General features: G+C 72.5%; 48 protein-coding genes. 38 read left to right on the top strand and 10 right to left on the bottom strand.

What is annotated here, in order from left to right:
- Positions 1 to 20: 20 nt before the first annotated feature.
- Positions 21 to 1,337 (bottom strand): phytoene desaturase family protein, encoded by a 1,317-nt coding sequence (locus FHP29_RS04735; RefSeq protein ID WP_139621699.1) that lies wholly within the window; start codon positions 1,335 to 1,337, stop codon positions 21 to 23.
- A 6-nt stretch (positions 1,338 to 1,343) separates the two neighbouring features.
- Positions 1,344 to 1,823 carry a YbaK/EbsC family protein gene (locus FHP29_RS04740; protein WP_139621700.1) on the bottom strand — a complete coding sequence of 160 codons (480 nt, stop codon included), beginning with the start codon at positions 1,821 to 1,823 and terminating at the stop codon, positions 1,344 to 1,346.
- Between the two features lie 46 nt (positions 1,824 to 1,869).
- Here FHP29_RS04740 and FHP29_RS04745 point away from each other — a divergent pair, with 46 nt between their 5' ends.
- The 5 genes from FHP29_RS04745 (at position 1,870) to FHP29_RS04765 (ending at position 5,466) form a co-directional block, all read left to right on the top strand.
- Positions 1,870 to 2,364 carry a hypothetical protein gene (locus FHP29_RS04745; protein WP_139621701.1) on the top strand — a complete coding sequence of 165 codons (495 nt, stop codon included), beginning with the start codon at positions 1,870 to 1,872 and terminating at the stop codon, positions 2,362 to 2,364.
- A gap of 101 nt (positions 2,365 to 2,465) precedes the next feature.
- On the top strand, positions 2,466 to 2,924 hold the full coding sequence (locus FHP29_RS04750; RefSeq protein ID WP_139621702.1) for an SAV_6107 family HEPN domain-containing protein: 459 nt from the start codon (positions 2,466 to 2,468) through the stop codon (positions 2,922 to 2,924).
- Between the two features lie 47 nt (positions 2,925 to 2,971).
- Positions 2,972 to 3,688, top strand: coding sequence for a methyltransferase domain-containing protein (locus tag FHP29_RS04755; protein ID WP_139621703.1), 717 nt, complete (start codon positions 2,972 to 2,974; stop codon positions 3,686 to 3,688).
- A 30-nt stretch (positions 3,689 to 3,718) separates the two neighbouring features.
- Positions 3,719 to 4,924 carry a DNA polymerase IV gene (dinB, locus tag FHP29_RS04760; protein ID WP_240044313.1) on the top strand — a complete coding sequence of 402 codons (1,206 nt, stop codon included), beginning with the start codon at positions 3,719 to 3,721 and terminating at the stop codon, positions 4,922 to 4,924.
- A 131-nt stretch (positions 4,925 to 5,055) separates the two neighbouring features.
- A complete protein-coding gene (locus FHP29_RS04765; protein WP_139621704.1) occupies positions 5,056 to 5,466 on the top strand; it encodes a DUF3040 domain-containing protein in 411 nt (136 codons plus the stop codon).
- A 588-nt stretch (positions 5,467 to 6,054) separates the two neighbouring features.
- On the opposite strand, the gene FHP29_RS04770 is transcribed toward FHP29_RS04765, so the two are convergent.
- Genes FHP29_RS04770 through FHP29_RS04780 form a run of 3 tightly spaced genes read right to left on the bottom strand, consistent with a single transcriptional unit; the run spans position 6,055 to position 10,638 of the window.
- Positions 6,055 to 8,403 (bottom strand): transglutaminase TgpA family protein, encoded by a 2,349-nt coding sequence (locus FHP29_RS04770; RefSeq protein WP_139621705.1) that lies wholly within the window; start codon positions 8,401 to 8,403, stop codon positions 6,055 to 6,057.
- Complete coding sequence (locus tag FHP29_RS04775; RefSeq protein ID WP_139621706.1) at positions 8,400 to 9,647, bottom strand: DUF58 domain-containing protein; 1,248 nt, start codon at positions 9,645 to 9,647, stop codon at positions 8,400 to 8,402. Before FHP29_RS04775 ends, FHP29_RS04770 begins: the two co-directional genes overlap by 4 nt.
- Before the next feature lie 13 nt (positions 9,648 to 9,660).
- On the bottom strand, positions 9,661 to 10,638 hold the full coding sequence (locus FHP29_RS04780) for an AAA family ATPase (RefSeq protein ID WP_139621707.1): 978 nt from the start codon (positions 10,636 to 10,638) through the stop codon (positions 9,661 to 9,663).
- A 252-nt stretch (positions 10,639 to 10,890) separates the two neighbouring features.
- Between FHP29_RS04780 and mraZ the strand changes: the two genes are divergently transcribed.
- The 25 genes from mraZ (at position 10,891) to FHP29_RS04900 (ending at position 37,280) form a co-directional block, all read left to right on the top strand.
- Complete coding sequence (gene mraZ / locus FHP29_RS04785; protein WP_139621708.1) at positions 10,891 to 11,313, top strand: division/cell wall cluster transcriptional repressor MraZ; 423 nt, start codon at positions 10,891 to 10,893, stop codon at positions 11,311 to 11,313.
- A gap of 258 nt (positions 11,314 to 11,571) precedes the next feature.
- Positions 11,572 to 11,742, top strand: coding sequence for a hypothetical protein (locus tag FHP29_RS21530; RefSeq protein WP_158296465.1), 171 nt, complete (start codon positions 11,572 to 11,574; stop codon positions 11,740 to 11,742).
- Positions 11,743 to 11,746: 4 nt separating this feature from the next.
- On the top strand, positions 11,747 to 12,733 hold the full coding sequence (gene rsmH, locus FHP29_RS04790; RefSeq protein ID WP_139621709.1) for a 16S rRNA (cytosine(1402)-N(4))-methyltransferase RsmH: 987 nt from the start codon (positions 11,747 to 11,749) through the stop codon (positions 12,731 to 12,733).
- Positions 12,733 to 13,266: a cell division protein FtsL gene (gene ftsL, locus FHP29_RS04795; RefSeq protein ID WP_139621710.1), complete on the top strand. Its 534-nt coding sequence runs from the start codon at positions 12,733 to 12,735 to the stop codon at positions 13,264 to 13,266. Before rsmH ends, ftsL begins: the two co-directional genes overlap by 1 nt.
- A gap of 24 nt (positions 13,267 to 13,290) precedes the next feature.
- Positions 13,291 to 15,111 (top strand): peptidoglycan D,D-transpeptidase FtsI family protein, encoded by a 1,821-nt coding sequence (locus FHP29_RS04800; RefSeq protein WP_240044314.1) that lies wholly within the window; start codon positions 13,291 to 13,293, stop codon positions 15,109 to 15,111.
- A complete protein-coding gene (locus FHP29_RS04805; protein ID WP_139621711.1) occupies positions 15,108 to 16,625 on the top strand; it encodes a UDP-N-acetylmuramoyl-L-alanyl-D-glutamate--2,6-diaminopimelate ligase in 1,518 nt (505 codons plus the stop codon). Before FHP29_RS04800 ends, FHP29_RS04805 begins: the two co-directional genes overlap by 4 nt.
- Positions 16,622 to 18,004 (top strand): UDP-N-acetylmuramoyl-tripeptide--D-alanyl-D-alanine ligase, encoded by a 1,383-nt coding sequence (locus FHP29_RS04810; RefSeq protein ID WP_139621712.1) that lies wholly within the window; start codon positions 16,622 to 16,624, stop codon positions 18,002 to 18,004. The genes FHP29_RS04805 and FHP29_RS04810 overlap by 4 nt, the downstream gene beginning before the upstream one ends.
- Entirely contained in the window at positions 18,001 to 19,071 is a 1,071-nt protein-coding gene (mraY, locus tag FHP29_RS04815) for a phospho-N-acetylmuramoyl-pentapeptide-transferase (protein WP_139621713.1), read from the top strand. Before FHP29_RS04810 ends, mraY begins: the two co-directional genes overlap by 4 nt.
- Entirely contained in the window at positions 19,053 to 20,540 is a 1,488-nt protein-coding gene (gene murD / locus FHP29_RS04820) for a UDP-N-acetylmuramoyl-L-alanine--D-glutamate ligase (protein ID WP_139621714.1), read from the top strand. Before mraY ends, murD begins: the two co-directional genes overlap by 19 nt.
- Before the next feature lie 69 nt (positions 20,541 to 20,609).
- Positions 20,610 to 21,833, top strand: a complete 1,224-nt coding sequence (gene ftsW, locus FHP29_RS04825) for a putative lipid II flippase FtsW (protein WP_139621715.1) — start codon at positions 20,610 to 20,612, stop codon at positions 21,831 to 21,833.
- Positions 21,834 to 21,843: 10 nt separating this feature from the next.
- Positions 21,844 to 22,938, top strand: coding sequence for an undecaprenyldiphospho-muramoylpentapeptide beta-N-acetylglucosaminyltransferase (gene murG, locus FHP29_RS04830; RefSeq protein ID WP_139621716.1), 1,095 nt, complete (start codon positions 21,844 to 21,846; stop codon positions 22,936 to 22,938).
- On the top strand, positions 22,935 to 24,326 hold the full coding sequence (gene murC, locus FHP29_RS04835; protein WP_139621717.1) for a UDP-N-acetylmuramate--L-alanine ligase: 1,392 nt from the start codon (positions 22,935 to 22,937) through the stop codon (positions 24,324 to 24,326). Before murG ends, murC begins: the two co-directional genes overlap by 4 nt.
- Positions 24,327 to 24,366: 40 nt before the next feature.
- Positions 24,367 to 25,068, top strand: coding sequence for a cell division protein FtsQ/DivIB (locus FHP29_RS04840; RefSeq protein WP_240044315.1), 702 nt, complete (start codon positions 24,367 to 24,369; stop codon positions 25,066 to 25,068).
- Between the two features lie 235 nt (positions 25,069 to 25,303).
- Positions 25,304 to 26,500 (top strand): cell division protein FtsZ, encoded by a 1,197-nt coding sequence (ftsZ, locus tag FHP29_RS04845; protein WP_139621719.1) that lies wholly within the window; start codon positions 25,304 to 25,306, stop codon positions 26,498 to 26,500.
- A 14-nt stretch (positions 26,501 to 26,514) separates the two neighbouring features.
- Positions 26,515 to 27,201 (top strand): purine nucleoside phosphorylase YfiH/LACC1 family protein, encoded by a 687-nt coding sequence (locus tag FHP29_RS04850; RefSeq protein ID WP_139621720.1) that lies wholly within the window; start codon positions 26,515 to 26,517, stop codon positions 27,199 to 27,201.
- Positions 27,198 to 27,911, top strand: a complete 714-nt coding sequence (locus FHP29_RS04855) for a YggS family pyridoxal phosphate-dependent enzyme (RefSeq protein WP_139621721.1) — start codon at positions 27,198 to 27,200, stop codon at positions 27,909 to 27,911. Before FHP29_RS04850 ends, FHP29_RS04855 begins: the two co-directional genes overlap by 4 nt.
- 61 nt (positions 27,912 to 27,972) lie before the next feature.
- Positions 27,973 to 28,506, top strand: a complete 534-nt coding sequence (locus FHP29_RS04860; protein WP_139621722.1) for a cell division protein SepF — start codon at positions 27,973 to 27,975, stop codon at positions 28,504 to 28,506.
- Between the two features lie 331 nt (positions 28,507 to 28,837).
- On the top strand, positions 28,838 to 29,131 hold the full coding sequence (locus FHP29_RS04865) for a YggT family protein (RefSeq protein ID WP_139621723.1): 294 nt from the start codon (positions 28,838 to 28,840) through the stop codon (positions 29,129 to 29,131).
- A 144-nt stretch (positions 29,132 to 29,275) separates the two neighbouring features.
- Complete coding sequence (locus FHP29_RS04870; protein ID WP_139621724.1) at positions 29,276 to 30,067, top strand: DivIVA domain-containing protein; 792 nt, start codon at positions 29,276 to 29,278, stop codon at positions 30,065 to 30,067.
- Positions 30,068 to 30,263: 196 nt separating this feature from the next.
- Positions 30,264 to 31,121 (top strand): TraR/DksA family transcriptional regulator, encoded by an 858-nt coding sequence (locus tag FHP29_RS04875; protein WP_192903966.1) that lies wholly within the window; start codon positions 30,264 to 30,266, stop codon positions 31,119 to 31,121.
- On the top strand, positions 31,094 to 31,666 hold the full coding sequence (gene lspA / locus FHP29_RS04880) for a signal peptidase II (protein ID WP_139621725.1): 573 nt from the start codon (positions 31,094 to 31,096) through the stop codon (positions 31,664 to 31,666). The genes FHP29_RS04875 and lspA overlap by 28 nt, the downstream gene beginning before the upstream one ends.
- Entirely contained in the window at positions 31,663 to 32,601 is a 939-nt protein-coding gene (locus FHP29_RS04885) for an RluA family pseudouridine synthase (protein WP_139621726.1), read from the top strand. The genes lspA and FHP29_RS04885 overlap by 4 nt, the downstream gene beginning before the upstream one ends.
- Complete coding sequence (locus tag FHP29_RS04890; protein WP_139621727.1) at positions 32,588 to 33,058, top strand: GNAT family N-acetyltransferase; 471 nt, start codon at positions 32,588 to 32,590, stop codon at positions 33,056 to 33,058. The genes FHP29_RS04885 and FHP29_RS04890 overlap by 14 nt, the downstream gene beginning before the upstream one ends.
- An 80-nt stretch (positions 33,059 to 33,138) precedes the next feature.
- The gene (dnaE, locus tag FHP29_RS04895) at positions 33,139 to 36,714 is read left to right on the top strand and encodes a DNA polymerase III subunit alpha (RefSeq protein WP_139621728.1); all 3,576 of its coding nucleotides are present in this window, start codon (positions 33,139 to 33,141) and stop codon (positions 36,712 to 36,714) included.
- On the top strand, positions 36,711 to 37,280 hold the full coding sequence (locus FHP29_RS04900) for a hypothetical protein (RefSeq protein ID WP_139621729.1): 570 nt from the start codon (positions 36,711 to 36,713) through the stop codon (positions 37,278 to 37,280). The genes dnaE and FHP29_RS04900 overlap by 4 nt, the downstream gene beginning before the upstream one ends.
- Here the strand turns inward: FHP29_RS04900 and ybaK are convergent.
- Complete coding sequence (gene ybaK / locus FHP29_RS04905; RefSeq protein WP_139621775.1) at positions 37,213 to 37,707, bottom strand: Cys-tRNA(Pro) deacylase; 495 nt, start codon at positions 37,705 to 37,707, stop codon at positions 37,213 to 37,215. The two genes, FHP29_RS04900 and ybaK, sit on opposite strands and share 68 nt — an antisense overlap.
- Positions 37,707 to 38,372 (bottom strand): LON peptidase substrate-binding domain-containing protein, encoded by a 666-nt coding sequence (locus FHP29_RS04910; protein ID WP_139621730.1) that lies wholly within the window; start codon positions 38,370 to 38,372, stop codon positions 37,707 to 37,709. The genes ybaK and FHP29_RS04910 overlap by 1 nt, the downstream gene beginning before the upstream one ends.
- Positions 38,373 to 38,436: 64 nt before the next feature.
- Here FHP29_RS04910 and hisD point away from each other — a divergent pair, with 64 nt between their 5' ends.
- From hisD to FHP29_RS04945, 7 genes are read left to right on the top strand one after another with little or no spacing between them, the layout of a single operon-like run.
- Positions 38,437 to 39,735 carry a histidinol dehydrogenase gene (hisD, locus tag FHP29_RS04915; RefSeq protein WP_139621776.1) on the top strand — a complete coding sequence of 433 codons (1,299 nt, stop codon included), beginning with the start codon at positions 38,437 to 38,439 and terminating at the stop codon, positions 39,733 to 39,735.
- A complete protein-coding gene (locus FHP29_RS04920; RefSeq protein ID WP_139621731.1) occupies positions 39,732 to 40,844 on the top strand; it encodes a histidinol-phosphate transaminase in 1,113 nt (370 codons plus the stop codon). Before hisD ends, FHP29_RS04920 begins: the two co-directional genes overlap by 4 nt.
- On the top strand, positions 40,841 to 41,461 hold the full coding sequence (hisB, locus tag FHP29_RS04925; RefSeq protein WP_139621732.1) for an imidazoleglycerol-phosphate dehydratase HisB: 621 nt from the start codon (positions 40,841 to 40,843) through the stop codon (positions 41,459 to 41,461). Before FHP29_RS04920 ends, hisB begins: the two co-directional genes overlap by 4 nt.
- Positions 41,458 to 42,117: an imidazole glycerol phosphate synthase subunit HisH gene (hisH, locus tag FHP29_RS04930; protein WP_139621733.1), complete on the top strand. Its 660-nt coding sequence runs from the start codon at positions 41,458 to 41,460 to the stop codon at positions 42,115 to 42,117. The genes hisB and hisH overlap by 4 nt, the downstream gene beginning before the upstream one ends.
- Positions 42,110 to 42,847 (top strand): bifunctional 1-(5-phosphoribosyl)-5-((5-phosphoribosylamino)methylideneamino)imidazole-4-carboxamide isomerase/phosphoribosylanthranilate isomerase PriA, encoded by a 738-nt coding sequence (gene priA / locus FHP29_RS04935; RefSeq protein WP_139621734.1) that lies wholly within the window; start codon positions 42,110 to 42,112, stop codon positions 42,845 to 42,847. Before hisH ends, priA begins: the two co-directional genes overlap by 8 nt.
- Positions 42,844 to 43,620 (top strand): imidazole glycerol phosphate synthase subunit HisF, encoded by a 777-nt coding sequence (gene hisF, locus FHP29_RS04940; protein WP_139621735.1) that lies wholly within the window; start codon positions 42,844 to 42,846, stop codon positions 43,618 to 43,620. The genes priA and hisF overlap by 4 nt, the downstream gene beginning before the upstream one ends.
- A gap of 17 nt (positions 43,621 to 43,637) precedes the next feature.
- Positions 43,638 to 43,964, top strand: a complete 327-nt coding sequence (locus tag FHP29_RS04945) for a hypothetical protein (RefSeq protein WP_139621736.1) — start codon at positions 43,638 to 43,640, stop codon at positions 43,962 to 43,964.
- Here FHP29_RS04945 and FHP29_RS04950 read toward each other — a convergent pair.
- The 3 genes from FHP29_RS04950 to FHP29_RS04960 all read right to left on the bottom strand — a co-directional run bounded on the left by FHP29_RS04950 (position 43,958) and on the right by FHP29_RS04960 (position 45,524).
- On the bottom strand, positions 43,958 to 44,383 hold the full coding sequence (locus FHP29_RS04950) for a PKD domain-containing protein (protein ID WP_139621737.1): 426 nt from the start codon (positions 44,381 to 44,383) through the stop codon (positions 43,958 to 43,960). The two genes, FHP29_RS04945 and FHP29_RS04950, sit on opposite strands and share 7 nt — an antisense overlap.
- 362 nt (positions 44,384 to 44,745) lie before the next feature.
- Complete coding sequence (locus FHP29_RS04955) at positions 44,746 to 45,282, bottom strand: DUF6318 family protein (protein WP_139621738.1); 537 nt, start codon at positions 45,280 to 45,282, stop codon at positions 44,746 to 44,748.
- A gap of 62 nt (positions 45,283 to 45,344) precedes the next feature.
- Positions 45,345 to 45,524 (bottom strand): hypothetical protein, encoded by a 180-nt coding sequence (locus tag FHP29_RS04960; RefSeq protein WP_139621739.1) that lies wholly within the window; start codon positions 45,522 to 45,524, stop codon positions 45,345 to 45,347.
- Between the two features lie 112 nt (positions 45,525 to 45,636).
- Here FHP29_RS04960 and FHP29_RS21535 point away from each other — a divergent pair.
- Positions 45,637 to 46,257, top strand: a 621-nt coding sequence (locus FHP29_RS21535) for a DUF222 domain-containing protein (RefSeq protein ID WP_158296466.1), incomplete at its 3' end; no start/stop codon positions are given.

The following is a 46,257-nucleotide window of genomic DNA, read 5'->3' on the forward strand; positions in this document are numbered from 1 at the left end:
GGCGCGAGCCGCGCAAGGGGTCAGGCGGGGCCGATGAGCTGGGCCACGAGCGCGGCCGACTGGGTCACGAACGGCACGCCCGCGCCGGGAGCGGCGTGCGCGCCGGCGGCGTACACGCCGGGAATCGGGGTCGACGGGCCGAGCCGGTGTCGCACGGTGCCGCGGCCCTGCCACAGCACGCCCATGGGTGAGCCGCGCCACTGCTCGACCTGGACGCGGGGCGAGAGGTCGACCCTCGTCACGACGTTGTCCCGGATGTCGAGCCGATGCCGGGCCAGGGCGTCGAGCAGGTCCTCGGCGATCTTGCCGCGGCCGTGGATGGTCCACGCCGCCCCGCCGTCGGGGGCGATGCCGCCGGGGCGGACGGTGAGCAGCGGCTCCTCGTGGATGACCAGCTCGTGGCGAAGGTCCGGGACGTCGCCGGCCAGGCCCACGTGGGTGACGACGGGCGGGATGGCCGGCATGGTCCGCTCGACGTGCGGCGCCAGCACGGGCAGCCGGCGGGGATCGATCGCCACGACGACGGCGTCGGCGTCCGCCTCGCCCTCGGAGGTGCGCACGGCGGCGAGGCGGCCCTCGCGCACCACGAGGTCCGCCACCTCGACCCCGGTGCGGACCTCGACGCCCCGCGTCGCGAGACGGGCGGTGAGCAGCTCGGCGATGCGGCCCATGCCGCCGGGGACCCGCCACCCGCCGAAGCACTGCTCGAGATAGGCGGTGACCCCCACCCACGACGGCACGTTGCGCAGGTCGTGGCCCTCGGCGACGGCCGGGAAGCCCGCGACCAGGGCGAGCCGCTCGTCGCGGAAGACGTGGCGCAGCCGCTTGTGCAGGGTCTCGCGGATGTCGAACATCGCATCGAGCTCCTTCGGGACCGCACCCTTGGTGCGCGGGTCCCACGGAACCTCCACGTAGTGGCGACGGAGCACGTCCCAGACCGGTCCGTACACGTCGACATGGCTCGTCCACTTCTCGCCCAGTCCGGGGCCGAGCTCGTCGAACGCCGCCCTCTGGTCGGCTCGCGAGCCTCCCGTCAGCCGCACCGAGGTGCGGTCGGCGAACCGATGCTCGCGCAGGACCGGCAGCGGCTCCAGGTCGCCGCCGAGCTCCTTCTCCAGGGGGCGTCCCGACTTGCGGAACAGGTCGCGCAGGGCGGCCGGCAGCAGCGTGCTCCCCGGCCCGGCGTCCCACCGGTAGCCGTCCTGCTCGACCGGCGCGATCGCCCCGCCCAGCCGGCCCGACGCCTCCAGCAGCGCGACCTCGTGACCGAGCTTGGCCAGGCGGGCGGCCGCGGCCATGCCGCCCAGGCCGCCGCCGACGACGATGATGCGTGCCATCGCGCCTCAGTCCTTCGCGACGTCGAGGGGAGTGCCGCCGGTGAGGTCGAGCAGCTCGTCGTACGTCGTGGAGAAGACCGCAGCCGGATGGCCGGCGGCCGCCCACACGGTGTCGTGGCGCTGCAGCCAGGGATCCAGGTAGGTGGGGATCGGCGCCGGATGCCCGATGGGGGAGACCCCGCCGATGACCTGACCGGCGTGCTCGCGCACGAACTCCGGCTTCGCTCGACGCAGCCGCCGGCCTCCGAGGCTCGCGCCGACCAGCTCGGTGTCGACCCGGTGCGCACCCGAGGTGAGGATGAGCACCGGGGATCCGTCGGCGTCGAAGAGCAGACTGTTGGCGATCGCCCCCACCTCGCAGCCGAGTGCCTCGGCAGCCAGTGCGGCGGTGTGGACCGAGTCGGGCAGAATGACGATCTCGCCGGTTCCGCCGCGGCGCTCGTGCTCGTCGCGGAACCGGGAGATCGAGGGATGCTCGGTCGACATGGGGCGACCCTACCGAGCACGACCCCCACCACGGACTGGAGGAAGCATGCCCGAGACCGAGGCCGCCCCGTCGGCGAGCCAGGCCCCGACCTCGCAGGCCCGACCGCCCGCCGTGATGATCGCGTGCTGGCTGCTGTGGTTCCAGATCGCGGCCGGTCTCCTGGTGTGCACCCTGGTGGTCACCCAGCGCGACGACCTCGGCAGCGTCTGGTCGCCCATGCAGGTCGGCGACAGCACGGTGCAGCCGGTGGAGTTCGTCCCCGTGATCCTCGTCCTGTACGGCGTCACGGCCGTGTTGTCCGCCACGCTGATCGCGCTCTTCATGGCTGCGCACAACTGGGCCCGCCATTCGCTGGCATCGATCGTGGCCGGCGTGATCGTGGTCGCCGTCGCGACCGTGCGCACCGACCCGCCCATCATGGTCGACGGGATCGCCATCGCCGCCGCGGTCATCAGCGCGGTGACCCTGGTCTTCCTCTGGCACCCCCAGAGCCGGCAGTTCGTCCGCGACGCCGACCGGGAGTCCGCCGCCGACTCCTGAGGGAGACTCCGGCCCCCGCGCCTCTTGAGTCGTGTCGGAGGAGGGGTGTACCTTCGGATTATTCGAACAGTTGTTCGAACATCATCGGAGGAGAAGACGCCGTGGCCCAGCAGTTCGCCCCCTTCACGGTCAGCCCGCACGCCCTGCCGGCGACCACCCACAACTACCTCACCCGCTCGGCGGAGTCGCTGAGCGAGGCGGTCGCCGCCCGGGACGTCGCCACGCGCTACGCCTGCGCCCACGTCGCCGCGCTCCGCGCGGCCGCCGCACTCCTCGCCGCACGGGCCCGGCCCGAGTCCGGGCGCCGGCGGGCCCAGCGCAACGCCTGGGTGCTGCTGAGCGAGGTGGCGCCCGAGCTCGCCGAGTGGGCGGCCTTCTTCGCCGCCGGTGCGGCCAAGCGCGCGGCCGCCGAGGCAGGTTCCGCGCGGGCCGCGACCGAGCGGGAGGCCGACGACCTGGTCCGTGACGCCGACCGCTTCCTCGCCCTCGTCGAGCAGGCCCTCGGCCTGACGCCGCACGTGCCGCTCGGCGAGCAGCTCGCCGGCCTGGCCGTCGGCTGACGGAGCGCCTACCTGCCGCCCCGGTGGAGATCAGTAGTGTTCGGCGCATGGCCTCTCGCGAGCAGCGTGGATCGGTCCGCACCGCGGTCGTGTGGGACGCCCTCGAGTCCGCGCTCGCGGGTGGACCCCGCGACGTGGTCGACCTCGGCGGCGGCACCGGCGGCTTCGCCGTCCGCCTGGCGGAGTCCGGCCACCGGGTCCGCGTGGTCGACCCCAGCCCGGACGCCCTGGCGGCGCTGGCCCGCCGGGCCCGGGAGGTCGAGCTCGAGGTGTCCGGGCTGCAGGGCGACGTCGCCGACCTCGTCGACGTCGTCGGGGCCGACAGCGCCGACGTGGTGCTGTGCCACGGTGTCCTCGAGGTCGTCGACCCGGCGCTGGCGCTCGAGCGGATCGGCGAGGTGCTGCGTCCGGGCGGCCTGCTCAGCCTCGTCGTGGGCCAGCGCCACGCCGCCGTCATCACCCGCGCCATGGCCGGTCACTTCCACCAGGCACGCGCCCTGCTCGACGACACGGCGCCGGTCGACCCGCACACCGGCCGGCGGTTCACCGTCGAGGAGATCCGCGACCTCCTCGACACGCACGGCTTCGGCGCGGTCTCCGTCCACGCCGTGCGGGTGTTCGCCGACCTGGTGCCCGCGGCCCTCGTCGACCAGGAGCCCGGCGCAGCCTCCGCCCTCGTCGATCTCGAGCGTGCGGTCGCCCGGCGGCCCGAATACCTCCCGCTGGCCACCCAGCTGCACGTCCTGGCCCACGCCGCGTCCTGACCCGGGCTCCCCTCGGTCCGGAGACGGGCCGTGAGCGTCGCGTGCCACCTGCTGCACGTCGACATGGACGCCTTCTACGCGTCCGTGATGATCCGCGACCGGCCCGAGCTCCACGACGTGCCCGTCGTGGTCGGTGGCGGCCATCGCGGCGTCGTCCTGTCCGCCAACTACCCGGCCCGCCGCCACGGCATCCGCTCCGGGATGCCCGGTGCGGAGGCGGCCCGCCTGTGCCCGGACGCCGTCACCATGGCGCCCGACTTCGGCCTCCTGACGCCGGTGTCGCGGGCGATCATGGAGACCTTCCGCACCGTCACGCCGCTCGTCGAGGTCACCTCCCTCGACGAGGCCTTCCTCGACGTGCGCGGAGCACTGCGCCTCTTCGGCTCACCCGAGGCGATCGCCGAGCGCCTCCGCTCCCGCATCCGCGCCGAGCACGGCATCACCTGCTCGGTCGGCATCGCCGCGACGATCTCGGTCGCCAAGCTCGCCAGCCGCCAGGCCAAGCCCGACGGCGTCCGGGTGATCGCGCCCGATCGCTTCGTCGAGGAGGTCCACCCGCTCGATGTCGGCGTGCTCTACGGCGTCGGCGAGGCCACCCGCCAGCGCCTGCACCGGCTCGGCCTCGTCAGTGTCGGCGACGTCGCCGCGATCCCGCCCGACCTGCTGCGCCGCATGCTCGGCCGCCACCTCGGCACGCACCTCCACGCCCTGGTGTGGGGCGCCGACCGCTCCGAGCTCGTGCCGGGCGGCGCCGGCGTCTTCGGCTTCGGGGAGGGCGAGCCCGAGGGCAGTATGGGCGCGCAGCACACCCTCGCGGTCGACGTACGCGACCGGGACGCGCTGCGCCGCGAGCTGCTCCGACTGACCGCCCGCGTCGCCGCCCGGGTCCGTGCCGCGGGGCGCACCGGGCGCACCGTGACCGTCACCGTCCGCTACTCCGACTTCACCACCGTCCAGCGCTCCCGCACCCTGCCCGAGCCCACCGACGTGACGCAGGACGTGTACGCCGCCGCGCTCACCCTCCTCGACGGACTCCTCGACGCGCGCGGACCCCGCCCCCTCGCGGTCCGCCTCGTCGGCGTGCGGGTCGAGGGCCTGCGCCGGCTCCGCCCCGGTGACGGCCGCCAGCTGGTGCTCGGTGAGCGCGACCCCGGCTGGCCCGACGCCGACCGTGCCGTCGACCGTGCCGTCGACCGGTTCGGGCAGGCCGCCGTGCGCCGCGCCAGCCTCCTGTGACCACCCGTCCGGACCCTCCCGCCCGCCGAGCGGACAATTTCGGGGGACGACCTACCACCGCTGGAGATGCCTGCCTACACTTGAAGCAAGTCATCGGCGGAGACCCGCCTCACACGTCGTCGGAGGATTCGGTGCCACTCTCGGAAGAGGAGCTGCGACTGCTGGAGCAGATGGAGCGCGCCCTCAGCGAGGAGGACCCGAAGTTCGCGTCCACCCTGCGGGGCACGACCCTCCGCCAGGCAGCTCGCCGCCGCGCTATCCTCGCCGGCGTCGTCTTCGCCTGCGGTGTCGCGGTGATGATGGGCGGTGCCGTCAGCAGCTACTGGCCCGTCGGGGTCGTCGGCTTCGTCATCATGCTCGTCTCCGCGACCGTCCTGCTCGGTTCCGTCCGCGGCCAGCGCGGCGGTGCGGCCCCCACCGTCAGCTCCCACCCCTCCGGGTTCGGTGTCATCGACGGCGGCCGTCGCGGCGGCCACGGCCACAACCGATCGTCGAGCTTCATGGACACCCTCCAGGCCCGCTGGCGCCGCCGCCGCCGCTGAGTTGCATGGCGCGAGCGCGTCGCTCGTTCCTCGCGCCGCGCTGCCGCCGCTGAGTTGGATGGCGCGAGCGCGTCGCTCGTTCCTCGCGCCGCGCGGCCGCGCACGCGGTTGGCTTCCGTAGGCCCCACCTCCGCTCGGCGGCCACCCTGTCGGCTCGCGGAAAGACTCGGCTCCTCCACTCCGGTCGCTCGTCCCTCGCTCCCTACGCTCCGTCACCGTCGCCTCCCGCGAAGACCGACGGGGTGGGATAGCGCCGCTCCGCGACAACGTCATACGAACTGTGGGCTCTAGGCCTCAGGGCGTATGACGTCCCCGCCCCGCCGCGGATCTTGATCGACAACGTCATGCGAACTGTGGGTTCTAGGCCTCAGGGCGTATGACGTCCCCGCCTCGCCGTCGAGCCCGACCGACAGCGTCATGCGAACTGTGGGTTCTGGGCCTCAGGGCGTATGACGTCTCGGTCCGCCCCGGATCTTGATCGACAACGTCATGCGAACCGTGGGTTCTAGGCCTCAGAACGTATGACGTCCCGCCCGGCAGCCCGCCCGGCCCCAGCCCGCCCCGCCGGCGGCCCAGCCGCTCGCCGGATCAGCGGCGCCAGACGGACCGGGGGATCCAGCGCGCTCGGCGCCGGGCGCGGGGGCTCACGCCGGCCTCGAGGGCGGCGATGACCAGCGCTCCGTCCTCGGCAACCGAGGTGCGCTCGAGGGTGGCGACCGCGCCGGGGCGCGCATAGCGGGCGCGCTCGACGGCGAGGACCAGACGCTCGAGCGCCGCGGCGGCCTCGGGGGCCGCGTCGGGGCCGGTGCGGGGGCGCTCGGCGGGATCGCCCGGGGCGGCGAGGTGACCGAGGACGAAGGCTCCGGCCTCGCGCGGTGAGCGCCCGGCGGGCCAGGGCAGGCCGAGGTCGACGGCGGTCGCCCGGATCTCCCGCCACACCGCGTCGGGCGGGCCTGCGAGGCCGGAGTGTCGGGCGCGCACGCGCGACGTCCGTGGTCCGGCCAGGGCCGCGCCGGCGGCGAGGAGCAGGACGAGGAGGACCGAGCCGCCGACGAGCACCGGCAGGGGGAGCCCGCCGTCGTCCCCGGCGTCGATCGTGCCGCCGTCGCGCTCGATCTCGGGACGCCGGTTCGCTCCTCCGCTGGGTGCGGCGGACGCCGTGGACCCGGGCGCGGCGGACGACGCGCCCGTCGGTCCGCCGCGGGGGTCGCCGCTGCCGCCGTCGACGGGGAGCCGGGTGTAGGCGGGCACATCCTCGACCCGTCCGGAGGGGGTGGGCTCGAAGCGCACCCAGCCGGAGCCCGCGAAGTAGAGCTCGGGCCAGGCGTGGAGATCGTGGCTGCTGTACTCCCACCGTCCGTCGCCGAGCGGGTCCGCCTCGAGGAAGCCGACCGCCACCCGGGAGGGGATGCCGAGAACACGGGCCATCACCGCCATGGCCGAGGCGAACTGCTCGCAGTAGCCCACCCGTCCGTTGCGCGCGAGGAAGCCCTCCAAGGTCTGGTTGCCGGTGCCCTTCGGCGCCCTGCGGAGGTCGTAGGTGAAGCCACCGTCCTCGCGGAACCAGCGCTGCAGCAGCAACGCCCGCTCGTAGTCGGAGGTCGCGCCGGAGGTGACATCGCGCGCCAGGCTGCGCACGAGGGGCGGAACGCTGCCGGGCAGGTGGAGGACCTCCTCGGACACGTCGGAGACCCGCGAGTTGCGGAAGAAGGCGCGGTTCGTCCCGAAGTCGAGGTCGACGGCCCGCATCGCATAGCGGATGCCGCGCGTGTCGAGGTCGTCGTCGGCCGCCAGGAAGTCCATGGTCGACGGATCGAAGCGCCAGTCGCCGGGCGCCTGCACCTGCGAGACCGGATACTGCGTGGGAAGCCAGGTCGACTCGAGCTCGTCGGTGACCGACACGTCGTACGCATAGGTCGTGCGCGGCACGTCCGGGGAGATCCCGCCGGGCAGGGGCACGGGCCCGTCGGCGCGGTCGTCGCGGGCGACGTCGCGGTCGCCGCTGCTCCACTCGTCGCCGGTGTAGCGGTTGAGCACCGAGATCCGCAGGTACGACGGGCGCGGGTCGTCGGTGCGGACCTCGACGAGCGGCACGTCCCGGCCGCGCTCGAGGTCGCGGCGCATGTCGGCGACGGGCTTGCGGATCCGGATGTCCCCGTCGCCCCTCCCGGTGCCGAGGTCGAACAGCGTGACGCCGGCGGTGGGCACGAAGGCGGGGACGACGAGGGCGAGGGCGGTGGCCGCGACGCCGATCCGTCCGGCGCCGGCGCGCATCGCCTCGCGCAGCGGGTTGCTGCGCCAGAGCGTGTCCTGGTCGGGGCCGATCGTGCGACCCCAGCGCAGGAGGTGGTCGCGGGACTCGAGGTGGAGCAGGACCAGGAAGCCCGCCGCGGCGGCGAGGAAGCTGGTCGCGTCGGGGCCGTCGGCGAGCACGCCACTGGGCAGGGCGTAGACCGCCAGCAGCCCGAGCCCGGCCGCCGGGACCCGGCGCAGCGTGCACGCGAGCGTGTCGACGAGCACGAGGATGCCCGCGCCGGCGACCACCAGGAGCGGCCAGACCGGAGCCACCTGGTCGCCGATGGGCGCGGCGTACTGGCGAGACGTCCGCACGGACGTCTCCAGTGCCTGCCAGATCTCGGCGGCGTTCCCGCCGAGGGGGAGCAGGGAGCCGGAGAGCTCGCGGGAGACGAAGGCGGTGCTCACGACGATCTGGAGCAGTGTGGTCAGCCATCGGGGGCTTCCGGCCCAGCGCAGCGCCGAGCCGGTGAGGGCGAGCAGCCCGGCCAGCGTGGCGAGAGGGCGCAGGTAGGTGCCGGGATCCTCGACGAACCCGCGCCACGCGGTGAGCGCGGCCCAGGTGGTGAGCACGGCGACCACTCCGAGGAGGAGGACGGGGCCGAAGGATCCGCGGCGGTCGGTGACGGTCGCCTGGCTCATGAGCGGGCCCCTCCCCGGACGGGGGCCCGGCCGAGCTCGCGCCAGGCTCGGTCGAGGTGGTCGCGCGGGCCCAGCCCGGTGGCTCGCCAGGCGAGGGCGGTCACCGGCGCCGCGGCGTTCCCGCCGAGTCCCTCCCGGCTCGGCGACCACTGGTCCACGTCGAGGACGAGCGCGAGGGCGGTCCCGGCGTCGTGCCGGATCCGCCGCAGCGCGGAGTTGTCGTCGGCGAGAAAGCCGCCGAGTACGGCGACCACGACGCCGCCGCGGGCCTGCTCGCCCGACCAGGTGACGTCGAGGGTGCTGCGGTGCGACATGTCGAGGACGGCGAGGCACTCGAGGGCGCGTTCGGAGCCGAGGGCGCCCCGGCCGATCCCGTCGACCCCGGCGATCCCGTCTGCGGTGCACAGCTGCACGGCGTAGCCGTGCTGCTCGAGGTGGATGGTGACGGAGGCGGCGGCGACGACGGCGGCCTCCAGGCTCGAGGCGGGGCCGTGTCCTCGGTGGGCGAGGCGTCGGTTGTCGAGCAGGACGGTCGCGTGCGCCTCCCACGGCTGCTCCTCGCGGCGCACCATCAGCTCGCCGACCCGCGCGGAGCTGCGCCAGTGCACCCGGCGCAGGTCGTCGCCGCGGCGGTACTCCCGCACGCTGACGTCCTCGGCGGATCCGGACGCGAACGCCTGAGGGCGGTGCTCGCCGGCCCCCTGCCAGCCACCGGCCAGCGGGATCGAGGGGAGGGGGACCACCCGCGGTGTCACCGTGAGCTGGGCGGTCCCGCCGATGGAGCGACGGCGCTCGACCAGCCCGAACGGGTCGGCGAGGCGTGCGACGACCGGCCCGACGACGTACCGGCCGCGGATGTCGGAGCGGACGGGATAGGAGACCGTCCGCTCCCAGGCCCCGCCCAGGCCCTGGAGCACGAACCGGGCTCGGCCGCCCAGTGCGTAGGGGAGGGTGTCCTCCACCAGCAACGCGCCGTCGGAGCGCTTGCGGTCGCTGGCGATGGTCAGGTCGATCCGCGCCGTCTCGCCCGCGCGCAGCAGGCGCGGCCACACCGTGCGGCTGACCGTCGGGTCGTGCTTGCGCCGGCTCACGACGAGCGACGCCAGCAGCGGCAGGGCCAGCACCAGCACCCCCACCCGGATCAGTGCCGGCTGGCCGAAGCCCAGGGCGCACACGACCGCGGTCAGGCCCGCCGCGAGGAACGCGCGTCCGCGCAGGGTCAGGGAGGACAGGAGCCGGCGCATGTGCTGACCGCGCTCAGGACGACGAGTCGGGCACCGGGACCTGCGCCGCGATGCCCTCCAGGATGGTCGCGAGACTCCGGCCACCGATCGCCGCCTCGGCGCTGGGCAGCAGGCGGTGGGCCAGCACGGGCTGGACGAGGGCGCGCAGGTCGTCGGGCAGGACGTAGTCGCGGCGGTGCAAGGCGGCGCGGGCCTTGGCCGCGCGCACCAGGTGGAGGGTCGCGCGCGGCGACGCGCCGAGGACGAGCTCGGGGCTGTGCCGGGTGGCGGCGGTGAGCGCCACGGCGTAGCGCTGCACGGCCTCCGAGACGTGCACCTGGCTGACGATGGCGCACATCTTGCGGATCTCGGCGCTGTCGGTGACCGGCTCGAGGTCGTCGAGCGGGTTGACCGCGCCGTGGCTGGCGAGCATGGCGATCTCCGCGGCCGGGACCGGGTAGCCGATGGAGACGCGGGCGAGGAAGCGGTCGCGCTGCGCCTCGGGGAGGGGATAGGTGCCCTCCATCTCGACCGGGTTCTGGGTCGCGATCACCATGAACGGCGAATCGAGGTGGTAGGTGACGTTGTCGACGGTCACCTGGCGCTCGGCCATGCACTCCAACAGAGCGGACTGGGTCTTGGGGGAGGCCCGGTTGATCTCGTCGCCGATGACCACGTTGGCGAAGACGCCGCCCGGGCGGAACTCGAACTCGCGCGTGGACTGGTTGTAGACCGACACGCCCGTGATGTCGGACGGCAGCAGGTCCGGCGTGAACTGGATCCGGCGGACCGTCGAGTCGATGCTGCGCGCGAGGGCCTTGCTCAGCATGGTCTTGCCGACCCCGGGGACGTCCTCGAGCAGCAGGTGGCCCTCGGCGAGCAGCACGACGATGGAGGCGGCGACGACCTCGCCCTTGCCCTCGATCACCTTCTCCACGTTGGCCTGGATCCGGCCGGCGACGCGCGCCACGGTGTCGACATCGGCATCGACCTGGGTGCTCGGCGACTCCACGGGCTCTTCTCCCTCTCTTCAGCAGCCACCTCGCTGCGGTGGAGCAACCCTACGGCGCGCCGCGAAGACGCGGGGTCACTCCACTTCACTCCACCCGCGCTTCCCGCGCCCTGACCTGCGGCTTCGGCGTCGGCCGTGGCGCGCACGGGGGCCGGAAGTGGGGGGAATGTGGTTGACGGTGGGGGAAAGTGGAGTAGTGTGGGGGAAAGTGGAGGAACGGCGGAGTCCGGTGGGACGGCTGGGGGTGGCCCGATGCTCTTCATGGGCACCTACACCCCGAAGCTCGACGACAAGGGCCGTCTCTTCCTCCCGGCGAAGTTCAGGGATCGGCTGGCGGAGGGCCTCGTGGTCACACAGGGACAGGACAAGTGCCTGGTCGTCTGGCCGACCGATGTCTTCGCCGAGGAGGCCGAGCGGGCAGCCGCCCGGCCGATGACCAACCGCGCCGCCCGGCGCTACGCCCGGGTGCTCTTCGCCGGCGGCGACGAGAGCACCCCCGACAAGCAGGGCCGGATCGGCATCCCGGCCCACCTGCGCGAGTACGCCGGACTCGAGCGCGACGTCGTCGTGATCGGAGTCCGGGACCGCCTGGAGATCTGGAACCCCGCCGCCTGGCGCGAGTTCCAGCTCGAGGCCCTGGAGGAGTTCGCCGACCTCGACGAGGACGACGACTAGCGCTCGTCCTCCCGCAGCAGCACCGACAACACAACAGCGGATCCGCAGGACGAGGTCTCAGCCCGTTCCCGCTCCCCGAGTCCTGTCTCCTGTAGCACCTTCCCCGGCCACAGGCGACAGGCGAACACCGCCTTCTGGGGCACCTTCCCCGGCACCAGACGGCACCCCGAACACCGGGTCGGGAGCGGGCCGGGACCTGGCTCTGCGGATCCGCCTTCCACCGCATTTCCGAGTTCCCAGGGTCGAGGGGTCGAGAGCATGAGCGTCGTTCGCACGCAGCCACCGGAGGTCTCCGGTGAGCACGTGCCTGCTCGTGTCCGCGAGCAGGCGGCCGAGGCCCTCAAGGTGATGGCCTTCTCGGTGACGCTCTCCTTGAGCTGCGTCTTCCTCCTCGTGATGGCCCACCTGGCCGACGTCGCGGGGCGCTGAGGAGATGAGCCGCGCCCACCACGTCCCCGTCCTGCTGGACCGGGTCGTCTCCCTCCTCGCGCCCGCGCTCGACCACGACGGCGCCGTGCTCGTCGACTGCACCCTCGGCCTCGGCGGTCACAGTGAGGCGGTCCTCGAGCGCTGCTCACAGGCGCGCGTGATCGGCATCGACCGCGACCCGCAGGCTCTCGCGCGCAGCCGGGAGCGGCTGGCGCCGTACGGCGACCGGTTCGTCGGCGTCCAGGCCGTCTACGACGAGATCGCGGACGTGGTGGCCGACCAGGGCCTGCCGCGCGTGGCCGGCGTGGCCGGCGTGCTGTTCGACCTCGGCGTCTCCTCGATGCAGCTCGACCTGCCCGAGCGCGGCTTCGCCTACGCCGTCGACGCGCCGCTCGACATGCGCATGGGCGACGCCGGGCCGACGGCCGCCGACGTCCTCAACACCTACAGCGCGGCCGAGCTGGCCCGCGTCCTCAAGGAGTACGGCGAGGAGCGGATGGCCCGCCGGATCGCCGACGCCGTGGTCCGCGAGCGCGAGCGGGAGCCGTTCACCAGCTCGGCACGTCTCGTCGAGCTGCTCTACGACGTCATCCCGGCGCCGGCGCGGCGCACCGGAGGTCACCCGGCCAAGCGGACCTTCCAGGCACTGCGCATGGAGGTCAACGACGAGCTGCGGGTGCTGCAGCGCGCGATCCCGGCCGCGATCGACGCGATCGAGGTCGGCGGTCGCGTGGTCGTCGAGTCCTACCACTCCCTGGAGGACCGCCTGGTCAAGCGGGCCTTCGCCGCCGCCACCCGGCTCGACGTCCCCGACGACCTTCCGTTCGTGCCCGAGGGCGCCGAGCCGTCGTACCGGCTCGTCACCCGCGGCGCCGAGCAGGCGACCCCGGAGGAGATCGAGGAGAACCCTCGCGCCGCCTCCGTGAGACTCCGCGCCCTCGAGCGCACCAGCCACCGTCCCAGCACATCCACTGGCAAGGGAGCCGTCTGATGTCCTCCACCTCACCTCTCCGCAACCGGCTCCCGTACGTCGCCCCGCGCATCGCCCAGGCGGCCCTGCAGCGGGCCCGGCTGACGGTCGTCCCGCGGCGGCGCACCCGCGCACCGCGGGTCCCGTTCGTGACCTTCGTCAGCGTGATCCTGCTCGGGGGAGTGGTCGGCCTGCTGATGTTCAACACCTCCATGCAGCAGGCGTCGTTCCGCGAGACCGCGCTGCAGAAGCAGGCCACCGACCTCGGCGCACAGCAGGAGGCACTGGAGATGGACCTGCAGGCCCTCAACGACCCCGCGCACGTGGCGGCGGCGGCCGAGCGGCTCGGCATGGTGATGCCGACCACGGGCGCCGGCGTCCTGCACCTCGGCTCGGGGGAGATCAGCGGCGACCCGCAGCCGGCGTCCGGCGAGGACCGGCTGCCGATCGAGCAGCCGGGCCCGCGCAAGCCCGCCGAGCTCGACCCGGCGCCGATCAAGGTGAAGGTGGACCCGTTGGTCGGTGCCGACGGCGTGCCCGCCAGGGTTCAGTGACCGTTCCGTCGTAGTTTGGTGCGCGTGAGCCGATCCGTCCCCCGTCCGCGGCGCCGTCCCGGCGAGGTCCGGCGGGGCTCACCCCACCGTCGCATGCAGGTCGGGTTCGTCTTCATCGCCATGGTGCTGTCGGTGTTCGCCGCGCGTCTGGTGCAGCTGCAGGGGGTCGACCCGCGCTCCTACGCCAAGATGGCGGCTGCCGAGGGACAGCGCGTGGTCGCGCTGCCCGCGACCCGTGGCGAGATCCTCGACCGCAACGGCGAGCCGATGGCCGAGACGGTCGACGGCCGGATGGTCGTGGCCGACCCGAAGGTGACGGCGCCGGTCGCCCCGCAGCTCGCCACGATCCTCTCCGCGCGGCTCGGCGTCGACTACTTCGAGACCCTGCGCCGGCTGCGCGTCGAGGGCAGCCGGTTCCAGTACATCGCCCGCCAGGTCCCCGCGAGCAAGGCGGAGAAGGTCGTCGCCGAGATCCAGGAGCAGTTCGAGGACGACAAGGGACGTCCGTTCGCCGGGCTGATGACCGAGCGCGACCCGCTGCGGATCTACCCCAACCACACCGTGGCGGCCAATCTCGTCGGCTTCCTCGCCGAGAACGGCAAGAAGGGCGAGGACGCGGCGATCATCGGCCTCGCCGGGCTCGAGGACTCCTTCGACACCTACCTCTCCGGCAAGGACGGCGAGGCCCGCTACGAGGTCGGCGCCGGCAACCAGATCCCGCTCGGCGACAACACCGTCACCCCGGCCGTCGACGGCAAGAACGTCACCCTGACCATCGACCGCGACCTGCAGTACTACGCGCAGCGGGTCCTGCAGCAGACGGTGCAGAAGTCCGGCGGCAAGTCCGGCATGGCGCTGATCATGGACAGCCGGGCCGGGGATCTCCTGGCCCTGGCCGACTATCCGACGTACGACGCCGCCGACCCGAGCAGCTACCCGAAGGAGCTCTACAAGTCCTCGGCCCTCACCGACGTCTACGAGCCGGGCTCGGTCGAGAAGGTCCTGACGATCAGCTCGCTGGTCGACGCCGGGCTGGCCTACAAGGAGCAGCACTTCAAGGTGCCCGGGCAGTTGCACCGCCAGGACCGCCCGATCGGCGACTACTGGGACCACGGCACCCTCAAGCTCACCCTCGCAGGCATCCTCGCCAAGTCGTCCAACGTCGGCACCGTGCTCGCCGCCGACCAGTTCCGGCCCGGCCAGCTGCGCAACTACCTGACCCGGTTCGGCCTGGGCGCCCGCACCGGCGTCGGCCTCGGCGGCGAGACCCGCGGCATCCTTCCCCAGGGCGCCGCCTGGACCTCGCAGGTCGGCGACCGCATCGCCTTCGGCCAGTCCCTCTCGGTCAACGCCGTCCAGATGATCGCCGCCGTCAACACCATCGCCAACGGCGGCGTGCGAGTCGACCCGAGTCTCGTCAAGGGGCGCGCCCGCGCCGATGACGGCACGGAGGTCGGCACCGATGTCGCGACCAGCCGCCGGGTGATCAGCAAGGACGCCGCCCACGAGACGATGCTGATGATGGAGCGGGTGGTCGACCCGGAGGCGGGCGTGGCCCCGCGGGCCGCGGTCCCCGGCTACCGCGTCGCCGGCAAGACCGGCACCGCCCAGCGGGTCGGCGAGAACGGCGGCTACGACGGCAGCCTCACCGTGTCCTTCGCCGGCTTCGCCCCCGCTGACGAGCCGCGGTTCACCATCTACGTCGTCGTGCACAGCCCGCGGGAGGGCAGCGGCGGTGGCAGCGTCGCGGGTCCGGCGTTCGCCAAGCTGATGAGCCACACCCTGCGCCGCTACGGCGTCGCGCCCACCGGCGCACAGCCCAACCAGACGCCGGTCGAGTGGTGAGCGGCCCCGCCACCCGACCCGCCCACCCGCCCCTGACGCCTCTCGACGACGTCGCCCGGGCGCTGGGTCTGGGCGACGTCGACCCGGAGGTCCGTCTGCGCGGTGTCACGCTCGACTCGCGGCGCGTGCAGTCCGGAGACCTGTACGCCGCCCTGCCGGGCTCCCGCGCGCACGGCTCCGCGTTCACCGAGCAGGCAGCCGCGGCCGGTGCGGCAGCCGTCCTCACCGACCCGGCCGGTGCCGCCGAGGCCTCCCGATCGGGCCTGCCGGTGCTCGTGGTGGACGACCCGCGCCAGGTCCTCGGTGCCGTCGCCGCCCTCGTCTACGGCCATCCGGCCGCCGCCCTGCGCACCGTCGGCGTGACCGGGACCCAGGGCAAGACCACCGTGACCCGCCTGCTCGACAGTGGCCTGCTGGCGGCGGGCGTGCGCAGCGCCGTCGTCGGCACCGTCGGCACCCGGATCGCCGGTGAGGAGGTCAGGACGGCGCTGACGACGCCGGAGGCGCCCGACCTGCACGGCCTCTTCGCGCGGATGCGCGAGCTCGACGTCACCGCCTGCGCGATGGAGGTCTCCAGCCACGCCCTGGTGATGGGCCGCGTCGACGGCGTGGTCTTCGACGTCGCCGTCTTCACCAACCTCGGCCGCGACCATCTCGACTTCCACGCCGACGTCGAGGACTACTTCGCGGCCAAGGCGACGCTGTTCACCCCCGAGCACGCGAGGCTCGGACTCGTCTGCGTCGACGACGAGCACGGTCGCCGCCTCGTGGACCTGGCGCCGATCCCGGTGCGCACCTACGCGGTGGGGCTCGACGCCGACTGGACCGTGTCCTCGGTCGACCAGCGCCCCGACGGCTCGCGCTTCACCGTCCACGGCCCCGGGGGCCTGACGGTGAGCGCCGCCGTCCCGCTCGCGGGCGGGTTCAACGTCGCCAACGCGTTGGCCGCCGTCGCCGCGGCCGCCGAGGCCGGCTTCGACCCGCAGCAGGTGGCCGACGGGATCGCCCGCTCGGGCGGCGTACCGGGCCGACTCGAGCGGATCGAGACCGACCGCGACCTGACCGTCGTGGTCGACTACGCCCACAAGCCCGACGCGGTCGACGCCGTGCTGCGAACCCTGCGCCCGGTCACCCGTGGCAGGCTGATCGTCGTGATCGGCGCTGGGGGTGACCGCGATCGTGGCAAGCGACCCGTGATGGGCGCGATCGCCGCCGAGCTGGCCGATCTGGTCGTCGTCACCGACGACAACCCGCGCTCCGAGGACCCGGCCGCCATCCGCGCCGCCGTGCTGGAGGGCGCGCGCACCGCCGGAGCCGGCGCCGAGGTCGTCGAGATCGGCGATCGCCGGGAGGCGATCGCCGCCGCCCTGCGCTCGGCCGGCCCCGGCGACGTCGTCCTCGTCGCCGGGAAGGGCCACGAGTCCGGCCAGGAGATCGCCGGCGTGGTGCACCCGTTCGACGACCGCGAGGTCGTCCGCGAACTGCTCGCCGCGGCGCCGGACGGCGAGCGGTGATCCCGCTCCAGCTCTCGGCCATCGCCGAGATCGTCGGCGGCGCCCTCCACGGCGAGGACGTCACCGTCTCGGCCCCCGCGTACGTCGACAGCCGGACCCCGCTCGCCGACGGGCTCTTCGTCGCGGTCGTGGGGGAGCGGGTCGACGGACACGACTACGCCGACGGCGCCCACGCCGTGCTCGGCAGCCGCCCGACGACCGCCCCGACGGTCGTGGTCGCCGACCCGGTCGCCGCGCTGGGCCGACTGGCCCGCCACGTGCTCGACCGGCTCGACACGACCGTGCTGGCGGTCACCGGCTCGCAGGGCAAGACCGGCACCAAGGACTACCTCGCCGCCGTCCTGCGCACCCTCGCCGGCGAGTCCGCGGTCGTGGCGACCGCCGCCAACAACAACAACGAGCTCGGCGTGCCGCTCACGGTGCTGAGGGCCGACACCGGCACCCGCTTCCTGGTGGTCGAGATGGGCGCCCGGGGGATCGGGCACATCTCCTACCTGTGCGAGATCGCGCCGCCGTCGATCGCGGCGGTCCTCAACGTCGGCACCGCGCACGTCGGCGAGTTCGGCGGTCGCGAGCAGATCGCGCTGGCCAAGGGAGAGCTCGTCGAGGCGCTGCCCACCGACGGGACCGCGGTCCTCAACGCCGACGACCCGCTCGTGGCCGCCATGGCCCCGCGCACCCGCGCCCGGGTGGTGACCTTCGGCGAGTCCGGCACTCTCTCGTGGCGGGACGTGCGGCTCGACCCGCTCGGCCGGCCGCAGTTCGTCCTCGAGCAGGACGGCGACGCGCACGACGTCCGGCTGCTCCAGACCGGCCTCCACCAGGTCGCCAACGCCGCTGCCGCGGCGGCCATGGCGATCGCCGCCGGCTTCCGGCTCGCCGACGTGTCGCGCGCCCTGGGGGAGGCGGCCGCCGCGTCCCGGTGGCGGATGGAGGTCACCGAGCGCGCGGACGGACTGGTCGTCGTCAACGACGCCTACAACGCCAACCCCGACTCGGTGCGGGCGGCGCTCGAGGCGCTGGTCGCGATCGGGCGCGGCGACGGCACCCGCCGCCGCCGTACCGTCGCGGTCCTGGGGGAGATGAAGGAGCTCGGCGACGAGCACGACGCGGGCCACCGCGCGGTCGGCGTCGACGCGGCGCGGCTCGGCGTCGACGTGGTCGTCGTGGTCGGTCGGGCCGCCGCCGCCATCGCCGAGGGCGCTCGCGCCGGCGCCGGTGAGGTGATCGTCACGGCGGGGCGGGACGAAGCGACGGCCTGGGTGCGGCAGAATGCCGGGGGGGAGGACGTCGTCCTCGTCAAGGCGTCGCGCGGCGCCGCCTTGGAAGTGGTGGCAGAGGCGATCTTGATGGACAGCTCCGAGGAGACGACGGCGTGAGAGCGATCCTGCTCGGGGGTGGCATCGCCCTCCTCATCTCGCTGCTCGGCACCCGGGTGGTCATCAACCTGTTCACCCAGTGGGGCTACGGCCAGGAGATCCGCGACGACGGGCCGACCAGCCACCACACCAAGCGCGGCACGCCCACCATGGGCGGGGTCGTGATCATCCTGGCCGCTGTCATCGGCTACTTCGCGGCGAAGCTGATCACCCTGACCACGCCGAGCGCCTCGGCGCTCCTGCTGCTCTTCCTGTTCGTCGGCATGGGCCTGGTCGGCTTCCTCGACGACTTCATCAAGATCTCCAAGCAGCGCAGCCTCGGCCTGCGCAGCAAGGCCAAGATGGCCGGCCAGACCGTGATCGCGCTCGTCTTCGGGTGGCTCGCCCTGTCGTCGTGGCTCGAGGACGAGCACGGCCGCACGCCGGCCAGCGAGAAGGTCTCCTTCCTGCGCGAGCTCGACTGGTTCGTGCTGCCGACGATCCTGGCGATCCTGCTGATCTGGCTCTTCGTGGCCGGCTTCAGCAACGCCGTCAACCTCACCGACGGGCTCGACGGCCTCGCGGCCGGCGCCTCGGTGATGGTCTTCGGCGCCTACACCCTGGTCAACATCTGGCAGAACAACCAGTTCTGCCAGGAGGACCCCAGCGCCACCTGCTACAACGTGCGCGACCCGCTGGACCTGGCGATCATCGGCGCGGCCATCACCGGTGCCTGCTTCGGCTTCCTGTGGTGGAACGCCTCGCCGGCCAAGATCTTCATGGGCGACACCGGCTCGCTCGCGCTCGGCAGCGCCCTGGCCGGCTTCGCGATCCTCACCCGCACCGAGCTGCTGCTCGTCGTCCTGGGCGGTCTCTTCGTCCTCGAGACCGTCTCGGTGATGATGCAGGTCGGCTTCTTCAAGCTCACCAAGGGCCGCCGGATCTTCCGGATGGCTCCGATCCACCACCACTTCGAGATGCTCGGCTGGGAGCAGGTGACGGTCGTGATCCGGTTCTGGATCATCACCGGCCTCTTCGTCGCGACCGGTCTCGGCATCTTCTACGCCGAATGGGTCTCCCGCCTGTGACGACCGATGTCGACCAGTTGGGCCGCGCCGACTCCTGGGAGGGCGTGCGCGCCGTCGTCGCCGGGTTCGGCACCAGCGGCGCCGCGGCCGTCGACAACCTGCTCCACCTCGGCGCGTCCGTGCACGCGGTCGCCGAGTCGGTGAGCCCCCGGATCCTCGAGCGGGCCGAGCTGCTCGAGGTGCTCGGCGCCCGGATCGAGGTCCACGAGGGTGCGACCGCGACCCTGCCCGAGGAGGCCGACCTCCTCGTCGTGTCGCCCGGCTTCCGCCCCGACGCCCCGATCATCGCGGCCGCGCGCGAGCGCGGGATCCCCGTCTGGGGCGAGGTCGAGCTCGCCTGGCGGCTGCGCGACCCGCAGAGCCCGGCCCCCTGGCTGTGCGTCACCGGCACCAACGGCAAGACGACGACCGTGCAGATGCTCGACAGCATCCTGCGCGCCGCCGGCCTGCGCAGCGTCGCGGCCGGCAACGTCGGCCTGCCGCTGACCGAGGCCGTCATGGACCCCGAGCCGTACGACGTCATCGCCGTCGAGCTCTCCAGCTTCCAGCTCCGCTACACCGACACGATGGCCGCGGAGAGCGCCGCCGTGCTCAACGTCGCCGAGGACCACCTCGACTGGTACGACGGGCCCTCGGGCATGGACGACTACGCCCGTGACAAGGGCCGGATCTACCAGGGCGTCCAGCGGGCCTGCGTCTACAACGTCGCCGACCCGCGCACCGAGGAACTGGTCCGCGAGGCCGAGGTCGTCGAGGGCGCCCGTGCGATCGGCTTCACCCTCGGCACCCCCGCTGTGGGCATGCTCGGCGTGGTCGAGGACATCCTCCTCGACCGGGCCTTCATCGAGGAGCGCTCCACCAGCGCCGCCGAGCTGTGCACCCTCGACGACCTCGCCTCGAGGGCGCCGCACTTCGTGGCCAACGCGCTCGCGGCCGCGGCGCTCGCGCGGGCGCACGGCATCAGCCAGGCCGCCGTCCGCGACGGGCTGCGGGCCTTCCGCCCCGACGGTCACCGGATCGCCGTCGTCGCCGAGCACGACGAGATCACCTGGGTCGACGACTCCAAGGCCACCAACCCGCACGCCGCCGCCTCCTCGCTGGCCGCCTTCGAGCCGGTCGTGTGGGTCGCCGGCGGACTCGCGAAGGGCGCCGCCTTCGACGACCTGGTGCGCTCCGTCGGGACCCGCCTGCGCGCCGCCGTCCTCATCGGACGCGACCGCGGCGTCATCGCTGACGCGCTTTCGCGACACGCACCCGATGTGCCGGTGATCGAGGTGGAGACCACCGAGACTGGTGCAATCGGAGAGCTCGACCTGATGAGGCGCGTCGTCGCCGCAGCAGCCGAGGCCGCCCAGCCGGGCGACACCGTGCTGCTGGCGCCGGGATGTGCCTCGATGGACCAGTTCACCGACTACGCCGCGCGAGGCGACGCCTTCGCCGCGGCCGTCCAGGAACACGTCACGGGCTGAGCAGGAGCGAGGGGGGCCGACATCACCACCGCCAACCCCGAGAGGACCAGGCCCGAGTCGGTCGGCTCCATGCGACTGCGTCTCGGCGTCCTCCGCGCCCGGACCCGCCGCCCCGGCTGGCTCAGCGCCCTCAAGGAGGCCCTCGAGCGGCCCCTGACGACGTACTACCTGCTCCTCGGCGCGACGGCGCTGCTGCTGGTGATCGGCCTGATCATGGTGCTGAGCGCGTCCAGCGTGCGCGCCTACCGCGAGACCGGCGACTCCTACACGATCGTGCGCCGGCAGATGATGTGGGTGCTCATCGGCGTTCCCTGCGCGTTCATCGCCTCCCGCGTGTCGGTGCGGTGGGTGCGCGGGCTCGCCTACCCGGCGTTCTCGGTCTCCCTCGTCCTGCTCGTGGTGACCGCGTTCGCCGGCCGCGAGGTCAACGGCAACACCAACTGGCTGGTGCTCGGGCCGATCCAGATCCAGCCCTCCGAGATCGCGAAGCTGTCGCTGATCATCTGGGCCAGCCACATCTACGCCAACAAGGAGCGCCGCCTCGGCAACCTGCACCAGATGTTGGTGCCGGTGGTGCCGGGGATGGTGCTGGCGACCGGTCTCGTCGTGGTCGGGAGGGACCTCGGCACCGCCCTCGTCTTCTTCGCGCTGCTCGTCGCCATGCTGTGGGTCGTCGGCGCCCCGGGCCGGCTGTTCGGCATGGTCTTCGCCGTGGTGAGCGTCGCGGCGCTCGGCCTGGCCGCGACGTCGCCGACCCGCCTGGCGCGCATCGCGACCTTCGCCGATCCGTTCAAGGACTACCACGGCACCGGCTGGCAGCCGGCGCACGGTCTCTACGCCATGGCCAGCGGCGGCGTCCTCGGCGAGGGCATCGGCGCCAGCCAGCAGAAGTGGGGACAGCTGCCCGAGGCGCACACCGACTTCATCTTCGCCGTCCTCGGCGAGGAGCTCGGGCTCGTCGGGACGCTGCTGGTGATCGGGCTCTTCCTCGTCCTGGCCTACGCCGCCGTGCGCGTCGCCCGCGAGACCAAGCAGCCGTTCGTGCGCTACTGCACCTTCGGCATCGTCGTGTGGCTGCTGGGCCAGATGATCATCAACGTCGGCATGGTGCTCGCCCTGCTCCCGGTCATCGGCATCCCGCTGCCCCTCGTGTCCTACGGCGGCTCGAGCCTGCTGCCGACGCTGAGCGCGCTCGGGCTGGTCATCGGCTTCGCCCGTCGCGAGCCCGCGGCCGCCCGCGCGCTCGCCCAGCGCCGTCGGGCCCGTTCGGCCGGTCTCAGCGCCCGCGGGTAGGTTCTGCCGGGTGAGGATTCTTCTGGCCGGCGGGGGCACGGCGGGACACACCTCGCCCCTGCTCGCGACCGCGGACGCGCTGCGCCGTCTCGACCCGGACGCCGAGATCACCTGCCTCGGCACGCCCCGTGGCCTGGAGAGCAAGGTCGTCCCCGCCGCCGGCTACCCGCTGCGGCTGATCCCGCCCGTGCCGCTGCCGCGCAGGCCCGGCAAGGACCTGGCGCTGGTGCCCGTGCGGCTGCGCCGTGCGGTGCGGGCCGCGCTCGAGGTCGTCGACGAGGTCCGCCCCGACGTGATCGTCGGCTACGGCGGCTACGTCTCGATGCCGGCGTACGTCGCCGCCCGCCGCCGCCGGATCCCGCTCGTGGTGCACGAGCAGAACGCGCTGCCCGGCATCGCCAACAAGGTGGGCGCCCGGATCGCCGGGCGGGTCGCGGTCAGCTTCCCCGACACCCCGCTGCGCAGGGCGGAGTACGTCGGTCTCCCGATCCGTCGGATGATCTCGACCCTGGACCGCCCCGCCCTGCGCGCCGAGGCCCGGGCCTTCTTCGGGCTGGACCCCGACCTCCCGACCGTCGTCGTGACCGGCGGCTCCCAGGGTGCGCGGCGGCTCAACCAGGCCGTCAGCGGCGCCGCGCCGACCCTTGCCTCGGCAGGCGTGCAGGTGCTCCACGTCGTCGGGCCCAACGGCGCGAGCGACCCGAGCTGGACCGCCCCGGCGTCCGCGGGAGTCCCCTACGTCGTGCTGCCGTTCGTCGAGCGGATGGACCTGGCGCTGGCCGCGGCCGACCTGATGGTGTGCCGCTCCGGCGCGTCCAGCGTCGTCGAGGCCGCGGCCACCGGGCTGCCCGCGATCTTCGTGCCGCTGCCGATCGGCAACGGCGAGCAGGCGCTCAACGCGCGCCCCGTGGTCGAGGCCGGGGGAGCGCTCCTGGTGGAGGACGCCTCCTTCACCGCCGACTACGTCGCCGACACGGTGCCCGCGCTGCTCGCCGACGCCGACCGCCTGGCGCGGATGGGCGCCGCGGCGGCGGGTCTCGTGCCGCGCGACGCCGACGACCGGCTGGCGCGGATCATCCAGGACTCGGCCGGAGCGGCCCGGTGAAGATCCCCGTCCCTGATGAGATCCTGCCCGCCGACCGACTCGGTCGCGTGCATCTCGTCGGCATCGGCGGAGCCGGCCTGTCCGGCATCGCCCGGCTGATGCACCAGGCCGGCGTGGTCGTCAGCGGCAGCGACGCCCACGGGTCCGCCGTCGTCGACGCGCTCCGCTCGGAGGGCATCACCGTCCACGTCGGGCACGACGCGCGCCACGTGGACGGCGTCGACACGGTCATCGCCACGACGGCCGCTCGCGAGGACAACCCCGAGATCGTCGCCGCGCTCGAGAGGGGCCTGCGGGTGTGGCCACGCTCGGCCGGGCTCCAGTCGGTGCTGCTCGACAAGGACGTCGTGGCCGTCGCCGGGACCCACGGCAAGACCACCACCACGGCGATGACCGTGATGGCGCTGCGGGAGGCCGGGGTGGACCTGACCTTCGCGATCGGCGCGGAGGTCGCCGCCCTCGGCACCAACGCACACCTGGGGACCTCGCGGATCGCCGTCGTCGAGGCCGACGAGTCCGACGGCGCCTTCCTCGTCTACACCCCGACGATCGGCGTGATCACCAACATCGACGCCGACCATCTCGACCACTGGGGGACCGAGGAGGCCTACGAGGCGGCCTTCGCGCAGTTCGCCCGCCGCGCGTCGGTCGTCCTCACCGACCGCGACGACCTCGCCACGCGCACCGTCGGCTTCACCGACGACGCCCGCCTGCGCGGCCACGACCTGGTCATCGAGGGTGGCGGCACCCGGTTCCGGGTCTCGAGCGACGGCGCCGACCTCGGCACGGTCGAGCTCGCCGTCCCCGGTCGCCACTACGCCCAGGACGCCCTCCTCGGCCTCGGCGTCGGCATCGAGCTGGGCCTCGACCCCGACGCGATCATCCGCGGGCTCGCCCGGCACCAGGGCGCCAAGCGCCGCATGGAGCTGGTCGGGTCGGTCGGCGAGGCCGAGCGTGCCATCCGCGTCTACGACTCCTACGCCCACCACCCCAGCGAGATCCGCGGCGACCTCGAGGCCGCCCGCTCGCTGGTCGGCGTCGACCAGCGCCTCCTCGTCTGCTTCCAGCCGCACCTGGTCTCGCGCACGCGCCTGTTCGGCGAGCAGATGGGCCGTGAGCTCGGAGCCGCCGACGAGGTCGTCGTCATGGACGTCTACGTCGCGCGCGAGGATCCCGACCCCGCGGTGACCGGCGCCCTCGTCGCGGGCTCCGTGCCGCTGGCCCCCGAGCGGGTCCGGTTCGTGCCGGACCGCGCGGACGTCGTACCCGTGCTGGCGGGGCTGGCTCGCCCCGGTGACCTGGTCCTCACGCTGGGCGCGGGCGACGTCACCGCGCTCGCGCTTCCGCTGCTCGCCGCACTCGCGGAGCGAGGCGATGGCGAGGGGTAGGGGCCGGGGCACGGGCGGGCTCCGACGTCCGCAGGACCGGATGCAGCGGGCCTTCGCCCGCCGACAGCGCGCCCGCCGGTGGCTGACCTGGCGCTACGTCCTGGCCGTCGTGCTGCTGGTCGCCGCCGTCGGGTTCGGCGTCTACGCGATCTACTTCTCGGCGTGGCTGCGCGCCGACGGCGTCCAGGTGGTCGGCAACGCCCAGCTCTCCGAGCGGCAGGTCCTCGCGACCGCCGAGGTGCCGCTCGGCGGTCCCCTCGCGACCGTCGATCTGCACCGGATCGAGGTGCGCCTGAAGTCGCTGGCGACGGTGAAGTCCGTCGACGTCTCGCGGACCTGGCCCCACGACATCCGGATCGAGATCGTCGAGCGCACGCCCGTCGCCGTCCTCGACCGCGGTGACCGGCTGACCAACCTCGACGCCTCCGGTGTCGCCTTCGGGCGGCTGGCCAAGGCCCCGGCCGGCCTGCCGCGGGTCAAGGTCGGCCCCGGCGCCGACGAGGACGCCCTCGCCGAGGGGGCCGCGGTGGTGGTGGCCCTCGACGCCGCGGTCGCCGAGCTGGTCGACTTCGTCGAGGTCCGCACCGTCGACGAGATCGACCTCCACCTGCGTGACGGGCGCCTCGTCCGCTGGGGGAGTGCGGAGCAGGCCGACGACAAGGCCGCGGTCCTGCTCGAGCTGCTCAACGTCAAGGCCGAGGTGTACGACGTCTCCGTGCCGGGCGCCCCGACGACCCGCTGAGCACGAGACCGTCCGGAATCGGTGGAACTCGCCGCGGCTCGCGGCGTGTCTGCGCGATCGCGCGCCGCGGCGTACCTACTGTCATGACCACGACGAGGTTGACATAACTATAACCCTCAGGCTGAGGGTAAGGGTTGTGACGACACGCCGGTCGGCCCCGGGGAAGCGGTCCGGCCGCCGACGTCGGTGAACGGACACATTCAATGCATCGCAACACCGGAGAGGTGGAGCCGCCGTGGCAGCAGCACAGAACTACCTGGCCATCATCAAGGTCGTCGGCATCGGTGGCGGCGGGGTCAACGCCGTCAACCGGATGATCGAGGTCGGCCTCAAGGGCGTCGAGTTCATCGCCATCAACACCGACGCCCAGGCGCTGCTGATGAGCGACGCCGACGTGAAGCTCGACATCGGTCGCGAGCTGACCCGCGGGCTCGGCGCGGGCGCGAACCCCGACGTGGGCGGCAAGGCCGCCGAGGACCACGCCGAGGAGATCGAGGAGGTGCTCAAGGGTGCCGACATGGTCTTCGTGACCGCGGGCGAGGGCGGCGGCACCGGCACCGGCGGCGCGCCCGTCGTGGCCCGGATCGCCCGCTCGCTCGGCGCGCTGACCATCGGTGTGGTGACCCGTCCGTTCACCTTCGAGGGCGCCCGCCGCAAGAAGTCCGCCGACGAGGGCATCGAGCGGCTCCGCGAGGAGGTCGACACCCTCATCGTGATCCCCAACGACCGCCTGCTGCAGATCTCCGACCGCAACGTGTCGATGCTCGACGCGTTCAAGCAGGCCGACCAGGTGCTGCTCCAGGGCGTGTCCGGCATCACCGACCTGATCACCACCCCGGGCCTGATCAACGTCGACTTCGCCGACGTCAAGGCGGTCATGAGCAACGCCGGCTCCGCGCTGATGGGCATCGGCTCGGCCCGCGGCGAGGACCGCGCGCTCGCCGCCGCCGAGATGGCGATCAGCAGCCCGCTGCTCGAGGCGTCCATCGACGGCGCCCACGGCGTCCTGCTTTCGATCGCGGGCGGCTCCGACCTCGGCATCTTCGAGATCAACGAGGCGGCCGCGATGGTGGCCGACGCGGTGCACGCCGAGGCCAACATCATCTTCGGCACGATCATCGACGACGCTCTCGGCGACGAGGTCCGGGTGACCGTCATCGCCGCCGGCTTCGACGGCGGTCTGCCCAAGCGCCGTGACGAGAGCGCCGTCCGGCGCCCGCAGCAGCAGGCCCCGGCGACCCGGGCCCCCGCCCGGTCGAGCAGCACCCCGAGTGCCGCGGCGTCGGCCCCGCAGGCTCCTGCCCGCGAGGCCGCCCCCCAGCAGCAGCCCGCGTCCCCCGCCGAGCCGCAGCCGGTCGGTGCCCGCACCACCCCGGCGCCGATGCAGTTCGACGACGGCGACGACCTGGACGTGCCCGACTTCTTGAAGTGACGGCCTGACCGACTGTGTTCGCCTTCCGTGAGACGACCCTCGACCCGGACCGCGCCAGCGGGTGCCGGGTCGAGGTCGCGTTCACGGACGCCTCGGTCGACCTCGCCGACGGCGCCGGGTTCGCCCCGGCCCTCGCCGGGATCGCCGAGACCCTCGGCGTCTCCGTCGCCTGGGCGCGCCAGGTGCACGGCGCCGAGGTCGCGACGGTCGGTCGCGCCGACGATCCCGCGCCCCGGGCCGACGGCCTGGTCACCGCCGAGCGCGGGGTCGCGCTGATGGTCCGGGTCGCCGACTGTGTCCCCGTGGTGATCGCCGACCCCGCGGCCGGAGTCGTCGGCGTCGCCCACGCCGGCCGCCGCGGCGTCGAGCTCGGCATCGTCCCCCGCACGGTCGACCGCATGCGCGATCTCGGTGCCACCCGCCTGGAGGCCTGGGTCGGGCCGCACATCTGCGGCCGGTGCTACGAGGTCCCCGCCGCCCTGCGCGAGGAGGTCGCCGCGCGCGTGCCGGCGACGTACGCCGAGACCAGCTGGGGCACCCCGGCCCTCGACCTCGGGGCCGGTGTCGGCGCCCAGCTCGCCGCTGCCGGCGTGACCGTCACGACGATGCCCGGCTGCACCCTGGAGGACCGGACCTACCACTCCTACCGCCGCGACGGCGCCGCCGCCGGCCGGTTCGCCGGGCTGGTGTGGCTGCCATGACCCCGCCGAGCCCCGAGCGCGTCGAGGAGCTGCGCGCCAACCTGGCCGCCGTCCACGAGCGCATCGCGCGCGCCGCGGCCGACACCCGGCGAGCCGCCGACGAGATCGCACTCGTCGTGGTCACCAAGTTCTTCCCCGCCTCCGACGTCCGCCTGCTCGCCGGGCTCGGCATCACCGACGTCGGCGAGAACCGCCACCAGGAGGCCGAGGCCAAGGCGGCCGAGTGCGCCGACCTCGGCCTGCGCTGGCACTTCATCGGCGGCCTGCAGTCCAACAAGGCCGCAGCCGTGGCCCGCTACGCCGACGTCGTCGAGTCCGTCGACCGGCCCGCCCTCGTGCCCCGCCTGGCCCGCGGCGCCGCCGACGCCGGACGCGTCGTCGACGTCCTGCTCCAGGTCAGCCTCGACCCGCCCGGGCGCAACCATCGTGCCGGCGCCGATCCCGCCACCCTGCCCGCCCTCGCCGACGAGGTGGCCCGCACCCCCGAGCTGCGGCTGCGCGGACTGATGGCGGTCGCCCCGCTCGACGACGACCCCGCGCTGGCCTTCGCCCGGCTCGCCGGGATCCGCGCCGACTTCCTCGCCCGCCACCCCGAGGCCACCCTCCTGTCCGCCGGCATGAGCGGGGACCTCGAGGCCGCGATCACCGTCGGCGCGACACACGTACGCATCGGCTCCGCGGTCCTCGGATCGAGGCCTGGAGTCCAGTAATGTCCACAACACCACCAGTCGTGCCCGCACCCCGGGGACGCGGATCACGGAGGCAACAGTCATGAGCGGTGCGATGCGCAGGATCGGTGAGTACCTCGGCCTGCTGGAGGACACCGGCTATGACGAGGCCGGCTACGACGAGTACGCCGACGAGGTGAGCGAGTCCCGCACCCGCGAGACCCGCCAGCCCCGGACCGAGCGCCCCGTCCGAGCCGTCCCGTCCGGCGGTGTCGGAGGCAGCGCCTCCGGCAAGGTCGCCGACCTCGAGGAGCGTCGCCGCCCCGTCGCCGTCGCCCCCCAGCCGGTCGTCGCGGAGCTCTCCCGGATCACCACCCTGCACCCCACGACCTACAACGAGGCGCGCTCCATCGGCGAGGAGTACCGCGAGGGCATCCCGGTCATCATGAACCTCACCGAGATGGACGACGCCGACGCCAAGCGTCTCGTCGACTTCGCCGCCGGCCTGATCTTCGCCACGCGCGGCAGCATCGAGCGGGTCACCAACAAGGTGTTCCTGCTCTCGCCGCCCAACGTGACCGTGGCCGCCGAGGACAAGCAGGCGATCGCGGCGGACGGTTTCTTCAACCAGAGCTGAGTTGGTTGGGCCGAGCGTGTCGCCAGTCGAAGGCTGCGCGCAGGCGCTCGCTGCGCTCGGCCCGCGCTTGCCTTCGACGCGGCTTCGCCGCGGCGCGACACGCTGCCGGCCGCGCGGTCGAGTCCGGTCGGTGGTTGCGTTCGCGTGGCGGCAAGACTGACGTTGGGGCTGCGGGCCGCGCGGTCGTCTTGCGTAGGTCCAGCCTTCGCCTGGCGGCACGCGTTTGGATGGGGTGGGTCGTCTGCGTAGGTCCGGGCTCCGCCTGGCGGCACGCGTTCGCGATGGGGGACGCCGCAGAGGGGCGGCTCGAGTCTCCCGATAGGTTGGAGGGGTGGAGATCGTCGGCTGGATCATCGAGGGCGTGCTCTTCGCCTTCATCGGCTTCCTGTGGGTGCGCTTCATCACCGACTGGGTCCAGGTCTTCGCGCGCGCCTGGGAGCCCCGGGGTCCGGTGCTCGTGTTCCTCGAGCTCGCCTACACCGTCACGGACCCGCCCATCAACGGGCTGCGCAAGCTGATCAAGCCCATCCGGATCGGCAACTTCGCCCTGGACGTCAGCTTCATCCTGGTCATGATCCTGGCCTACGTCCTGCTCGAGGTGAACCGCCGTAACCTCCTCCTGTGATACTCCTGTGACGCCAGTGGTCACCACCACGCTGGCGCAGACCCCAGGTCACCCACGGACCGCGGATGCCGCCTTCACCCGGGCAAGCGCTATGGTTCGTGAAGACATACCGTCGAGATTCTTCTGGAAAAGATTGGTGAGGTCATGCCCCTGACGCCTGAGGACGTGAGCAACAAGCGCTTTACGCCGGTTCGCCTGCGTGAGGGCTACGACATGGGCGAGGTCGACCAGTTCCTGGACGAGGTCGAGGCCGAGCTCGCTCGACTCACCCAGGAGAACGACGACCTCCGCGCCAAGCTCGCCGCCGCCCAGTCCGGCCAGGGCGGCTCGTCGCCGAGCTTCGACGCCCCGACCCAGCTGGCGCCGGTCCCCGAGGTCCTGCCCGAGCCTCCCGCTCCCGCTCCGGTCGTGGCGCCCGCTCCCGTCGAGCCCGTGGCCGCCGCGCCCGTCGCCGCGCCCGCCGAGACCGGCGGCGTGCAGACGATCCGGGTCGAGACCGTCCCCGAGGCGTCCAACGCCGCGGCTCGCCTCCTCGAGATCGCCACGCGCAACGCCGACGAGCTCGTCGAGGACGCCAAGAACGAGGCCGACAAGATCGTCGGCGAGGCTCGGACCAAGTCCGAGCGACTCGCCTCCGAGGCCAAGATCAAGGCCGACCGGCTCGAGTCCGACGCCCGCACCCGCGCCGAGATGCTCGACGCCGAGACCGCCGAGCGCCGTACCCAGCTCTTCGGCGACCTCGAGAAGGAGCGCGACAAGCTCTCCGCCGAGGTCGAGACGCTGCGCTCCTTCGAGCGCGAGTACCGCTCCCGCCTCAAGAGCTACTTCACCCAGCAGCTCGAGGCCCTGCAGACGCCGGGGGACACCCTGGCGCCGGTCGAGGAGGCGCCCGCACCCAAGCGGCTGCGCTCCATCCTCGGCGAGGAAGAGGGCTGAGCCTCCCGGCTCCACCTCCCTCCAAGCTCGACCGAACCGGTCGGCCCGCACCGCGGGCCGGCCGGTTCGTCGTCGCAGGGGCTGAGCGGTCTCGCTCCTCGCGCGCCTCCTTGGACCGCTCCCGTGTTCCCGCTACCCTCCGCAGCACGCCCACCGCTCGTTGGTGCGTGGGTCGCCGCCTCTGAGGAGTCCTTCCATGGCCCGCAGCACCAAGAAGTCGTTGGCCGGTCAGGCCGCTTCCGCCGCCCGGAAGATCATTCGTCCGCGCAAGGCCGCCGCTGCCGCCGAGAAGGCGGCTCCCGCGAAGAAGGCGGCCCCGGCGAAGAAGGCGGCCCCGGCGAAGAAGGCCGCACCGGCGAAGAAGGCCGCACCGGCGAAGAAGGCGGCACCGGCCAAGAAGGCCGCCCCCGCGAAGAAGACGGCAACAGCGAAGAAGGGGGCTCCCGCGAAGAAGGCCGCACCGGCCAAGAAGGCCGCTCCCGCGAAGAAGGCGGCACCGGCGAAGAAGGCCGCCCCCGCGAAGAAGGCCGCACCGGCGAAGAAGGCGGCACCGGCCAAGAAGGCCGCTCCCGCGAAGAAGACGACAACAGCGAAGAAGGGGGCTCCCGTGAAGAAGGCTGCACCGGCCAAGAAGGCCGCACCGGCGAAGAAGGCGGCACCCGGCTCCCTCGTCGTCCTCGAGCACGAGGAGGCGTGGTCCGCCGACGAGCTGTCCGAGGTGCTGGCCGAGCTGCACGAGCAGCGCGAGGCGAGCGCCCGGATCCTCGAGGAGCAGGAGGCCGACCTGAGCGGGCTGCTGCGCGACTCCGGTGACGGCGCCGGCCAGGACCAGGCGGACCTCGGGGCCACCAGCTTCGAGCGCGACCACGAGCTGACCGTCCTCAACCACGAGCGGGAGAAGGTGGCCCAGATCGACCGGGCCCTGGCCCGCATCGACGACGGCACCTACGGCGTCTGCGAGTCCTGCGGCAACCCCATCGGCAAGATGCGGCTCATGGCGTTTCCGCGTGCCACACTGTGCATGACATGCAAGCAGCGCGAGGAACGCCGGTAGACCACCGCGACGACGGACCCGGCCGGACCGGAGAGCGCATCCTCGCCCACCCGGGCAGCTGGCTGATCTTCGCCTCGGTCACCGTGCTCATGGTCGCCGTGGACCAGGTCGCCAAGGTCCTCGCCGTGCGCCACCTGACCGGCGAGCCCGACCGTGAGGTCGTCGGCGAGCTGCTCCAGCTGCACCTGACCTACAACCCCGGCGCCGCGTTCAGCCTCGGCACCCGGTTCACCGTCGCCATCACCTGCCTCGCCTGGGTCGCGACTCTCGTGGTGCTGTGGGCCAGCCGCCGGGTGGCCAGCAAGGTCTGGGCCGTCGGGCTCGGACTCCTCCTGGCCGGCATCGACGGCAACCTGGTCGACCGCATGACCCGCGAGCCCGGAGTGTTCCGCGGCCACGTCGTGGACTTCCTCATGCTGCCGAACTGGCCGGTCTTCAACGTGGCCGACGTCTGCATCAACGTCGGCGTCGGCCTGATCCTGCTGCAGGTGCTGCGTGGCGTGGGCCTCGACGGGCGCCGCGTCGCGCCCGAGGAGGAGTCATGACGACGGGTGACCACCGCAGCCTGTCGGTGCCCGACAGCCTCGACGGCGAGCGCGTCGACGTGGCCATGGCCCAGCTCTTCGGCCTCTCGCGCACCCGCGCGGCCGAGCTCATCGCCCAGGACCGGGTCGTCGTCGACGGTGCGCCGGTGGGCGGCAAGAGCGAGCGGGTCCTCGGCGGCTCCCTCCTCGACGTCTCGATCCCGGCCGAGGTCGACCATCTCGAGGTGGTCCCCGAGATCGTCGAGGGCATCAAGATCATCCACGACGACGACGCGATCGTCGTGATCGACAAGCCGGTCGGCGTCGCCGTCCACCCCTCGCCGGGCTGGCGCGGTCCGACGGTCGTCGGCCACCTCGCCGGAGCGGGATTCCGGATCTCCACGTCGGGCGCCAAGGAGCGCGAGGGCATCGTCCAGCGCCTCGACGTCGGCACCTCGGGCGTGATGGTGATCGCCAAGTCCGAGCACGCCTACTCGGTGCTGAAGAACGCCTTCCGCCGCCGTACCGTCGACAAGACCTACCACGCGCTGGTCCAGGGCCACCCCGACCCGCTCGAGGGCACGGTCGACGCCCCGATCGGGCGCCACCCCCGCTTCGACTACAAGTTCGCGGTCATGGAGGACGGGCGCCACAGCGTCACCCATTACGAGACCCTCGAGGCGCACCGCTTCGCGAGCCTGCTCGAGATCCACCTCGAGACCGGCCGCACCCACCAGATCCGGGTCCACATGAGCGCGCTCAAGCATCCCTGCGTCGGCGACATCACCTACGGCGCCGACCCGGTGCTCGCTCGTCGCGTCGGGCTCGAGCGGCAGTGGCTGCACGCCGTCAAGCTGGGCTTCGTGCACCCCGAGACCGACGAGTACGTCGAGTACGAGTCGACCTACCCCGCCGACCTCGCGCACGCGCTCGACGTCGTCCGTGACGCTCACTGAGCTGATCCTGCGCCCGGCGACGCCGGTCGACGTACCGCAGATCGCCGCCGTCCAGGTCGCCGCCCGCGGCGCCGCCCCGATGCCGCTCGCGGTCCACGGACCGGACGAGGTCCGGGCGTACCTCTCCGCGCGGCTCGGAGACTCGGAGTGCTGGGTGGCCGAGGACGGCGGCCGGGTGGTCGGCTACGCGCGCTTCACCCGCACCTGGCTCGACGACCTCTACGTCGACCCGGACAGCCAGGGAAGCGGCGTCGGCAGCGCCCTGCTGGAGGTCGTCAAGGCCCGTCACCCCGCCGGGTTCAGTCTGTGGGTCTTCGAGCAGAACGCGCCGGCCCGCGCCTTCTACGCCGCCCACGGGCTGGTCGAGCGCGAGCACACCGACGGCGCGGAGAACGAGGAGCGGGCTCCCGACCTGCGGATGGAGTGGTCGCCGGGATCTGTCGGAGGGTCGGCCTAGGGTCGGGTCGTCCGTCACGTAGGCTGGTCCTCTTCCCCGAGCGACCACCCCTTGATCATCTGAGGAGCGCCGAACCGCCGATGGCTGCTGACGCCGGGGACTTCGTCCACCTGCACGTCCACACCGAGTACTCCATGCTCGACGGTGCGTCGCTGCTCGACGGGTTGTTCACCCGCGTCAACGACCTCGGCATGAGGTCGATCGCGATGACCGACCACGGCAACCTGCACGGCGCCTACGACTTCTACTCCAAGGCGAAGAAGTACGGCGTCCAGCCGATCATCGGCATCGAGGCCTACATCACCCCCGGCACGCCCCGCGGCGAGCGGCGGCGGGTGCGGTGGGGCCAGAGCAACAACTCCGCGGAGGCCGCCGAGGAGGGCGGCAACGACGTCGCCGGCGGTGGCGCCTACACCCACATGACCATGTGGGCCGAGTCCACCGAGGGCATGCACAACCTGTTCCGGCTCTCGTCGCGCTCCAGCCTGGAGGGTTACTTCTACAAGCCCCGGATGGACAAGGAGATCCTGGCCGAGCACAGCAAGGGCGTCCTGGTCTCCACCGGCTGCCCCAGCGGGGCCATCCAGACCCGGCTGCGGCTGGGCCAGTGGGACGAGGCGGTCCGCGAAGCCGCCGAGCTGCAGGAGATCTACGGCAGGGACAGCGTCTTCCTGGAGCTGATGGACCACGGGATCTCCATCGAGAAGCGGGTCCGCGACGACCTGCTGCGGCTGGGCAAGGAGCTCGGCATCCCGCCGATCGCCACCAACGACTCCCACTACAACAATCCCGAGGACGCCGACGCCCACGACGCCCTCATCTGCGTCGCCTCGGGCAAGCGGCTCTCCGACACCAACCGGCTGAAGTTCGACGGCGGCGGCTACTACATCAAGTCCGCGGCCGAGATGCGCGAGCTGTGGGCCGACCGGTTCGGCATGCCCGAGGCCTGCGACAACACGGTCGCGATCGCCGAGCGCTGCTCGGTCGAGTTCACCGAGTCGACCGGCGGCTACATGGCGCGCGCCGACGTCCCGGCGGGGGAGACCGAGGACTCCTGGTTCCGCAAGGAGGTCTGGCGCGGCATCGAGGCGCGCTACCCCGGCGACAAGCTGACCCAGGAGGTCCGGGACCGCGTCGAGATGGAGCTCGCGATCATCTCGCAGAAGGGCTACTGCGGCTACTACCTCGTGGTCGCCGACTTCATCAACTGGTCCAAGGACAACGGCATCCGCGTCGGACCGGGCCGCGGCTCGGGTGCGGGCTCGATCGCGGCGTACGCCCTGCGGATCACCGACCTGTGCCCCCTCGAGCACGGCCTGTTCTTCGAGCGCTTCCTCAACCCCGAGCGTCCCTCGATGCCCGACTTCGACATCGACTTCGACGACGCCCGCCGGGGCGAGGTCATCGACTACGTCAGCAAGAAGTACGGCGCCGAACGGGTCGCCCAGATCGCGACCTTCGGCCGGCTCAAGTCCAAGGCCGCGATCAAGGACGCCGCGCGCGTGCTCGACCACGGCTTCGCGATCGGCGACAAGATCACCAAGGCGATGCCGCCCGACGTCATGGGCAAGGGCGTCCCGCTGAAGGAGATCTTCAACCCCGAGCACAAGCGCTACAACGACGGCGGCGAGTTCCGCGCCCTCTACGAGCAGGACCCCGACGTCCGCACGATCTACCAGACCGCGCTCGGCCTCGAGGGCCAGATCCGCAACTGGGGCGTGCACGCCGCGGGCGTGATCATGTCCAGCGAGCCACTGATCGACATCGTGCCGATCATGGCGCGCCCGCAGGACGGCGCGGTGATCACCCAGTTCGACTACCCGATGTGCGAGTCGCTGGGCCTGGTCAAGATGGACTTCCTGGGCCTGTCCAACCTGCGCATCCTCGAGGACGCGCTGGTCAACATCAAGGCCAACCGCGACGCGGACGTCGTCCTCGAGGAGCTCCCGTTCGACGACCGGGCCACCTACGAGCTGATGGGCCGCGGTGACACCCTCGGCGTCTTCCAGCTCGATGGTGGCGGCATGCGCGCGCTGCTGCGCTCGATGCAGCCCGACAAGTTCGCCGACATCACCGCCGTCAGCGCGCTCTACCGGCCCGGCCCGATGGGCGCCGACTCGCACAACAAGTACGCCCGCCGCAAGAACGGCCGCGAGCCGATCGAGCCGATCCACCCGGCGCTCGAGGAGCCGCTCGAGCAGGTCCTGGGAGAGACCTACGGCCTGATCGTCTACCAGGAGCAGGTGATGGCGATCGCCCAGGTCCTGGCCGGCTTCACCCTGGGCGCCGCCGACAACCTGCGGCGCGCGATGGGCAAGAAGAAGAAGGAGGAGCTGGACAAGCAGTACGCCGGCTTCCAGGCCGGCATGCTCGAGCGGGGCTATCCGCAGGACGCGATCGACACGCTGTGGGCGATCCTGCTGCCGTTCTCCGACTACGCCTTCAACAAGTCGCACTCCGCGGCGTACGGCGTCATCACCTATTGGACCGCCTACCTCAAGGCCAACTACCCGACCGAGTACATGGCCGCGCTCCTGACGTCCGTCAAGGACGACAAGGACAAGATGGCGATCTACCTCAACGAGTGCCGCCGGATGAAGATCCAGGTGCTGCCGCCCGACGTCAACGAGTCGGCCCACGACTTCACCGCGGTCGGCCGCGACATCCGGTTCGGCCTGACCGCGATCCGCAATGTCGGGTCCAACGTCGTCGACGGCATCGTCGAGGCACGCACCGAGAAGGGCCGGTTCGCCGACTTCAACGACTTCCTGTCGAAGGTGCCGGTGACCGTCTGCAACAAGCGGGTCATCGACTCGCTGATCAAGGCCGGCGCGTTCGACGACATGAAGCACCTGCGCCGGGCCCTCGTGGCGATCCACGAGACCGCGGTCGACCAGTACGTCGACATCAAGCGCAACGAGGCGATCGGCCAGGACTCCCTTTTCGCCGGGCTGGGCGACGACGACGGCGGGGACGGCGGGTTCGGGGTGAGCGTGACCGTCCCCGACATCGACGAGTGGGACAAGATGACGCTGCTCGGTCACGAGCGCGAGATGCTCGGCCTCTACGTCTCCGACCACCCGCTGCTCGGTCTCGAGCACGTCCTCTCCAACGGCACTGACTGCACCATCGGCCAGCTGGTCACCGACGAGAGCCGAGCGCACAACTCGACGGTCACCGTCGCGGGCCTGGTCACGGCGATCCAACGCAAGATCACCAAGAACGGCGACCCGTGGGCGACGGTGACCCTGGAGGACCTCGAGGGCGCGATCGACGTGCTGCTGTTCCCCAGCAGCTATCGCCTCGCGGCGCCCTATCTCACCGAGGACGCCATCATCCGGGTCCGCGGCCAGCTCGACACCGAGCGCGACGCCGCGCAGCTGCGCGGCCAGGAGGTCACGGTCCCCGACCTGGAGAGGGGCAGCGACGGGCCGGTCGTGATCAGCCTGCCGTCGACGCGCTGCACGGGCCCGGTGGTGGCGCAGCTGCGCGAGGTGCTCACCACCCACGCCGGTCTGACCGAGGTGCGCCTGCAGCTGCTCAGCCGCGACTCCACCAAGGTCATGCGCCTGGGGGACAATCTGCGGGTGACTCCGTCCTCGGCGCTGTTCGCCGACCTCAAGCAGCTCCTCGGACCGGGATGCCTGGCCGGATGAGGCGCGACCTGGTCGTGCCCCTCGCCGTCCCCGTCGTGCTCGGCCCTCTGCTGGGCGCACTCGGCGGGTGGCTCTGGTGGACCTGGTGGGGGCCGGCGCCGATGGGCCGGATCTACGACACGGAGGCCGGCAAGGCCTGGTATCCCGACCCCTTCGACCCCGGCATCACCCGCGACTTCAGCGCGACGGCGACCTACGTCGTCGTCGGCTTCGGGCTCGCCGTGCTCCTCGGCCTGGTCTGCGGTTGGCTGGCGCGCGAGCGGGCCGTACCCGGACTGCTCGCCGTGCTCGTGGGCGCCGGGCTGGGCCTGGCGGTCATGGCCGTGCTGGGGGAGTTCCTCGGGCCGACGGATCCCGCATCCCTGCTGGCCGCCCACGAGGTCGGCGACAGGCTGCCCGGGCACCTCGACGTGACCGGCTGGACCCCCTACCTCGCGTGGCCGGTGGGCGCCCTGCTCGCCTATCTCGTCCTGATGCTGTCGTTCAGCCCCACTCCGGCTACCGACCGGGCCGAGCGATCGGAGCAGACCGAGCAGCCGTCAGCCGCACCAGCTCCGCAGGGCTGAGCTCGACCTCCAGCCCGCGCCGTCCGGCCGACACGAAGACGGTGTCGTGGCTCAGCGCGGAGTCGTCGACCACGGTCGGGTGGGCCTTGCGCTGTCCGAGCGGCGAGATCCCGCCGACGACGTACCCGGTCGCCCGCTCGGCGGCCCGCGGGTCGGCCATCACGGCCTTGCGACCGTCGACGGCCCGGGCCAGGGCCTTGAGGTCGAGCTGTCCGGAGACGGGCACGACGCCCACGACCAGGGCGCCGTCGACCTCGGCGAACAGGGTCTTGAACACCCGGTCCGCAGCGACGCCCATCGCCTCGGCTGCCTCCTCGCCGTACGACGCCGCGCGGGCGTCGTGGTCGTACTCGTGGACCGTGAACGCCACGCCGGCGGCGGCCAGCGCGGTCGTGGCCGGCGTACCCCCGGCGGGCTTCCTCTTCATCAGTTCGGCGACCACCGGGTGCGGGCGACCTCGGTCGCCGGGAGGGACGTGATCACGTTGATGGCCCGCAGCTCCGCGCGGAGCAGGTCGGTGACCAGCACCAGGCGCTCGGCGGCGTCCGCGGCCTCGAGCAGCTGCTGGCGCTCGCCCATCGGCAGCGGCGTGCACGCGGCGAGCGTCCAGGACAGGTAGGTCGGGTCGGTGGGGAGCTCGCCCTGCAGCGGGTCGCCGGCGATCGAGCGGAGCACGTGGCGGTAGGCGGTGAACGTCGCCTTCGCCTGCTCGACGAGCTCCGCCGGCACGTCGACCTCCGGGTTCGAGAGCAGGGTGACCTCCCCGACGGGATAGTCGCCCGTGGTGAGCAGGCGGTCGAGCTGGAGCCGGTCCCGGCCCACGGCGACGACGTCGAAGGTGCCGTCGGGGCGCGCCTCGGCGTCGGTGAGCTGGAGCCGCACCCCGACGCGGTAGAGCGACTGGTTGCCGTGGTCGCCGACCTCGTAGCCCTCGCGGATCGCGACCGTCCCGAACAGCCGCTCCGCGGGGTCCTCGATGCGCAGCAGATGGTGCACCAGCGCGCGGTAGCGGTCCTCGAAGACGTGCAGCGGCACGCTGACCCCCGGGTAGAGCACCGCGTTGAGCGGGAACATCGGGAGCTGGTCGGTCACATGTCCAACGTAGCGGGGACGAGCGGACCGACACGCGTGCCGACCGTAGAATCGAGCCATGTCCATGATCCGCCGCATCGACCTGCGTGATGCCGACCCTTCGGTCGACTACCGCGCGGCAGTGCCCCGTGCCGACTTCGACATCGAGGCGGCGGTCCCGGCGGTGCATGCGATCTGCGAGGACGTCCGCACCCGCGGGCTGGACGCCATCGTCGAGTTCGGAGAGCGGTTCGACGGCGTCCGGGTCGACGACATCAGGGTGTCGCCGGCGGCGATGCGCGACGCGCTCGACCGGCTCGACCCCGACATCCGAGCTGGCCTGGAGGAGTCCATCCGCCGGCTGCGGGCGACCTGCGCCAACGAGCTCGAGCAGGACGCGGTCACCGACCTGGGCCCCGGCGCGCGCGTCACCCACCGCAAGGTCCCGGTCGGGCGGGTCGGGCTCTACGTGCCAGGGGGCCTCGCGCCCCTCGTGTCGTCCGTGCTGATGAACGTCGTGCCCGCCCAGACCGCGGGCGTCGAGTCGATCGCGCTGGCCAGCCCGCCGCAGAAGGAGTTCGGCGGCTCGGTCCACCCGACGATCCTGGCCGCGTGCGCGCTCCTCGGCGTCGAGGAGGTGTACGCCGTCGGCGGTGCCCAGGCGATCGCCATGTTCGCCTACGGCGTGGGTCCTTGTCGCCGCGTCGATCTGGTCACGGGGCCCGGCAACATCTGGGTCGTCACCGCCAAGCGGATCCTCAAGGGCCAGGTCGGCATCGACTCCGAGGCCGGCCCCACCGAGATCGCGATCCTCGCCGACGACACCGGCAACGCGGCGTACGTCGCGGCCGACCTGATCAGCCAGGCCGAGCACGACCCGCTGGCCGCGTCGGTCCTCGTGACCACCTCCGAGCGGCTCGCCGCCGAGGTGGAGGCCGAGCTCGACCAGCAGGTCGCCGCCACCAAGCACACCGAGCGCATCACCACCTCCCTCGGCGGCAAGCAGTCCGGCATCGTGCTGGTCGACGACCTCGAGCAGGGGCTCGAGGTCGTCAACGCCTATGCCGCCGAGCACCTCGAGATCCACACCGAGGACGCCGCCGCCTGGGCCGCTCGGGTGCGCAACGCCGGCGCGATCTTCGTCGGGCCGCACGCCCCCGTGAGCCTGGGCGACTACTGCGCGGGCTCCAACCACGTGCTGCCCACGGCCGGGTGTGCCTGCCACTCCTCGGGCCTCTCGGTGCGGGCGTTCACCAAGTCGGTGCACGTCGTCGACTACTCCGCCGAGGCGCTCGCGGACGTCGCCGGACACGTCGTGACCCTCGCCGAGGCCGAGGACCTGCCCGGCCACGGCGCCGCCATCACCGTCCGGTCGACCCGATGACCGCCTCGGCCGGCGGCGGCTGGCCGCCGCTGCGCGAGGAGCTGCGCGGGATCGAGCCGTACGGCGCCCCGCAGCTGGACGTGCCGGTCCAGCTCAACGTCAACGAGAACCCCTACGGTCCGTCCGAGGCGTGCGTCGCCGACATCGCGGCGGCCGCCGCGGCCGCGGCGGCGACCCTCAACCGCTATCCCGACCGCGAGTTCGTCGCTCTGCGCCAGTCGCTGGCGTGGTACCTGTCCAAGGACACGCCCGCGGGCGTCCTGCCGGAGCAGGTCTGGGCGGCCAACGGCTCCAACGAGATCATGCTGCAGATCCTCCAGGCGTTCGGCGGGCCCGGCCGCACGGCGGTGAGCTTCGCGCCGACGTACTCGATGTATCCGGAGTACGCCCGCGACACCAACACCAGGTGGGTCGCCGGCCGGCGTGCCGAGGACTTCGCGCTCGACCTCGACGCCGCGCGCGACCTGGTCAAGACCGAGCAGCCCAGCGTGATCCTGCTGCCCAGCCCCAACAACCCGACGGGCACCGCGCTCCCGCCGGAGGCGGTCTCGGTGCTGTGCGAGGCGGCCGGGGACGATGGCATCGTCGTGGTCGACGAGGCCTACGGGGAGTTCCGCCGCAGCGGAGTGCCGAGCGCGCTCGAGCTGCTGCCGACGTACCGCAACCTCGTCGTCACCCGGACGATGAGCAAGGCCTTCGCGGGCGCCGGCCTGCGCCTGGGCTACCTCGCCGCGGCCACCGAGATCTGCGACGCGATCCGGGTGGTCCGCCTGCCCTACCACCTCTCCGCGGTCACCCAGGCCGTCGCGCTGGCCGCGCTGGAGCACGCACCGGAGCTGCTCGGCCGGGTCGACGACCTGCGCCGCGAGCGCGACGCGCTCGTCGAGTGGCTGCGCGCCGAGCGGTACGACGTCGCCGAGTCCGACGCCAATTTCGTGCTGTTCGGACGATTCGCCGACCGCCACGCCGTCTGGCAGGGTCTCCTCGACCGGGGAGTCCTGATCCGGGAGACCGGGCCGGACGGCTGGCTGCGGGTCTCGGTCGGCACCCCCGACGAGATGGCGGCCTTCCGGGCCGCACTGACCGATGTGAACGGAGAACGCGCATGACTGCCAGGACCGCGAGGACCGCACGGATCGAGCGGCAGACCAGCGAGTCGAAGGTGATCGTCGAGGTCGACCTCGACGGCACCGGCAAGCACGACATCTCCACGGGCGTCGGCTTCTACGACCACATGCTCACCGCCTTCGCGCGCCACGCGCTGGTGGACCTGACGGTGCAGAGCGAGGGCGACGTGCACATCGACGCCCACCACACCACCGAGGACACCGCGATCGCGCTCGGCCAGGCGCTGCGCCAGGCGCTGGGCGACAAGGTCGGCATCCGCCGCTTCGGCGACGCGACCGTGCCCCTCGACGAGGCGCTCGTGCACGCCGTCGTGGACGTCTCGGGCCGGCCCTACTGCGTGCACACCGGCGAGCCCGAGGGCCAGCAGTACGTCCAGCTCGGCGGCTCCGGGGTCTCCTACCTCGGCTCGCTGACCCAGCACGTCTTCGAGTCGATCGCCTTCCACGGCCACTTCGCGCTGCACGTGCGCGTCCTCGCGGGCCGCGAGCCGCACCACATCGTCGAGACGCAGTTCAAGGCGTTCGCCCGCGCGTTCCGCGACGCGGTCGCGATCGACCCGCGCGAGACCGGCATCCCCTCGACCAAGGGCGCTCTGTGACAGCTCCGTCCGTCGTCGTCCTCGACTACGGCTCGGGCAACCTGCGCTCCGCGGTCCGCGCCGTCGAGCGCGCCGGCGCGGCGGTCACCCTCACCAGCGATCTCGACACCGCGATGGAGGCCGACGGTCTGCTCGTGCCGGGCGTCGGGGCGTACGAGGCGTGCATGCGCGGTCTGCGGGCGATCCGTGGCGAGCGGATCATCGCGCGCCGGCTCTCGGGCGGGCGGCCCGTGCTCGGCATCTGCGTGGGCATGCAGATCCTCTTCGAGCGCGGCATCGAGCACGGCGTCGAGACCGAGGGCTGCGGCGAGTGGCCCGGAGTCGTCGAGCGGCTGCAGGCGCCGATCGTGCCGCACATGGGCTGGAACACGGTGTCCGTGCCGTCCGGGACCCGTCTGTTCGCGGGGATCGAGGACGAGCGCTTCTACTTCGTGCACTCCTACGGGGTCCGCGACTGGACGCTGGTCACCAACGACCGCACACCCCAGAGCCACCAGCCGCTGGTGACCTGGGCCGAGCACGGGCCCACTGGCTCCGCCGACCGATTCGTCGCGGCCGTCGAGAACGGACCGCTCTGCGCCACGCAGTTCCATCCCGAGAAGTCGGGGGATGCGGGCGCGCAACTGCTGAGGAACTGGGTGAAGAATCTTGTCTGAGTATCTGGAGCTGCTGCCCGCCGTCGACATCAAGGGCGGGCAGGCCGTCCAGCTGGTGCAGGGCGTGGACGGCTCGGAGAAGCGCTTCGGCGACCCGATCGAGGCCGCTCTGCGCTGGCAGGAGGCGGGCGCCGAGTGGATCCACCTCGTCGACCTCGACGCCGCGTTCGGTCACGGCAACAACCGCGAGCTGCAGGCCGAGATCGTCGGCCGCCTCGACATCCAGGTCGAGATGAGCGGCGGCATCCGCGACGACGAGTCGCTCGAGGCCGCCATGGCGACCGGCTGCCGCCGGGTCAACATCGGCACCGCTGCGCTCGAGCAGCCGGAGTGGTGCGCCAAGGCGATCGCGACGTACGGCGACCGGGTGGCCGTCGGCCTCGACGTCCGCGGCCGCACCTTGGCCGCGCGTGGCTGGACCAAGGAGGGCGGCGACCTCTACGAGACCCTCGCGCGCCTCGACTCCGAGGGCTGTGCCCGCTACGTCGTCACCGACGTCAACAAGGACGGGATGCTGCAGGGCCCCAACCTCCAGCTGCTGGAGGACGTCTGCGCCGCGACCTCGCGGCCCGTCGTCGCCTCCGGCGGCGTCACGACCCTCGACGACATCCGGGCGCTGATGGGCCTGGTGTCGATCGGCGTCGAGGGCGCGATCGCCGGAACCGCCCTCTACACCGGGCAGTTCACCCTCGAGGACGCGCTCGTGCTGACCCGCGGCGGCTTGGTATGACCCTCGCGGTGCGGGTCATCCCGTGCCTGGACGTCGACGCCGGCCGGGTGGTCAAGGGCGTCAACTTCCAGGACCTGCGGGACGCCGGCGACCCGGTCGAGCTGGCCAAGCTGTACGACGCGGAGGGCGCCGACGAGCTGACCTTCCTCGACATCTCCGCCTCCCACGAAGGCCGGGCGACGACGATGGAGATCGTCTCGGCGACCGCCGAGCAGGTGTTCATCCCGCTGACGGTGGGCGGCGGGGTCTCCTCGGTCGAGGACGTGGACCGGTTGCTCCGCGCGGGCGCCGACAAGGTGGCGGTCAACACCGCCGCGATCAAGCGGCCTGAGCTGATCGCCGAGATCGCCCACCGCTTCGGCAACCAGGTGCTGGTGCTGTCCGTCGACGCGCGCCGCGTGCCGCCGGGCACCGCGAACGCCACCGACTCCGGCTTCGAGGTGACCACCCACGGTGGCCGCCAGTCCGCCGGCATCGACGCGATCGCGTGGGCGGTGCGCGCCGCTGAGCTCGGTGCGGGGGAGATCCTGCTGAACGCCATGGACGCCGACGGCACCACCGACGGCTTCGACCTCGAGCTGATCCGCGCCGTCCGTGCCGAGGTCTCGATCCCGGTGATCGCCTCCGGCGGCGCGGGAGCCACCGAGCACTTCCCGCCCGCGGTCGAGGCCGGCGCGGACGCCGTACTGGCGGCGACGGTCTTCCACTTCGGCACGCTGCGCATCGCGGACGTGAAGTCCGCGCTCGCTGCGGCAGGTGTGCCGGTCCGCTGAGCGGGGAGGGTCCGGCCATGACCTACGACGTGTACGAGCCGGGCACCGACGGTCCCGGCAGCGGCGGACCCTGGCGGGTGGCCCTCGAGTACTCCAACCAGGGTGAGCGGAAGCCGCCGACGCTCGTGCAGATCGGCCGGACCGAGCACGCCGACCGCGCGACCGCCCTGGAGGCGGCCATCGCGGCCGCCCGTGAGTTCAGCCCGCCGGACCCGTGGTCCGAGCAGAGCCGCGCGATCTACCGGGACGGTCCCGACGGCTTCCTCGTGATCCTCGAAGGCGCGACCTCGACCTTCCACATGAGTGTGCGGATCATCGCTGCCGTCCCGCGCGAGGCTCAGTAGCCGACGAGCTTCGGCTGCGCCTCGATCACACGCAACTGCTGCGGCGTGCCCTCGACCGTCACCGTCTCGGCGATGCTCTGCCAGCCGCCGTCGCCGACCCGGTAGCGACCGGTGTAGGTGGTGGCGAGGCTGACGGCGTACGTCCCGATGCGCAGGTAGTCGTGGGTGTTCGTGAGCTTGGGGTATGGCGCCCCCGGCTTGGTCGTCGTGAGCGTCTCGCCGTCGCCGAACGTCCAGTGGTACTGGCTGGGCGTGGCCTCGATCGTGACCTGCTGCTTCACGAGCGTCACCGTCTGGGTGATGGGGGAGGTGCTGGTCGTGTAGAAGTTCGTGTCGAAGTTGACCAGCGTCAGGCCGTCGGGTGGCTGGATGACGAGGGTGGATGCGGGCCAGGTGAGGTCCTTGAACGCCCTGGTCACGGCATCGAGCGTCACGACCCCCGTCTCTGTCGCGTCCGATGGGGTGATGCAGTGGCGGCCCTGGTTCACGCCGTCGACCTTGACGTCGTAATAGTGGCCCGCGGTTCCCTCGCCGTCCGTGCAATCGAGGACCTTGCCACAGTGCCTGCGCAACTTGGACCCACAGACCGGGATCACTGCGTAGGTCTGGCCAGGACCGGCGACCGGGAGTTTTGTAGTTCCGTGGCCGGACGATCCGCACGTCTCTGAGGCGGAGAGAAGGTTCGCGTTCGCGTTGCAGTTCTCGGCGGCGGCCCGTTCCTGCGTGCTCCCGAGGACTGTCGCCGCGATCGCGAAGCAGAGGAGCAGACGACCGAGAATCCTCATAGGGGAACACCTTCGGTGGCCCCAACGATCCAGCGGCCGTCGATATGTGCGAGGTAGACGCGGGATCGGTGTGTTCCACCGTCGAAGGACTTGACCTCCCCACCCGGTGTCTCGGCGTACTCGGTCGGCTTGGCGACCAAGGTCACAACCCACTGGGTGTCCGACTCCGCCTGCATCGCGATGATCTGATCAGTGCCACCGCGGATGTAGCCACCGTTGCGGTAGATGCGCTCGACCTTCTTGGCGAACTTGTGGCACGAAGTGCAATCGGGACCGGCAGTGGCGAGGAAGCCTGCTGTCTCGCCGGTCGCCTGCATCTGATTGCCCAATGCCACCCACCTGCGGATGAACTGCCGTGCCGTCTCGTCCGCCGGCGCCTCTGTCAGCGGGTCTGCCGTGGGGCTGGTCGGCGCCTCCATCGTCCCGGTGGGTGTCCAGGTCGAGGTCGGGTCGCCGGGCTCGGTGTCGTCGTCGCCGCACCCGCCGAGGGCGAGGGTGGCGACGATCGCGGTGAGCGCGAGGGCTGTGCGCATGGGTCCTCCCGAGATGCCACATCGCCCGGACCGGGGCGATGAGGCGAACGTAGCCGAGTCGGTCATGGTGTGGCGAGACCGTCTGCTCCCTCGTCGGCTCCGTCTCCCACCTGGCCCGCGGGGACGTCACGGGCCGGGGGAGTACGGAGCTCGGACTCGTCCGCCTCGGCGCCGGCACAGCCGGAGACGAGGACGGCGATGGCGAGGCAGAGCAGGCCCTGGCGGATACCGAGAATGTCCATGCCCAGCAGCATGATCCGATTCCGCCGGGCATGCGTGGCGTTGTCCACAGGCTCGTGACGCGCCAAGTCGATGGCCCGGGTTTGTGTCGGGGGGTCCTGATGTGATGTCGGCATGGTCAGTGATCGGGCGGCTGGGGCTCTGGAGGGTCTGCCGGCGGGAGAGGTTCTCGACTTCGTCGAGGCCGCTCACGCCGCACGCTCGGCTGCCGACCGTGACATCCTGCGTGCCGCCTATCAGTGGGCGGTGCTGCACCACCCCGACGCCCTCCCGCCCCAGGATCGACGCGGCCGGGCCCGTGCGAAGCGGTCCGGTGGGGTGGGGACGCCGTTGATCACCGAGCACGCCGCGGCCGCCTTCGGGGCCCGGATCCAGACCAGCCCCTACGGCGCCCGCCGGTTGATCGCCGACGCCGTCGACCTCGTGCTCCGCCTCCCCCGACTGTGGGCCGGCGTCCAGGCCGGCACCGTGCGGGTCCCGCACGCGCGTCATGTCGCCGACGCCACCCGCGACCTCACCCAGCACGAGGCCGCCTGGGTCGACGCCGAAGTCCACGAGGCCGCCGACGGGCGGCTGGCCTGGACCCGCTTCGAGACCCTGGTCGAGGGCAAGGTCGCCGCCGCGGCCCCCGAGCTGACCCGCGCCCGCGAGGAGGCCGCCGCCAAGGAACGGTGTGCCCGGGTCTCCCGGGCACACCGACACGGCATGGCCACCTTGCTGATCAAGGCCGACGCC

The sequence above is a fragment of the Nocardioides albidus genome (assembly GCF_006335005.1).
GTDB classification, from domain to species: Bacteria; Actinomycetota; Actinomycetes; order Propionibacteriales; family Nocardioidaceae; genus Nocardioides; species Nocardioides albidus.

Coding starts and splice junctions, on each gene's coding strand:
- FHP29_RS04735 (WP_139621699.1), bottom strand. CDS start 1,337: ATGGCACGCATCATCGTCGTCGGCGGCGGCCTGGGCGGCATGGCCGCG.
- FHP29_RS04740 (WP_139621700.1), bottom strand. CDS start 1,823: ATGTCGACCGAGCATCCCTCGATCTCCCGGTTCCGCGACGAGCACGAG.
- FHP29_RS04745 (WP_139621701.1), top strand. CDS start 1,870: ATGCCCGAGACCGAGGCCGCCCCGTCGGCGAGCCAGGCCCCGACCTCG.
- FHP29_RS04755 (WP_139621703.1), top strand. CDS start 2,972: ATGGCCTCTCGCGAGCAGCGTGGATCGGTCCGCACCGCGGTCGTGTGG.
- FHP29_RS04770 (WP_139621705.1), bottom strand. CDS start 8,403: ATGAGCCAGGCGACCGTCACCGACCGCCGCGGATCCTTCGGCCCCGTC.
- FHP29_RS04775 (WP_139621706.1), bottom strand. CDS start 9,647: ATGCGCCGGCTCCTGTCCTCCCTGACCCTGCGCGGACGCGCGTTCCTC.
- mraZ (WP_139621708.1), top strand. CDS start 10,891: ATGCTCTTCATGGGCACCTACACCCCGAAGCTCGACGACAAGGGCCGT.
- FHP29_RS21530 (WP_158296465.1), top strand. CDS start 11,572: ATGAGCGTCGTTCGCACGCAGCCACCGGAGGTCTCCGGTGAGCACGTG.
- rsmH (WP_139621709.1), top strand. CDS start 11,747: ATGAGCCGCGCCCACCACGTCCCCGTCCTGCTGGACCGGGTCGTCTCC.
- ftsL (WP_139621710.1), top strand. CDS start 12,733: ATGTCCTCCACCTCACCTCTCCGCAACCGGCTCCCGTACGTCGCCCCG.
- murD (WP_139621714.1), top strand. CDS start 19,053: ATGGGTCTCCCGCCTGTGACGACCGATGTCGACCAGTTGGGCCGCGCC.
- ftsW (WP_139621715.1), top strand. CDS start 20,610: ATGCGACTGCGTCTCGGCGTCCTCCGCGCCCGGACCCGCCGCCCCGGC.
- FHP29_RS04840 (WP_240044315.1), top strand. CDS start 24,367: ATGCAGCGGGCCTTCGCCCGCCGACAGCGCGCCCGCCGGTGGCTGACC.
- FHP29_RS04855 (WP_139621721.1), top strand. CDS start 27,198: ATGACCCCGCCGAGCCCCGAGCGCGTCGAGGAGCTGCGCGCCAACCTG.
- FHP29_RS04860 (WP_139621722.1), top strand. CDS start 27,973: ATGAGCGGTGCGATGCGCAGGATCGGTGAGTACCTCGGCCTGCTGGAG.
- FHP29_RS04870 (WP_139621724.1), top strand. CDS start 29,276: ATGCCCCTGACGCCTGAGGACGTGAGCAACAAGCGCTTTACGCCGGTT.
- FHP29_RS04875 (WP_192903966.1), top strand. CDS start 30,264: ATGGCCCGCAGCACCAAGAAGTCGTTGGCCGGTCAGGCCGCTTCCGCC.
- lspA (WP_139621725.1), top strand. CDS start 31,094: ATGCAAGCAGCGCGAGGAACGCCGGTAGACCACCGCGACGACGGACCC.
- FHP29_RS04885 (WP_139621726.1), top strand. CDS start 31,663: ATGACGACGGGTGACCACCGCAGCCTGTCGGTGCCCGACAGCCTCGAC.
- dnaE (WP_139621728.1), top strand. CDS start 33,139: ATGGCTGCTGACGCCGGGGACTTCGTCCACCTGCACGTCCACACCGAG.
- FHP29_RS04900 (WP_139621729.1), top strand. CDS start 36,711: ATGAGGCGCGACCTGGTCGTGCCCCTCGCCGTCCCCGTCGTGCTCGGC.
- ybaK (WP_139621775.1), bottom strand. CDS start 37,707: ATGAAGAGGAAGCCCGCCGGGGGTACGCCGGCCACGACCGCGCTGGCC.
- hisD (WP_139621776.1), top strand. CDS start 38,437: ATGATCCGCCGCATCGACCTGCGTGATGCCGACCCTTCGGTCGACTAC.
- FHP29_RS04920 (WP_139621731.1), top strand. CDS start 39,732: ATGACCGCCTCGGCCGGCGGCGGCTGGCCGCCGCTGCGCGAGGAGCTG.
- hisB (WP_139621732.1), top strand. CDS start 40,841: ATGACTGCCAGGACCGCGAGGACCGCACGGATCGAGCGGCAGACCAGC.
- hisF (WP_139621735.1), top strand. CDS start 42,844: ATGACCCTCGCGGTGCGGGTCATCCCGTGCCTGGACGTCGACGCCGGC.
- FHP29_RS04945 (WP_139621736.1), top strand. CDS start 43,638: ATGACCTACGACGTGTACGAGCCGGGCACCGACGGTCCCGGCAGCGGC.
- FHP29_RS04955 (WP_139621738.1), bottom strand. CDS start 45,282: ATGCGCACAGCCCTCGCGCTCACCGCGATCGTCGCCACCCTCGCCCTC.
- FHP29_RS04960 (WP_139621739.1), bottom strand. CDS start 45,524: ATGGACATTCTCGGTATCCGCCAGGGCCTGCTCTGCCTCGCCATCGCC.